At 29.6% G+C, this 57,671-nt stretch carries 55 protein-coding genes, 1 other RNA gene and 2 pseudogenes (2 of these 58 running past the window's edge); 28 read left to right on the top strand and 30 right to left on the bottom strand.

Annotation, left to right across the window (positions count from 1 at the left end):
* The 3 genes and pseudogenes from CD56_RS08570 to flhB all read left to right on the top strand — a co-directional run.
* Positions 1-544 (top strand): annotated as a pseudogene (locus CD56_RS08570) (cache domain-containing protein); its annotated part reaches 170 nt to the left of the window's first position; the annotation flags it as partial.
* A 45-nt stretch (positions 545-589) separates the two neighbouring features.
* Entirely contained in the window at positions 590-1,804 is a 1,215-nt protein-coding gene (locus CD56_RS08565) for a methyl-accepting chemotaxis protein (protein WP_407712416.1), read from the top strand.
* 87 nt (positions 1,805-1,891) lie between these two features.
* The gene (flhB, locus tag CD56_RS06810) at positions 1,892-2,968 is read left to right on the top strand and encodes a flagellar biosynthesis protein FlhB (RefSeq protein ID WP_047208604.1); all 1,077 of its coding nucleotides are present in this window, start codon (positions 1,892-1,894) and stop codon (positions 2,966-2,968) included.
* On the opposite strand, the gene CD56_RS06805 is transcribed toward flhB, so the two are convergent.
* Positions 2,960-3,739, bottom strand: coding sequence for a sulfite exporter TauE/SafE family protein (locus tag CD56_RS06805; protein ID WP_047208603.1), 780 nt, complete (start codon positions 3,737-3,739; stop codon positions 2,960-2,962). The genes flhB and CD56_RS06805 overlap by 9 nt on opposite strands.
* Before the next feature lie 111 nt (positions 3,740-3,850).
* On the opposite strand from CD56_RS06805, the pseudogene pseA reads away from it, so the two are divergent.
* The 3 genes and pseudogenes from pseA to CD56_RS06790 all read left to right on the top strand — a co-directional run bounded on the left by pseA (position 3,851) and on the right by CD56_RS06790 (position 6,333).
* Positions 3,851-4,986 (top strand): annotated as a pseudogene (gene pseA / locus CD56_RS06800) (pseudaminic acid biosynthesis protein PseA).
* Positions 4,983-5,594, top strand: coding sequence for an imidazole glycerol phosphate synthase subunit HisH (gene hisH, locus CD56_RS06795; protein WP_047208602.1), 612 nt, complete (start codon positions 4,983-4,985; stop codon positions 5,592-5,594). The pseudogene pseA and the gene hisH overlap by 4 nt, the downstream one beginning before the upstream one ends.
* A gap of 1 nt (position 5,595) precedes the next feature.
* Entirely contained in the window at positions 5,596-6,333 is a 738-nt protein-coding gene (locus CD56_RS06790; protein WP_047208601.1) for a HisA/HisF-related TIM barrel protein, read from the top strand.
* Here the strand turns inward: CD56_RS06790 and pseH are convergent.
* Genes pseH through pseF form a run of 3 tightly spaced genes read right to left on the bottom strand, consistent with a single transcriptional unit; the run spans position 6,301 to position 8,278 of the window.
* Positions 6,301-6,765 carry a UDP-4-amino-4,6-dideoxy-N-acetyl-beta-L-altrosamine N-acetyltransferase gene (pseH, locus tag CD56_RS06785; protein WP_047208600.1) on the bottom strand — a complete coding sequence of 155 codons (465 nt, stop codon included), beginning with the start codon at positions 6,763-6,765 and terminating at the stop codon, positions 6,301-6,303. The genes CD56_RS06790 and pseH overlap by 33 nt on opposite strands.
* Entirely contained in the window at positions 6,762-7,586 is an 825-nt protein-coding gene (gene pseG / locus CD56_RS06780) for a UDP-2,4-diacetamido-2,4,6-trideoxy-beta-L-altropyranose hydrolase (protein ID WP_047208599.1), read from the bottom strand. Before pseG ends, pseH begins: the two co-directional genes overlap by 4 nt.
* Positions 7,583-8,278, bottom strand: a complete 696-nt coding sequence (pseF, locus tag CD56_RS06775; RefSeq protein ID WP_047208598.1) for a pseudaminic acid cytidylyltransferase — start codon at positions 8,276-8,278, stop codon at positions 7,583-7,585. The genes pseG and pseF overlap by 4 nt, the downstream gene beginning before the upstream one ends.
* Positions 8,279-8,340: 62 nt before the next feature.
* Between pseF and CD56_RS06770 the strand changes: the two genes are divergently transcribed.
* A complete protein-coding gene (locus CD56_RS06770; RefSeq protein ID WP_047208597.1) occupies positions 8,341-9,558 on the top strand; it encodes a DUF2920 family protein in 1,218 nt (405 codons plus the stop codon).
* Between the two features lie 86 nt (positions 9,559-9,644).
* Here the strand turns inward: CD56_RS06770 and CD56_RS06765 are convergent, their stop codons facing one another.
* On the bottom strand, positions 9,645-10,547 hold the full coding sequence (locus tag CD56_RS06765; RefSeq protein ID WP_047208596.1) for a 3-oxoacyl-ACP synthase: 903 nt from the start codon (positions 10,545-10,547) through the stop codon (positions 9,645-9,647).
* A 75-nt stretch (positions 10,548-10,622) separates the two neighbouring features.
* Between CD56_RS06765 and CD56_RS06760 the strand changes: the two genes are divergently transcribed.
* Positions 10,623-11,663 (top strand): hypothetical protein, encoded by a 1,041-nt coding sequence (locus tag CD56_RS06760; protein WP_047208595.1) that lies wholly within the window; start codon positions 10,623-10,625, stop codon positions 11,661-11,663.
* A 21-nt stretch (positions 11,664-11,684) separates the two neighbouring features.
* Here the strand turns inward: CD56_RS06760 and CD56_RS06755 are convergent, their stop codons facing one another.
* Positions 11,685-11,909, bottom strand: a complete 225-nt coding sequence (locus CD56_RS06755) for an acyl carrier protein (RefSeq protein WP_047208594.1) — start codon at positions 11,907-11,909, stop codon at positions 11,685-11,687.
* A 110-nt stretch (positions 11,910-12,019) separates the two neighbouring features.
* Between CD56_RS06755 and CD56_RS06750 the strand changes: the two genes are divergently transcribed.
* The 6 genes from CD56_RS06750 to CD56_RS06725 are packed head-to-tail and all read left to right on the top strand — an operon-like array spanning position 12,020 to position 17,809.
* A complete protein-coding gene (locus CD56_RS06750; protein WP_047208593.1) occupies positions 12,020-12,544 on the top strand; it encodes an adenylyl-sulfate kinase in 525 nt (174 codons plus the stop codon).
* Positions 12,531-13,298 (top strand): class I SAM-dependent methyltransferase, encoded by a 768-nt coding sequence (locus CD56_RS06745; RefSeq protein ID WP_047208592.1) that lies wholly within the window; start codon positions 12,531-12,533, stop codon positions 13,296-13,298. The genes CD56_RS06750 and CD56_RS06745 overlap by 14 nt, the downstream gene beginning before the upstream one ends.
* Positions 13,299-13,347: 49 nt before the next feature.
* Entirely contained in the window at positions 13,348-14,121 is a 774-nt protein-coding gene (locus tag CD56_RS06740; RefSeq protein ID WP_047208591.1) for a class I SAM-dependent methyltransferase, read from the top strand.
* Between the two features lie 12 nt (positions 14,122-14,133).
* The gene (locus CD56_RS06735) at positions 14,134-16,458 is read left to right on the top strand and encodes a PEP-utilizing enzyme (RefSeq protein ID WP_047208590.1); all 2,325 of its coding nucleotides are present in this window, start codon (positions 14,134-14,136) and stop codon (positions 16,456-16,458) included.
* The gene (locus CD56_RS06730) at positions 16,455-17,054 is read left to right on the top strand and encodes a gamma-glutamyl-CDP-amidate hydrolase (protein WP_039626786.1); all 600 of its coding nucleotides are present in this window, start codon (positions 16,455-16,457) and stop codon (positions 17,052-17,054) included. The genes CD56_RS06735 and CD56_RS06730 overlap by 4 nt, the downstream gene beginning before the upstream one ends.
* Positions 17,051-17,809 carry a phosphocholine cytidylyltransferase family protein gene (locus CD56_RS06725; RefSeq protein ID WP_047208589.1) on the top strand — a complete coding sequence of 253 codons (759 nt, stop codon included), beginning with the start codon at positions 17,051-17,053 and terminating at the stop codon, positions 17,807-17,809. Before CD56_RS06730 ends, CD56_RS06725 begins: the two co-directional genes overlap by 4 nt.
* Here the strand turns inward: CD56_RS06725 and CD56_RS06720 are convergent.
* Genes CD56_RS06720 through dcd form a run of 6 tightly spaced genes read right to left on the bottom strand, consistent with a single transcriptional unit; the run spans position 17,806 to position 24,094 of the window.
* On the bottom strand, positions 17,806-19,302 hold the full coding sequence (locus CD56_RS06720) for an amino acid adenylation domain-containing protein (RefSeq protein ID WP_047208588.1): 1,497 nt from the start codon (positions 19,300-19,302) through the stop codon (positions 17,806-17,808). The two genes, CD56_RS06725 and CD56_RS06720, sit on opposite strands and share 4 nt — an antisense overlap.
* Position 19,303: 1 nt before the next feature.
* Positions 19,304-20,086, bottom strand: coding sequence for an AAC(3) family N-acetyltransferase (locus CD56_RS06715; protein WP_047208587.1), 783 nt, complete (start codon positions 20,084-20,086; stop codon positions 19,304-19,306).
* Positions 20,083-21,357, bottom strand: a complete 1,275-nt coding sequence (locus tag CD56_RS06710) for a DUF4910 domain-containing protein (RefSeq protein ID WP_047208586.1) — start codon at positions 21,355-21,357, stop codon at positions 20,083-20,085. The genes CD56_RS06715 and CD56_RS06710 overlap by 4 nt, the downstream gene beginning before the upstream one ends.
* The gene (pseC, locus tag CD56_RS06705; protein WP_047208585.1) at positions 21,350-22,480 is read right to left on the bottom strand and encodes a UDP-4-amino-4,6-dideoxy-N-acetyl-beta-L-altrosamine transaminase; all 1,131 of its coding nucleotides are present in this window, start codon (positions 22,478-22,480) and stop codon (positions 21,350-21,352) included. Before pseC ends, CD56_RS06710 begins: the two co-directional genes overlap by 8 nt.
* Positions 22,477-23,484, bottom strand: a complete 1,008-nt coding sequence (gene pseB / locus CD56_RS06700; protein ID WP_047208584.1) for a UDP-N-acetylglucosamine 4,6-dehydratase (inverting) — start codon at positions 23,482-23,484, stop codon at positions 22,477-22,479. The genes pseC and pseB overlap by 4 nt, the downstream gene beginning before the upstream one ends.
* A 49-nt stretch (positions 23,485-23,533) precedes the next feature.
* Positions 23,534-24,094 (bottom strand): dCTP deaminase, encoded by a 561-nt coding sequence (gene dcd, locus CD56_RS06695; RefSeq protein WP_012661997.1) that lies wholly within the window; start codon positions 24,092-24,094, stop codon positions 23,534-23,536.
* Positions 24,095-24,224: 130 nt separating this feature from the next.
* On the opposite strand from dcd, the gene accB reads away from it, so the two are divergent.
* Together accB and CD56_RS06685 are read left to right on the top strand one after the other, a co-directional pair.
* Positions 24,225-24,674 carry an acetyl-CoA carboxylase biotin carboxyl carrier protein gene (gene accB / locus CD56_RS06690; protein ID WP_039626958.1) on the top strand — a complete coding sequence of 150 codons (450 nt, stop codon included), beginning with the start codon at positions 24,225-24,227 and terminating at the stop codon, positions 24,672-24,674.
* A 1-nt stretch (position 24,675) separates the two neighbouring features.
* Positions 24,676-26,007: an acetyl-CoA carboxylase biotin carboxylase subunit gene (locus CD56_RS06685; protein ID WP_039619123.1), complete on the top strand. Its 1,332-nt coding sequence runs from the start codon at positions 24,676-24,678 to the stop codon at positions 26,005-26,007.
* Positions 26,008-26,027: 20 nt separating this feature from the next.
* Here the strand turns inward: CD56_RS06685 and CD56_RS06680 are convergent, their stop codons facing one another.
* Entirely contained in the window at positions 26,028-26,855 is an 828-nt protein-coding gene (locus CD56_RS06680; RefSeq protein ID WP_047208583.1) for a peptidylprolyl isomerase, read from the bottom strand.
* Between the two features lie 64 nt (positions 26,856-26,919).
* Between CD56_RS06680 and gltX the strand changes: the two genes are divergently transcribed.
* The 4 genes from gltX (at position 26,920) to gdhA (ending at position 31,839) form a co-directional block, all read left to right on the top strand.
* Positions 26,920-28,311, top strand: coding sequence for a glutamate--tRNA ligase (gltX, locus tag CD56_RS06675; RefSeq protein WP_047208582.1), 1,392 nt, complete (start codon positions 26,920-26,922; stop codon positions 28,309-28,311).
* A complete protein-coding gene (locus tag CD56_RS06670) occupies positions 28,311-29,546 on the top strand; it encodes a malic enzyme-like NAD(P)-binding protein (RefSeq protein WP_047208581.1) in 1,236 nt (411 codons plus the stop codon). Before gltX ends, CD56_RS06670 begins: the two co-directional genes overlap by 1 nt.
* A 247-nt stretch (positions 29,547-29,793) precedes the next feature.
* Complete coding sequence (locus CD56_RS06665) at positions 29,794-30,459, top strand: MqnA/MqnD/SBP family protein (protein ID WP_012661991.1); 666 nt, start codon at positions 29,794-29,796, stop codon at positions 30,457-30,459.
* Between the two features lie 12 nt (positions 30,460-30,471).
* The gene (gene gdhA, locus CD56_RS06660; protein WP_047208580.1) at positions 30,472-31,839 is read left to right on the top strand and encodes an NADP-specific glutamate dehydrogenase; all 1,368 of its coding nucleotides are present in this window, start codon (positions 30,472-30,474) and stop codon (positions 31,837-31,839) included.
* A 22-nt stretch (positions 31,840-31,861) separates the two neighbouring features.
* On the opposite strand, the gene CD56_RS06655 is transcribed toward gdhA, so the two are convergent.
* Genes CD56_RS06655 through selA form a run of 4 tightly spaced genes read right to left on the bottom strand, consistent with a single transcriptional unit; the run spans position 31,862 to position 36,271 of the window.
* Positions 31,862-32,389, bottom strand: a complete 528-nt coding sequence (locus tag CD56_RS06655) for a hypothetical protein (RefSeq protein WP_047208579.1) — start codon at positions 32,387-32,389, stop codon at positions 31,862-31,864.
* A complete protein-coding gene (locus tag CD56_RS06650) occupies positions 32,376-33,089 on the bottom strand; it encodes a bifunctional thiol oxidoreductase (RefSeq protein WP_039642184.1) in 714 nt (237 codons plus the stop codon). The genes CD56_RS06655 and CD56_RS06650 overlap by 14 nt, the downstream gene beginning before the upstream one ends.
* Positions 33,090-33,141: 52 nt before the next feature.
* Complete coding sequence (selB, locus tag CD56_RS06645) at positions 33,142-34,947, bottom strand: selenocysteine-specific translation elongation factor (protein ID WP_047208578.1); 1,806 nt, start codon at positions 34,945-34,947, stop codon at positions 33,142-33,144.
* Positions 34,940-36,271, bottom strand: a complete 1,332-nt coding sequence (gene selA, locus CD56_RS06640) for an L-seryl-tRNA(Sec) selenium transferase (RefSeq protein WP_047208577.1) — start codon at positions 36,269-36,271, stop codon at positions 34,940-34,942. The genes selB and selA overlap by 8 nt, the downstream gene beginning before the upstream one ends.
* An 89-nt stretch (positions 36,272-36,360) precedes the next feature.
* Here selA and CD56_RS06635 point away from each other — a divergent pair, with 89 nt between their 5' ends.
* Positions 36,361-38,013 carry a 4Fe-4S dicluster domain-containing protein gene (locus CD56_RS06635; protein WP_047208576.1) on the top strand — a complete coding sequence of 551 codons (1,653 nt, stop codon included), beginning with the start codon at positions 36,361-36,363 and terminating at the stop codon, positions 38,011-38,013.
* A 42-nt stretch (positions 38,014-38,055) separates the two neighbouring features.
* Here CD56_RS06635 and CD56_RS06630 read toward each other — a convergent pair whose 3' ends face one another.
* The 3 genes from CD56_RS06630 to modA are packed head-to-tail and all read right to left on the bottom strand — an operon-like array spanning position 38,056 to position 40,036.
* The gene (locus tag CD56_RS06630; protein ID WP_047208575.1) at positions 38,056-38,910 is read right to left on the bottom strand and encodes a sulfate/molybdate ABC transporter ATP-binding protein; all 855 of its coding nucleotides are present in this window, start codon (positions 38,908-38,910) and stop codon (positions 38,056-38,058) included.
* Positions 38,904-39,293 carry a hypothetical protein gene (locus CD56_RS06625; RefSeq protein ID WP_039619100.1) on the bottom strand — a complete coding sequence of 130 codons (390 nt, stop codon included), beginning with the start codon at positions 39,291-39,293 and terminating at the stop codon, positions 38,904-38,906. The genes CD56_RS06630 and CD56_RS06625 overlap by 7 nt, the downstream gene beginning before the upstream one ends.
* On the bottom strand, positions 39,290-40,036 hold the full coding sequence (gene modA / locus CD56_RS06620; RefSeq protein ID WP_047208574.1) for a molybdate ABC transporter substrate-binding protein: 747 nt from the start codon (positions 40,034-40,036) through the stop codon (positions 39,290-39,292). Before modA ends, CD56_RS06625 begins: the two co-directional genes overlap by 4 nt.
* A 219-nt stretch (positions 40,037-40,255) precedes the next feature.
* Between modA and CD56_RS06615 the strand changes: the two genes are divergently transcribed.
* Genes CD56_RS06615 through CD56_RS06605 form a run of 3 tightly spaced genes read left to right on the top strand, consistent with a single transcriptional unit; the run spans position 40,256 to position 43,986 of the window.
* Positions 40,256-40,942, top strand: coding sequence for an MlaA family lipoprotein (locus CD56_RS06615; protein WP_052768388.1), 687 nt, complete (start codon positions 40,256-40,258; stop codon positions 40,940-40,942).
* Positions 40,943-40,951: 9 nt separating this feature from the next.
* Positions 40,952-41,521: a Tgt2/MlaC family protein gene (locus CD56_RS06610; RefSeq protein ID WP_047208573.1), complete on the top strand. Its 570-nt coding sequence runs from the start codon at positions 40,952-40,954 to the stop codon at positions 41,519-41,521.
* Positions 41,521-43,986 (top strand): efflux RND transporter permease subunit, encoded by a 2,466-nt coding sequence (locus CD56_RS06605; protein ID WP_047208572.1) that lies wholly within the window; start codon positions 41,521-41,523, stop codon positions 43,984-43,986. The genes CD56_RS06610 and CD56_RS06605 overlap by 1 nt, the downstream gene beginning before the upstream one ends.
* Positions 43,987-44,010: 24 nt before the next feature.
* On the opposite strand, the gene rdgB is transcribed toward CD56_RS06605, so the two are convergent.
* A complete protein-coding gene (gene rdgB / locus CD56_RS06600; RefSeq protein WP_039619092.1) occupies positions 44,011-44,628 on the bottom strand; it encodes an RdgB/HAM1 family non-canonical purine NTP pyrophosphatase in 618 nt (205 codons plus the stop codon).
* Positions 44,629-44,704: 76 nt separating this feature from the next.
* On the opposite strand from rdgB, the gene CD56_RS06595 reads away from it, so the two are divergent.
* On the top strand, positions 44,705-46,006 hold the full coding sequence (locus CD56_RS06595) for an MFS transporter (protein ID WP_047208571.1): 1,302 nt from the start codon (positions 44,705-44,707) through the stop codon (positions 46,004-46,006).
* A 6-nt stretch (positions 46,007-46,012) separates the two neighbouring features.
* On the opposite strand, the gene CD56_RS06590 is transcribed toward CD56_RS06595, so the two are convergent.
* Together CD56_RS06590 and ruvB are read right to left on the bottom strand one after the other, a co-directional pair.
* Complete coding sequence (locus tag CD56_RS06590; RefSeq protein ID WP_039628877.1) at positions 46,013-47,056, bottom strand: AI-2E family transporter; 1,044 nt, start codon at positions 47,054-47,056, stop codon at positions 46,013-46,015.
* Positions 47,046-48,056 (bottom strand): Holliday junction branch migration DNA helicase RuvB, encoded by a 1,011-nt coding sequence (gene ruvB, locus CD56_RS06585; protein WP_039619088.1) that lies wholly within the window; start codon positions 48,054-48,056, stop codon positions 47,046-47,048. Before ruvB ends, CD56_RS06590 begins: the two co-directional genes overlap by 11 nt.
* Before the next feature lie 87 nt (positions 48,057-48,143).
* Here ruvB and CD56_RS06580 point away from each other — a divergent pair, with 87 nt between their 5' ends.
* On the top strand, positions 48,144-48,554 hold the full coding sequence (locus tag CD56_RS06580; RefSeq protein ID WP_039628874.1) for a hypothetical protein: 411 nt from the start codon (positions 48,144-48,146) through the stop codon (positions 48,552-48,554).
* A gap of 1 nt (position 48,555) precedes the next feature.
* Positions 48,556-48,914: a transfer-messenger RNA gene (gene ssrA / locus CD56_RS08225) on the top strand.
* 547 nt (positions 48,915-49,461) lie between these two features.
* Here ssrA and CD56_RS06575 read toward each other — a convergent pair.
* From CD56_RS06575 to CD56_RS06555, 5 genes are all read right to left on the bottom strand, one after another.
* On the bottom strand, positions 49,462-50,541 hold the full coding sequence (locus CD56_RS06575) for an HNH endonuclease signature motif containing protein (RefSeq protein ID WP_158339236.1): 1,080 nt from the start codon (positions 50,539-50,541) through the stop codon (positions 49,462-49,464).
* Positions 50,542-50,549: 8 nt separating this feature from the next.
* Complete coding sequence (locus tag CD56_RS06570) at positions 50,550-51,557, bottom strand: DNA adenine methylase (protein ID WP_047208569.1); 1,008 nt, start codon at positions 51,555-51,557, stop codon at positions 50,550-50,552.
* On the bottom strand, positions 51,550-52,542 hold the full coding sequence (locus CD56_RS06565; protein ID WP_080956341.1) for a DNA cytosine methyltransferase: 993 nt from the start codon (positions 52,540-52,542) through the stop codon (positions 51,550-51,552). Before CD56_RS06565 ends, CD56_RS06570 begins: the two co-directional genes overlap by 8 nt.
* Before the next feature lie 225 nt (positions 52,543-52,767).
* Positions 52,768-53,697, bottom strand: a complete 930-nt coding sequence (locus CD56_RS06560) for a ribose-phosphate pyrophosphokinase (protein ID WP_039619082.1) — start codon at positions 53,695-53,697, stop codon at positions 52,768-52,770.
* Positions 53,698-53,761: 64 nt separating this feature from the next.
* Positions 53,762-54,166 carry an acyl-CoA thioesterase gene (locus CD56_RS06555; protein WP_039619080.1) on the bottom strand — a complete coding sequence of 135 codons (405 nt, stop codon included), beginning with the start codon at positions 54,164-54,166 and terminating at the stop codon, positions 53,762-53,764.
* A 64-nt stretch (positions 54,167-54,230) separates the two neighbouring features.
* On the opposite strand from CD56_RS06555, the gene ciaB reads away from it, so the two are divergent.
* Positions 54,231-56,066, top strand: coding sequence for an invasion protein CiaB (gene ciaB, locus CD56_RS06550; protein WP_047208567.1), 1,836 nt, complete (start codon positions 54,231-54,233; stop codon positions 56,064-56,066).
* 18 nt (positions 56,067-56,084) lie between these two features.
* Here ciaB and CD56_RS06545 read toward each other — a convergent pair whose 3' ends face one another.
* Both CD56_RS06545 and CD56_RS06540 read right to left on the bottom strand, forming a co-directional pair.
* Positions 56,085-56,279 (bottom strand): hypothetical protein, encoded by a 195-nt coding sequence (locus CD56_RS06545; RefSeq protein WP_047208566.1) that lies wholly within the window; start codon positions 56,277-56,279, stop codon positions 56,085-56,087.
* Positions 56,272-57,671: the 3' portion of a Y-family DNA polymerase gene (locus CD56_RS06540; protein ID WP_047208565.1), read on the bottom strand. The gene runs 70 nt beyond the window's last position; 1,400 of the gene's 1,470 nt are visible here — the last part of the coding sequence; its start codon lies beyond the right edge, outside the window — the gene reads right to left on this strand; the stop codon is at positions 56,272-56,274. The genes CD56_RS06545 and CD56_RS06540 overlap by 8 nt, the downstream gene beginning before the upstream one ends.

Raw genomic sequence — 57,671 nt, 5'->3', positions numbered from 1 at the left:
TTATTCAAATGCAAAAAGAAAAGCTATATCAACTTTAGCAGAGGAGATAGTAAAACAAGATTTCTCTGATGATGGAAATATATATAAAATTTTAGAAGCATTTAAAAAAGCAAATAATTTTGACATTATATATTTTGCTTTAGAAGAAAATGGAAAGCATTATAAGTCTGATCATACTTATTTAGATAAATCCAAAGGATTTGATGTAAAAACAAGAGCGTGGTATATTAACGCAAAAAAAGAAGGAAAATTAATTGTATCTGATCCGTATTCTAGTTTTGCAGATGGTAAAATGAAAATTGCATATGCAGTGCCTGTGTTTAAAAATAATCAATTTATAGGTGTAGTTGGCGGAGATTATGATTTAGAAAGATTTTCAAAAGATGTACTTTCTGTTGGAAAAAGTTCTCAAGCATATACAGCTATATATGATATAGAAGGAAATGCATTTTTTCATCCAGAAATTGAAAAAATAGGTAAAAAAGATAAGTTTAGCGAAAACATTTCAGCATATATGAAAGCAAACCCTCAGTTTTTGGATCCAAAAAACGAAAGCGCAATTGCTTATATACCTAATGAACAAGGAGTTATGGAAGCGATTATGTGTACAAATTCTTTCAGTTCTAAATATAAAGTTTGTACAGTTACTAAAGAAAAAGTGTATTCAGAAAAAGCAAATAGTGCTTTAATTAAACAAGTGCTTGCTGCATTTGTAGCTATATTAATTGCATTAGTATTGATAAAAATTGTTATAAGCAAGCTTTTATCCCCTCTACAAAAAATCCAAACCGGTCTCAACTCTTTCTTTGATTTCATCAATCATAAAACTAAAGATTCAGCTATGATAGATGTTAAAACAAATGATGAGCTTGGTGCTATGGCAAAAGCTATCAATGAAAACATCACCAAAACTAAAAATGCATTAGAACAAGATGCTAAAGCAGTAGAACAATCAGTAGATACAGCTAAAGAAATAGAAGGTGGTAATCTAACAGCTAGAATTACTGCAATTCCTGCTAATCCTCAATTAGTAGAATTAAAAAATGTATTAAATGAAATGCTAAATGTATTAGAACAAAAGGTTGGTTCTAATATGAATGAAATTAATAGAGTATTTGATAGCTATAAGGCATTAGACTTTACTACTGAAGTTAAAAATGCTAAAGGTGGAGTTGAAGTAACTACTAATGTATTAGGTCAAGAAATCGTAGCTATGCTAAGACAATCATCTGAATTTGCTTCTTTATTAGCAGATGAAAGTGGTAAATTACAAAGTGCTGTTAAGAACTTAACAGATTCTTCATCTTCTCAAGCTTCTTCTTTAGAAGAAACAGCAGCAGCACTAGAAGAGATTACTTCTTCTATGCAAAATGTATCGCATAAAACTAGTGAAGTTATTGCTCAAAGTGAAGAGATTAAAAATGTTACTTCTATAATAGGTGATATTGCAGATCAAATTAACTTGCTTGCATTAAATGCTGCTATTGAAGCAGCTCGTGCAGGAGAACACGGTCGTGGCTTTGCTGTTGTTGCAGATGAAGTTAGAAACCTAGCTGAAAGAACTCAAAAGTCTTTAGGTGAGATTGAAGCTAATACTAATATCTTAGTTCAATCTATTAATGAAATGGGTGAGAGTATTAAAGAACAAACTACAGGTATTACTCAAATAAATGATGCTGTAGCACAAATTGATCATGTAACCCAAGAGAACTTAAAGATAGCAAAAGATAGTGCAGCTATATCTGATAATGTAAATAAAATAGCTAATGATATCTTAGAGGATGCTAGGAAGAAGAAGTTTTAAAATAGAGTGAAATAAATCCAAGTATTCAAATTTGTTTATACTTGGATTTAAATGCTATAATTTTACTTTAATTTTTAAAGGTTTTTTATGGCTGCTGATGATCAAGAAAAAACAGAAGAACCCACGTCCAAGAAAATAGAAGATGCGCGTAAAGAGGGTAATGTCCCAAAAAGTCAAGATGCATCCGCTGTGGCTGTGCTTGTTATAGCTGTGGTTGTGGTGTTGTTTATGATGCCTTTTATAGGCGAGAGAATTAGTGGTTTATATAGGTTTTATCAAAGTTTTATAGGTATAGAACTTGATTTAAAAATCCTGCAAAAAATTATTATAAAAACCATGATAGAAATGTTTATTATGGTTTTACCTATTACTTTAACAATTATGGTAGCAGGTGTGCTTGGAAATTTAATGCAATTTGGTTTTATTTTTACCACTAAGCCCATCACTCCAAATTTTAACAAAATTAATCCTATTAATGGGCTTAAAAATCTTTTTTCTTTAAAAAAAATCATTGAAGCTTTGAAAATTACTCTTAAAGTCGGAGTTGTTTTTGGTATAGCTTTTATTTTTTTATTGCAATTTATGAAAGAGCTTCCTAGAGTAGAGCTCTATACGATTTATCCACAACTTTTATGGCTTAGAGATAAGGCTATTATACTTGCAGCTATTGTGATTATAGCTTTTTTGATTATTGGACTTTTAGATGTGCTTTTAGTAAGGTATCAATACTTTAAAAATTTACGCATGAGTAAACAAGAAATCAAAGATGAATACAAACAAAGCGAAGGAGATCCTTTAGTAAAAGGAAGAATTCGTCGTCTGCAAATGGAAGCAGCAAGACGCAGAATGGTGCAAGATGTTGCTAGTGCTGATGTGGTGATCACTAACCCTACTCACTATGCGGTTGCTTTGCGTTATGATAGTTCTAAAGAAGCTGCGCCAAAAGTTTTAGCTAAAGGAGTGGATTTTTTAGCTTTGCGTATAAAAGATATGGCATATGAATACAATGTGATGATTTATGAAAACCCTCCTTTGGCTAGAGAGCTTTACAAATCTTGTGAGGTAAATGATCTTATCCCACCAGAGCTTTTTAAAGCAGTGGCAGAAGTTTTAAGCTTTGTCTATACTTCCAATAGACAAAAATTTGCTGATAGATTAAAATAAATTTAGCTTTTTAATCAAGCTTATAATAGTCATAGTTATAGAAAGAGTGTAAATGCCTAAAAGTGCTATGCGGTGAGATTTAAGGTTGATTTTTTCCATGATTTTAATACCAAGATAAACTCCTAGCATGGAACTAAGTCCTACCAAGCTTCCATTTTGTAAGACTTCTTTATCAATGATATCATTATATACAAAAGAACTAATTCCTGAAATGGAAGCAAAAATCACAAAAAACAGACTAAGTGGTACTACTTTTTTAGTATCATAGCCTAAAAAATAAGCTAGAATAGGGGTGATTAAGAGTCCACCACCAATCCCTAAAGATATGGCAAAAATTCCTGTAAATATACCACAAATTAGCAAAATAGAATTTTTTAAGATATTAGAATGACTAATGTTTCCAATGGTGCTTTTTTGATTAAAAGCAAATTTTAAAAAGAATACAATACTCACGCATAGAAAAATACTTGTTAGGGTTATATCTGAAAAATATGAGAGTAAAAGCCCACTAAACATCGCACCTAAAAAGCCTCCAAAGCTTATGATAAGACCATCTTTTAAGATTAAATTTTTCTTTTTATAGTTTAAATAGGAGCCAAAAATAGAAGCAAAAATCATTTGTACAACAGAAATTGCAACAGCATGATGAGAGCTAAGTCCTAAAGTAAGCATAAAAGGAACGATAATCATACCACCGCCTATACCAAAAACTCCTGAAGCCATACCTGAAAAAATCCCTATAATCATATAAGGAAGTAAAGTTAAATCCATAATTTATAAACCTTTAAATAAAAAAATTGTAACAAAATAAAATTTATTTAGCTTTAGAAAATATAATCATAGTCGATTTATGATGATTACAAATATTTTTTTGGAGTTAATATGAAATTTTGTAAAAAATGCGTTATGCCAGATACTAAGCCTGATTTGCATTTTAATGATGAGGGGATTTGTGATGCGTGTTACTCGCAAGAAACGAAAAATCATAAGATAAACTGGCAAGAGCGTGAAAAAGAATTTCTAGAACTTGTGAAAAAATATAAAAAACATCCCGTGTATGATTGTGTGATAGGGGTAAGTGGTGGTAAGGATTCTACTTTTCAAGTTTTAAAATGTCTTGAGCTTGGGCTTAATCCTTTGTGTGTTTGTTTTGAACCAAGTATCCCTACTAAAATAGGTAAAAAGAATTTAAAAAATTTAAATAATCTTGGTGTTGATTTGATCCATATCAAAAGAAATCCTTTAGTGTATAAAAAATTATCCCGTGAAGCTTTTATAAGAACGGGCGATAATGAATGGCAAAACCATTTGGGAATTTTTACTTGCGTTCCAAAAATAGCTGTTGCTTTTGAAATTCCTTTGATTATTTGGGGGAAAGTCCGCAGATTGAATATGGTGGACCAGCTAGTTCTAAAGAAAAAAACACTTTAGGTAGAGAGTGGCTTGAAGAATTTGGTGGGCTTTTGGGTAATAGAATTTCTGATATGATTGGTGTTGATGGGATTAGAGAAAAGGATTTGTATTTTTACACTTATCCAAGTGATGAAGAGCTTCAAAGAGTAGGAGTTACAGGGTTATTTTTGGGATATTATTTTAAATGGGATTATAAGTATAATTTAAAATTAGCCCAAGATAATGGCTTTAAAACTAGCACAAAACCAGTTGAAACTACTTATGAGAATTTTGAAAATTTAGATTGTTATTCAAATCATGTGCATGATTATTTAAAATACTGCAAATATGGTTTTGGAAGAGCTACGGATAATGCGTGCTTGGATATAAGACTTGGTTATATTAGCCGTGAAGAGGGTGTGAGGCTTGTAAATAAATATGATGGAAAGCCACCTAAAAAGGCCATTAAGAAGTATTTGGAATTTAGTGGTTTTAGTGAAAAAGAATTTGAAAAAATTGTAGATTCTTATACTAATAAAAAGATATTTAAACGCGATGAAAATGGTAAATTTTTAAGAGATAGTGATGGATCGTTGATAAAAAAAGATGAGTTTGTTTTGAAATGATTTGTATTGTTGATTATCATCTTGGAAATTTTAAATCTGTTTTGAAAGCTTTTGAAAAACTTAATCAAGAAGTGATTATAAGTTCTAAAAAAGAAGATATAAAAAATGCCTCTAAATTAATTTTACCAGGTGTTGGATCTTTTAAACAAGGTATGGAAAATTTAAAAAAACTTGCACTAGATGAGCTTTTAAAAGAATGTGTTTTAAAAGATAAAAAACCTATTTTAGGAATTTGTCTTGGTATGCAACTTTTTGCTAGCAAGGGATATGAGGGAGGAGAGTGCGAAGGGCTTGATTTTATAAAAGCAAGGGTTTTGAAATTTGATTTAAGTAAAGAAAAATTATTACACAGTGGTTGGGATGATTTACAATTTAGTGACAAAAAAAGCAAGCTATTTGATGGAATTTTAGAAAAAAGTGATTTTTATTTTGTGCATTCTTATTATGTAGAGTGTTTAGAGAGAGCGGAGACTTCTTTTTGTGAGTATGAAAAACCTTTTTGTGCAAGTTTTGAAAAAGATAATATTTTTGCTGTGCAATTTCATCCTGAAAAAAGTCAAAATGTAGGTTTGAAACTTTTGGAAAATTTTGCAAATTTAAAGGTCTAATATGCTTAAAACAAGAATCATACCTTGCGTGTTATTAAAAGATCATCAGCTTGTAAAAAGTATCAATTTTTCTTCTTTTAGAACTATTGGGCATGTAATAAGCACAGCTAGGATATATAATGCTAGAAATGTTGATGAGCTTATAGTTTTGGATATTAATAAAAATGGCGTTATAGATTTTGAAAGCTTAGAAGATATAGCTAATGAATGTTTTATGCCTTTAACTATTGGAGGTGGGATTAGAACTTTAGAAGATATTAGAAAATTGCTAGATATAGGTGCTGATAAAATTAGTATTAATTCTATAGCTTTACAAAACCCAGATTTTATTAAAAAAGTGGCAAATACTTTTGGAAGTTCTTGTGTAGTATGCTCGATTGATGTAAAAAAAGACAAAAATAAATTTAAAGTTTTTAATAATGAAATTTTAGATATTGATCCACTAGAGCTTGCATTAAAATACGAATCTTTGGGAGCAGGGGAGATACTTTTAACAAGCGTTGATAAAGAAGGAAGTTCTTTAGGGTATGATTGGGAATTACTAGAGTATTTCAAAGGTAAATTAAAAATTCCACTTATTATCAATGGGGGACTTTCTAAACCTCAAGATGGGGTAAAAGCCATACAACTTGGTGCAAATGCATTAGCCGGTGCTTTTATATTTCATTTTAGCCAATATACTCCAAATGATGTTAAAAATGAGCTTTTAAAAAATGATATCCCTGTAAGGATTGTTTAAATTTAAAAAATAAAAATTATTATCTTCTTTAATAACCTCAAAACCATGCTTTAAATATAAATTTAAAGCTTTTGTGTTTTCTTTAAAAACACAAGCGTTTAAAGTTTGAACTTTTAAAACATTAAAAGCATAGTTTTTAACTTCTTGCATTAAAAGCTCACCTATACCTTTTTTTATACCATAAAGTCCAAATTCACATGAATGGTTGGTTATATTAATAAAATCAATTACACCTATGGTTTGTTTGCCATCATAAACTAAAAAATATTTTTTAGTTGCATCCGTTTTTAGACTAGATAAAAAACTTAAGTGCTCTTTTAAAGTGATATTTTGTGTTTTCATAAATTTGGCAATGCTTTCATCGTTACGCCATTTTAAAACAAGCTCTATTTCTTCTTGGTTTAAGTGGATAAAATCTTTTAAAACTATCATATAAAACTTTCCACCTCATAACCTTTTTTAGCAAGCCATGTTGCAAGTTTTTCTTGATTTTTAGCATAGGCTATGGCTTTAAAATTTGCTTTTAAAATCAAAGCTTCATTGACTAATGAGCTTGCGCTAATGATGAGTTTTTTGCTTTCATTCATTAATCTTGCAAGATTATGATGGCCAATGAGAATTTGTATATTAGGGTTTTTTTGGCTTAATTTTTGAAGCGAGTTTAGATGAGAATTTGCTTTTGTGGTAGCTATGATGATGGTTTTGTTTTTGTTAAGTTTGTTTGCTATATCAAAGGAAATGTTTTTTGGATCACTTCCCCCTATACAGATAAAATAATCATAAATTTTCTCTCTTTTTATCTTACTTTCTTCATAAAACTCATCGCGTATTAGAGCATAAGAAAAGCCACATCTTAACTCACAATATTTTGGCACTAAATTTTCATAATCACTTTCTTTAGCATAAGCATTGATATTAAGTAAAATATCGCAAAAATGTTCTTTTATCTCATCATCAAAACTGAGAATTTTAATTCCTGTTTCTAATTTTATGAGTTTTTCATCATCAGCGGTAATTTCATAATGATCGATGATTAAAAGATCAAATTTTTCCTTTTTGATGAGATTGATGAGCTCATATATGCTAGCACTTGTTAGTTCATATACAGGATAAGGAATTTCATCTATTAAAGAACCTTTTAGTGGCAAACATGCAAAGGATACATTTTGATATTGTTTAGCTAGTAAAAGATCTCTTTTAATGTGTCCATGCCCTATAGCGCTAGAACTATCACTTCTAAAAAGAACTTTCAAATTTTGCCTTTGTTGAATTGATATAGTATTTTAGCAAATTCTAAGTCTTCAAAAGTATCAATATCGCAAATTTTATTTCTAGGAAGCAAAAAGGCTTTAGAGTGAGGTTTAAACATAAAATCTTCTTCTAACCACGCTTCTTTTTTGCCAAAGTAAAATGCACCACCATCATGATAAGCTTTAGTAAGATCTTGTGAGCGTTTGTTATAGTTTGACTCATCAAACATATAAACTTTATTTTGTTCATCAAGGTAAAAACCTCTTTGTATAGGGTATTCAAACTCACAAGCTGAAAATAAAAATTTACATTCTTCTTGACTAAATTGCTCAAAAGCTTTTTGCAAGATAAACTCATCTATAAGTGGCGCAGTAGCGTATAAACAGCACACATTTTTATAGTTCTTACCTTGCTCTTCTAGGGTGGTAATGGCATTTTGGACTACAGCGGTTGAGCTTGCATAATCATCACTTAGTTCTTTTTTACGCACAAAAGGAACTTTTGCGCCATATTTTAAAGCTACTTCGATGATTTCATCATCATCGCTTGAAATGATCACATCATCAAAAATACCTGAATTTAAAGCACTTTCTATGCTATAAGCAATCAAAGGTTTTCCTAAAAAATCAATGATATTTTTTCTAGGAATACGTTTAGAACCACCACGCGCAGGGATAATACAAAGATTTTTCATAAACTCTCTTTAATTTTATTAAAAAATAAGTATAATTTAATTTTAATTTTAAAAGGCTTAATATGATTAAAAATGAAACCTATTTCATAGACTCTTGTGATGATGTAGAACTAAATATAAAAAGAGAAAGTAAATTAGAATATAGAGTTACCTATGATGACAGCAAGCAAATGAAAGCTATTGTTTTTATCATAGGTGGCTTTGGTGCAAATGCCAATATGTCGTTTTTAGATTTTGATAGAGAATATATTGCTAAAAAATTTGATGTTGTTGTCATAAATGTTTTTTATCATTGTTTTAGTGCTAGACCTTCTATAGATGAAAATTATAAACCAATAATGATTCCAAATAAAAAAGATTGGGAAAGTTTTTGTGAAATAGCAAAACTTTGCAATCTTTTAATTGAAGATTATGAAAAAAATGATTTCAAAGATTGCTTGCTTAAACTTGATGAGAGAGTTGAGCAAATAAAAAATGAAGGTGCATTAGAAAAAGATTTTCTAGTTAATCTTTCTTGTGATTTTATTTTACCAAATGGTGACTATCAAAATTATGGTATTATGGCAGCGATTGATCACATAAATGCTTTAAAAGATATAATAGAAAAACATCCTCAATTTAAATTTTTACCTAAAATTTATGGAGGTGGATCGTATGGTGGTCATCTTGCTTTAATGTGTGCAAAGATTGCTCCTTGGTATGTTGATGGAGTTATAGATAATTCAGGGGTATCACTACCTCATTTACCGCATTTATTGGGTAGAGAGACAGGTTGTGCTGAGTATTTTATAAAAGGAAATAACTATATACTTTCTTGTTTTGTAAAAAAATACTGGACTAGAGATGAAAATTCTCCTTACTTTTTGAGTGATGATAGTTATATGATAAGGGTTCTTTTAAATTCAAAACATTTAAATTTACAAAGTACAAAAAATCAAAATATAATATTTGTTAGTTATCATAGTGCAAAAGATGATGGAGCTCCAATTGAACATAAGGCTAATTTGTATGAAATTTATAATCAACTCGGACTTGATGCTACTTTGCATATTGTTAAAGATGAAAATGATATAGACGGTAGATATATAAAAAGTTTAGATCATGGTTTAAGAATGACTGATAGAGCTTTATTTAAAAAAGAATTGCCTATATTACTTGAAAAAGTAAAAAATAAAATATTTGATATGAGAGAAGATAGTATATCTTATCCTTGTAAAGATAAGATATTTACTTTTAAAGATTTTAAAGATCGATTTGGACTTGAAATTACAAAACTTTGATAAAGCTTTGAAGTTTATCAAAGTTTATTTTTAGGCTGCATGCATTAAAGGTAATCCCTGTTCCAAAGCTTCCAAGGAAAATTTGTTTATCCCCCCCCCGCATATGAAGCTAATTCTAGGGGTAATTTATTTATAGTTGTGTTTCCATAGTTTTTAAGAATATTATCTTGGGTAAAATTTAAATTTAGTTTCTCATATAGTTTTTGCTTTGAAAAATTATCAGAAGAGTGGATAAAAAATTCATCAAAACTAGTTTTTTTTAGATTGAAATGTTCAAAAAAATCTTGAAAAAACGCTGGATAGTTTTGCATAGTAAAAGAAAAAGCTAGAGTGGTATTAGCTTGTATGTTTTTGTTGCTATTAGTTTGAAGTCCGTTATAAGGTAAAGTTTCTTCTATGCATTGGGCAGAAAAAATTTTTTGTGCAAAGTAGCTTTTATCTTCAATGTTAGTATTTTTTTCTATTAAAATCGCACTTGCGCTATCGCTATTATTTAAAAAGGTAATTTTGTCTTTTTGAGCATCAATTGCTTTGCTTTTTACACTAGCACATATTAAAACAGCTTTTTTTATACTTGGTAGATTTAAAGCCAAAAACACTTGAAGCAAACTCTGTAAAAATCCAGGGCAAAAGCCTAATACATCTAAGCATAAAGTATGGCTACTTAAATTTAAATTTTTATGGATTAAACTAGTGCAAGCTGGTGCTAAGTAATCTGGTGTAAAGCTTGTAAAAACTAGTAGATCAATTTCATCTTTTTTGAGTATATCTTTTGAGAAAAGTTCTTCTAATGCTTGTGTTGCCAAATCGCTCGCGTATGTTGAATTATCACTTACGAAATGATTAAAAATTCCTGAATTTTCTTGTAAAAGTTGATATTTTCTTTCATTTATATTGCAAAGCTTTAATTCATCTTCTTTGTGGAGTGGATTTTTAGGTAAAACAATACTGACAGCTTTAATAAAATGGTTGATGGTTTCTATATTCATTGTCATTCTCTTTTATTTTTTGGATATTTTATCATTTTTTATTTGTTATAATAAATTAAAAAATAAGGATAAAAAATGACAGCGTATATTAGCATAGGAACAACCAATAGTGGTAATCAAGAAAGACAAGGTTTTTTAATGCAAAATGAAAATAAACTTTTGCAACAAGGTTATATCTATCCAAAATCTCTTAGAATGGCAAATAGACATTGGGTTTTAGTGGATATAGTTTTAGAGCTTATAAAAAAAGATAAATTAAGTCAAAATCCATTAGACGATTTAGAAGATATACGCTTGATTAAAGCCGTTGAGAATTTTAAAACAGAAGCTACAATACATAAAGATAAGAAATTTATTTTTTCTGCAGAAGGGATAGTTTGGGATTTTTCTACTAAAAGACATATAGAAATTCTTAAAAGCGTTTTAAACGCTTTAGGATTTGATGAAATTTATGAGATTATTTATTTTAGAGATACGCTTGGATATTTAAATTCTCATTGTTCTCAAGATATTAAAAACAATATGGGCTTTTATAGTGCTGATTTTAAGCCTGATGAGCATCCTAGAAAATATATATTTGATTACAAGTGGATTTGTGAGAGTCATACAGAAGTATTTGGTGAAAAAAGCTTGATAGTGAGACTTTTGAAGGAAGAATATGTTGGTGGAACATTACTTAAAGATTTTGTGTATCATTTGGGTTTAGAATGGGATGATGAATTTTCATTAAAGCAAAATAAAAATGAAAGTTTTAATCTTTTAGGTATGGAGCTTCAAGGAAGACTTATAAAAAAAGATTTGCATGGGCAAAACATAAATTCTTTACTTTATACGGCTAGAAAAATTTTTGAAGGTGCTAATGAGGATAGGTTGAAATTTAGAGTACAAAAAGAAATAGCAAAAGCTTATGTTGATTATTATGCTCCTTCACTTGAGTGGGTTAGAGCTAAGTATTTTCCACACAGAAAAAGCTTGTTTGAGCCGATTAATTGGGATGAATATAAAGAAAATCCAACTTTAACTCAAACTAAAGAAAGCGATTGGGATAAAATAGCTGATTTTATAGCAGAAATTATTGTATCTAAAAATAAAATTATTCAGTCTTTAAAAGAGTAATTAACGCAATGTTTAATTGCGTTAATTATATGCTTTTTCTAGCATATTTTTGATGCTTTGAAAATCTTCAAAATTTTCAGGACTTATAAATTCAGCATTGAGACTTTTTCCAAAGTGCTTTTCAATTTCAGCTACTAAAGCCATAATATCAATGCTATCTATAATGTCTTCGCTTACTAAATTTTGCATTGTTTCATCAATATCGGTTCTCTCTATATTCATAAAAAATTTTTTAATATTTTGCATATTTATCCTTTTTTTGTTTAAAATAATTAATGATTATTATATCTTATTAATATTGAAATTTATAAGAATTTGATAATATATTATCTTTGATTAATTTGTGAAAGTTTTAAATGATTGCAAGTGTTATTTGGCTTACAGGTTTAGCAGGTAGTGGAAAAAGCATTATAGGTAAAGCATTATATGAGAAATTAAAAAATGAGCATAAAAATATTGTTTATCTTGATGGAGATGAATTAAGAGATTTACTAGGACATTATGGCTATGATAAGCAAGGTCGTATAGATGTAGCATTAAAAAGATCCCAATTTTCCAAATTTTTAAATAATCAAGGTATGATAGTAGTTGTGACAACCATATCCATGTTTAATGAAATTTATAAATATAATAGAGAAAATTTAAAAAATTATTTTGAGATTTATATTAAATGTCCAATGGAAGAATTAATTAAAAGAGATCAAAAAGGACTTTATACAAAATCCTTAAATGGTGAGATTAAAAATGTTGTAGGTGTTGATATAAAATATGATGAACCAAATGCACATTTTATACTAGATAATTCATTGCAGGATAATTTAGATAAAAAGGTTGATATAATATTTGATTTAATAACAAAGGAGTTTCATGAAACAAGGTGATTTTAGCGAAGTTGCAAAACACTATCACAATAGACCAGCATATTCAAGTATGCTTATAGAAAAGCTCATAAAATGCGTAAATGATCAAAATAAAAGCGCATTAAAAGTTGTGGAAGTAGGAGCTGGTACTGGAAAGCTTACTAAAATGCTTGCTGATGAATTTAACCTTTGTATAGATGCAGTCGAGCCAAATGATAATATGCGTGAAGAAGGTATTAAATTTACTCAAAATTCACAAAATATTACTTGGCATAAAGGTAGTGGAGAAGAAACTACTATGCCTAGTAATTATGCTGATTGGGTAATTATGGCTAGTTCTTTTCACTGGACAGATCCTAAAAAGTCTTTGCCTGAGTTTGCAAGAGTACTTACAGGGGGGGGGTATTTCACTGCCATATGGAATCCACGTCATATAGTTAAAGGCTCTGTATTTTATGAAATTGAAGAGGAAATTAAACATATTATACCAGAGCTTACTCGTGTAAGTAGTGGAACTCAAAATGTTAAAAATTGGGAAGAAATCTTAGTAAGTACTGGAGATTTCAAGGATTGCTTTTTTATGGAGTGCAATTATAAAGAGCTTTGGAGTAAAGAGCGTTATCTTGGAGCTTGGCATTCTGTAAATGATATTCAAGCACAAGCTGGAAAAGCTAGATGGGAAGAAATTTTAAAAATGATAGAAAATAAAATTTCTTCTATGGATATGATTGAAATTCCTTATAAAATCCGTGCATGGACGGTGCATAAGGCATAGTAAAATCCTTTAGTTTTTTTAGCTTTGCTATTAAAGTTAAAGGAAAAAAATGAAAAAAATAGTAGAACAAGTTTGGGATTATACTAAGCATGCAAAATTTTACTCATACAGACCAAATTATGCACCACTTAGTATAGATATGCTAGTAGAGCTTGCTAAAAGAACTAGCCAAAGTTCTAAAATAAAAGTTGCAGATATTGGAGCAGGTACAGGGAATTTGAGTATTATGCTTTTAGAGAGAGCTTGTAAAGTGGTAGCAGTTGAGCCAAATGACGCAATGCGTGAAATTGGTATAGAAAGAACTCAAGGTCAAGATGTAGAATGGATAAGAGCTACCGGCATTAACTCTACTTTAAAAGATGGGGAGTTTGATTGGGTGAGCTTTGGAAGTAGCTTTAATGTGATGGATAGGTCAATGGCATTAAAAGAAAGTCATAGATTACTCAAAAAGGGATGTTATTTTACTTGTATGTGGAATCATAGAGATTTAAAAGATCCTATTCAAAAAATAGCAGAAGATATTATCGTTAGTTTTGTTCCAAATTATACAAGAGGTACAAGAAGAGAAGATCAACGTCCTATTATAGAAGCGCATAAAGAGCTATTTGATAATATTATTTATTTGGAAGAAGATTTTTACTTTCATCAAAGTGTAGATAATTATATCAATGCTTGGAAAAGTGTAAAAAATTCTTATTGGGATCTTGAAACTAAAGAAGGTAATGAGTTGTTCGAAAAAATTACTGATAAATTAAAACAAGAATTACCAGGTGAATTTGATATCAAATACACTACAAGAGCTTGGAGTGCAAAAAAAATATAAAAGAGTGATATTATGGATAGATTAGTTTTTCAAACAAAAGCAAGAAATTTACAGAATTTAAAAAATATACTTAAAAATGCAAAAGTTTTAGATGTAGTTATCACTTCTTTAAAAGAAATCATTCAAGACAAAGAAGAAGTACTTAAAAAAATTACCAACCTAAATGCGAAAAAACTAATCATCCGTAGTTCTTCTAATAGTGAAGATAGTTTAAAAAGCTCCAATGCTGGAGCTTTTCTAAGTTTGGCTAATGTAGATATTAGTAATAAAGGCCAACTTTTTAATGCTTTGGAAAAAGTAGGTCATTCTATGCCTAGCGAGAATGATGAAATTTTAATCCAACCTATGCTTTCAGATATTAAAAAGTGTGGTGTTGCTTTTAGTGTAGATAAGGATAATTTTGCTCCATATTTTTGCATAGAATACGATGAAAATGGCTCTAATAGTTCTATCACAAATGGAAGTGCTAAAAATGCTAAAACATATTTTCACTACCGTGAAAATGAAGATATAAAAGATCCATGTATGCAAAAAGTTATTTTATTATTAAAAGAACTTGAAAGTTTATATGGTTGTAATTTTTTAGATGTAGAATTTGCTTTTAATGAGCAAAATGAACTTTTTTGCTTGCAAGTTAGACCTTTAATAATGCAAGAAAAAACTAATCTTTTTAATAGCCTACCTAAAGAAGCTTTACATAGACTTTATAAAAGATTTTTATCTTTACAAAAACCAAGATCTAGAGTGCTTGGAGACAAAGCTATTTTTGGTGTAATGCCTGATTGGAATCCAGCAGAAATTATAGGACTTAGACCAAAAAGATTAGCTTTTAGCCTTTATAAAGAAATCATTACAGATAATATTTGGGCTTACCAAAGAGATAATTATGGTTATAGAGATTTAAGATCACACCCTTTAATCCATTCTTTTTTAGGTATTCCTTATGTAGATGTGAGACTTTCTTTTAATTCTTTTATACCAAAAACTCTTGATGAGAATATTGCTAAAAGGTTAGTTAATTATTATTTAGATAAATTATATGAAAATCACGAGTTGCATGATAAAGTAGAATTTGATATAGTATTTTCTTGCTATGATTTTCATATGGCTGATAAATTAGAACGCTTATTAGATCATAGTTTTAATAAAAATGAAATCAAACGTATCGAGTTTTCTTTACTAAATCTTACTAATTCTATTGTTAATATTAAAAATGGCTTATGTTTAAAAGATATAGAAAAATCAAAACAAATGATTGTATATTATGAAAATATTATGCATTCAGATTTTTCACCATTAGATAAAATTTATTGGCTTTTAGAAGAGTGTAAAAGATATGGAACATTACCATTTGCTGGTGTTGCAAGGGCTGCATTTGTAGCCATGACTATGCTTAACTCTTTGGTGGAAATTGGATTTTTTAGCAAAGAAGAAAAAGATGAATTTTTAAATTCTCTCCACACCGTTAGTAAAACCTTGAGCAATGAATTAGCAACTTTAAATGAAAATAACAAACAAGATTTTATAAAACAATTTGGCCATTTAAGAGCAGGAACTTATAATATTTTATCTCCAAGATATGATGAGGATTTTGATGGGTATTTTGATTTAAAACAAAAAAGTGAAATTAAAAAAGAAAAGGAATTTAAGATTGATGATGATAAGTTGCTAAAACTTGATCAAATTTTAAAAGAACATGGAATTGAAGTTAATGCAAAAGAATTTTTTAGCTTTTTAAAAATAGCTATAGAAGGACGCGAATTTGTTAAATTTGAATTTAGCAAGCTCTTGTCCAAAGCCATATCACTGATAGAAGATCTTGGAAATTATTATGAAATATCTAAAGAAGATATGGCTCATTTAGATATTAAGAGCATTTTAAATTTATACTCTAGCGTATATTCAAAAAGTCCAAAAGATAAATTTTTGAGTGAAATTAATGAAAACAAACAAGAATATGAATTAAGTTTAGCTATAAAACTTCCAGCTTTACTAACTGATGCGCATCAAATATTTGGGTTTTTTGCTAACTATATTCATCCAAATTTTATCACTCAAAAAAGCATTAGTGCTAATATTGCTTTAGAAAACGAACAAGATTTAAAAGGCAAGATAGTGTTAATCTATGCAGCTGATCCTGGATATGATTATTTGTTTACTAAAGATATTGCAGGTTTTATCACTTGCTATGGTGGTGCAAATTCACATATGGCTATTAGAGCTTCTGAGCTTGCTATGCCCGCTGTTATTGGTGTAGGTGAAGAGAATTTTAAAAAATATCTTCAAGCAAAGAAGATTAAAATTGATTGTCAAAGTGAGCAGATATTTTGTCTATGAAATTTATAGCCATCAGTCAAAGAATTTTAGAAAATCAAGATTATCATGAGTTAAGAGAGTGTTTGGCACTTGATTGGGGAAGTTTTTTTAAAAACGAATTAAGTGGTTTTTTACCTCTTCCATTGAGTTATGAGATTGATTTTAAAAACTACATTCCTTATGTTAGTGCAGTGATTTTAAGCGGGGGTAATGATTTAAACTCTTGTAAATCTTCTTTTGTTAATCAAAAAAGAGATGAATATGAGAAAAACATTATAAAATATTGTATACAAAATAACATTCCCTTGCTTGGGGTTTGCAAAGGAGCACAGATGATTGCTTCTTATTTTAACTCTACTATTTGTCATTGTAAAGGACATGTTGGAAATCATGAAGTATATTTAAATAATCAAATAATCAATGTTAATTCATATCATAATTTTGCTATTAAAACATTAGGTAATGAGCTTGAAGCGTTAGCAAATGCAAAAGATGAAACAATAGAAGCTTTTAAGCATAAAAAATTTAGTATCTATGGTCTAATGTGGCATATTGAAAGAGAAAATGGCATGAGTGAAAAAAGTATTTTTAATGCATGGTTAAAGGATATAAAATGAGAGCTATCATTTTAGCAGCAGGATTTGGTTCAAGGTTAATGCCTTTGACAAAAGATAATCCAAAGTGTATGGTTGAATATAAAGATAAAAAAATCATAGACTATGAAATTCAAGCTTTAAAAGAAAATAATATTCATGAGATATGTGTAGTTGGTGGATATTTATTTGATGTTTTAAAGGATTATGTGGGTAAAAATCATAATTTAGAATTGTTTTATAAAAATGAAAACTATGATAAAACTAATATGGTTCAGACTTTATTTTGTGCTAGAGAATTTTTACAAAGTTGTATTGAAGATAAGCAAGATTTGATTATTTCTTACGCTGATATAGTTTATTTTAAAGATAGTATAGAAAAACTCAAACATTCAAAAGATGATTTTGCTGTTATTGTGGATAAATCATGGAAAGAACTATGGACAAAAAGGTTTGAAAATCCACTTGATGATGCTGAAACTTTAAAACTAAAAGATGGTTTTATAGTAGAGCTTGGCAAAAAAGCAAAAAGTTATGATGAAATTCAAGGTCAATACATAGGCTTATTTAAATTTTCTCATCATTTTTTAAAAGAAGTTTTAAAAACTTATGATGAGCTTGATAGAACTTTACTTTATGATGAAAAAGATTTTAAAAATATGTATATGACAAGTTTTTTACAAATTTTAATCAATAAATACAAAAATGCAAAAGCTATAAAAATCAATGGAAATTGGTGTGAGATAGATTTTATGAGTGATTTGAGAGTGGAGATTTAAGAGTTTTTACTCAAAACCTTCCTATCAATCTTCCCATTTGCATTTAAAGCAAATTGTTCTATTTTAACAAATTTCTTAGGTATCATGTAAGCAGGGAGTTTGTCTTTTAAAAAGTTTTTAAAATCTAACTCTTCCTTGCTTTCATAAAAACAAATAATTTCTTCTTTAAAAATACAAGCACAATTTTTTACATTCTCATGAGAAATTATAATACTTTCTATCTCTCCAAGTTCTATGCGATGACCCATATATTTGATTTGATGATCTATCCTTCCATAGCATAAAAGCTCGCCAAATTCATTATAAACTACTACATCGCCTGTTTTATAAAGTAAGTCTAGATAATTATCATGCAAAGGATTTTGCACAAAAGCTTGCTTTGTTTTTTCTTTATCGTTGTAATATCCTAAAGAAAGACAAGTTCCTCTTACATAAAGCTCGCCTTTAATTCCCACTTGACTTGGAGTAATTAAATTTAAATTCTCATCAAAGACTAAAAGCTGAGTATTTTTACAAGCTTTTCCTATAGGTAAAAGCTCATCATCGTTAAATTGCCTATCAACTATGTAAAAAGAGCATACATCGGTAATTTCGGTAGGTCCATAAAGATTAGCAAATAAAGCACTAGGAAGGTGTTTACGCCAAATGTTGAGTTGTTTATTTGGCATGATTTCACCACAAAAAAGAATTTTGTTTAAATGCCTTAGTGTAAAGGCTTCAAGAGCATTAGTATTAGCAAAATAAATCAACACAGAAGGCACCCAAAAAATTGTTGTTATTTTTTCTTGTTCTAGATACTCTAAAATTTTATTTGGAAAAGCAAAAAGATGATTGGGCAGTATATGAAGTGTAGCTCCCATTTTAATAGAGCTAAATATATCTAATACGCTATTATCAAAGTAAAATGGCGCTTGATTAGCAAGTATATCCTCATGATCTAGTTTAAAAGTTTCACATACCCAAAAAGTATAATCAATCACACTTTTATGGCTTATACTTACTCCTTTTGGAGTTCCTGTGCTTCCGCTTGTAAAAAAGACATAAAGTAAGTTTGTATCTATGTGATTATCTAAAGCTTTTTCTAAAGCATTTTCATTTATAACAAAGCTTTCAAAATCTTCTGTGAAAATGGTATCAAGATTAAAATCTAAATTTAATTTTTTAGAAGTAATTAAAAGTTTTGGTTTTAAAACTTCTATAACTTTTTCTACACGTTCTTTAGGGCTTTTTTCATCTAAAAGCGTATAAAAATTTCCACTTTTTGCTACACCAATAAAAGAAAGCAAACAATCAATCCCTTTAGGAAGTATGATTAATACAGGTTCTTGTGTGCTTTTAGTAGGAAGTTTAGAGAGAATTTTACTTGCTATTTTTTTACTTAAATCATCAAATTCTTTATAGCTTATGCTTTTACCATTAAACTCAACAAAAGCATTTTTACTTCCAAATTTAGCAACGCTTTCTTGTAAAAAATCATTGATATGAGTTGTCATTTTATTCCTTTAGCAAACAATAAGGGTTATCCTTTAAAGCTTTTAATGTTTTTTCTAAATAGTTTTTCATGTTGATATTTATTATATGAGCATTGGAAAAATTTAAAATATTAAAATTGTCATCATTTTTTAAAATAGCTACTTGTTTATCAACATCTAAATCTGAATTTTCATCCAATTTTCTAACATAGTATTTAATATTTTTTTGGAGTATTTTACCATCTTCATCAATAATTTTTCCACTAAAATTTTTAAAATATCTATATGGAACACGAGCTTTTTCTTCTATAAAATGACTAAAAGTATACCCAGCTATTTTAGAGCCAAATAAAACTAGTTTTCCATTTTCTTTGGCTAAAACATCATACACACAATTTTCTCCAAAACAACTTGTAGTGTCTTTTAAAAACAATTCTTCTTTGGCTCCTTTAACGGCAAATGAAAATATAGGATCATTGGTGCGTTTTACTCCTGATTGTTTACGAAAATATTCTGCTAAAACACCAACAGTACCTCTTGAGTTTAATTTATTATAAACTTCATTTTTGCAAAAACTATAAGTAAAAGTAGGCATGATTAAAGTACCTTCTTTACTTATAACTTCAAAAAAACAATCCAATATAGTTTGTAAAAATTCATTTCTAGGAAGTAAAGGTGTGCCAAATTTCATTAGTTCACTATGTACACACAAAATATCGCCTTTTGTAATGCCAAGCTTTTTAAAAGCTTCTATCAAGTCAACATTAGAGTATTTTTTATCGTTGTGTTCTAAGAAATATTTCATTTTATTAATCCGTGAAATTTTAATTTTTCTACTAAATCTTTTAATTCATAAGCTTGTATATTAAGCTTTGAAGCTATATCTAAAACATCATTTTTACCATCACAATATGCTAAAAAATTACATGATATTGGTATATCATTAGTTGAAGAAGTATTGATAGTATGGTATAAGTCTCTTTTGCCTAAATTGGGTTCGCAAAATACGGTATTTTGATAAATTGCATTTACTTCTAAATTCATGATAATTTCTTGCATAGCTTTTAAGCCACCTTGCAATCCTTCTTCGCTGATGAAACTTAAATCATCTTTGCTGGTATGGTATTCTTTATAATCGCCAAATCTGGTCCTGCACACACAAACTACGGGTAAATTTACTAAAGGAGAGCAAAACTGTCTTTCGTTACCACCTCTATATAAAAAACTAAATTCTTTAAAATTATTTTTTTCTTTTAAAGTATGCAAAGCTACTTTATCTGCTAGGGTATTTTCACTTGGAGTGTGAATGAGTGAGTAAGCATTATCATCACCTATGCAAGAGAGTACAAAACCTGCTTTGGTATGTTTTTGCAAATGCTTTAAATGCTTGCTAAGATAAACTATACTCCCTATAGTCTCAGGAGCAAAAACAAAACGATAATTATATTTTCTCTCTTTAAGTTCTAAAAGCCATTTAGCTAAAAACACAGCTACCACAGGGCCACTTAGCTCGTTATTTGCCATAGATGGATGACAAAGGTAAGTAGAGATTAAAATTTCATCCTTTGTTTCTTGCGTGCTAGGTATGAGTAAATCAGCATAGTTTAAAACTCCGTTTTCATGGTGCTTTGCGTCTATGAAAACTTTATATTTTCCTTCTTTTAGTTTAATTCTATCTTTGTGTTTTATGCAAAAACCCCAACGTCTTTTATAATAGCTTGTCACATAAGGTATGGCATCGGGCATTTCTTCTATAGAATAAAGATGTTCTTGCAAGCTTGCTAGATCAAACTCTGTATCTATACCTTCGCTATAGTTTAATACATGAAGATTATTTTGCTTAAAATCACAAATTTTTTCTCCATTTGGAGTGATGATATAAGCATCATTTATCTCCCATTCAGCAGGCACTTCCCAATCAAACACTTTACTTCCACTTGCTATAGAGTGAATTTTTAATATACCCCTCCCCATAGCTTCATCGAGTATTTTTAAGCTTTGTCTAAAGCCTTTCCCAGTGATACTTCTACATATAGGAAAAAGCTCACAAACTAGCTCATACATACTTTTACTCATGGCAATTCTTTTTAGTTTCTTCTAAAATTTTAAATAAACTATCTTTAATAAATTGTGCATCTTTTAAGCTCATTTCTTGATGGGCAGGTATACTAAGTTCAGCTTTATAAAAATTATCCGCATTCTCTAAGAATAAATTTCCATATAAATTTTTATAATAACCAAACTCATAAGTAGGCTTATAATGTACTTGTACACCTATGCCTAAATTCAATAATTTTTCAAAAATAATCTCTTTTTGGCAATAAAACTCAGGGAAAAGCAAAATAGGGTATAAATGTCTTGAGCTTTTTTTATAATCTTTGATTTTTATAGTGCTAAAATAAGGATTTTTTTCAAATTCTTTATCATAAAAACTTGTGATAACTTCTCTTTTTTCTAGCATATTATCAAGTTTTTTAAGTTGATTTATACCCAAAGCACAAGCTACATCGCTTAAACGATAATTATAACCTAGCTCAATCATATCACTATCCCAAAGTCTTTTTTTGACTATGCCATGACTTCTTAAAAGCTTGATTTTTGAGATTAATTCCTCATCATTGCTAACAACTGCGCCACCTTCAAAGGTTGTGATAGGTTTAACCGGATGAAAAGAAAATATACTCAAATCTCCCATAGAACCTACTTTTTGATTTTTATAAGTAGCACCTAGGGCATGACTTGCATCATCTATTAGTGGGATATTATATTGTTTAGCTAAGGCTAAGATTTCATCCATTTCTACACTATTTCCCGCAAAATCAACCACACAAATTGCCCCTATATTAGAGCTATCTTGGCTTAATCTTAAAGCAAGTTTTTTCTCATCAATATTTCCATCACTTTTTACATCTATAAACTCAACCCTAGCACCTGCCATTAAAGCAGCATTTGCAGTTGCAGCAAAGCTAATGGGGGTTGTTAAGACAATTTTTTCTTTTACATTTAAAGATAAATATGCAAGGTGCAAGGCAGAAGTGGCTGAATTTAACACACAAGCATATTTTACACCCACATATTCACAAAGGGCTTGTTCAAATTCTTCAACCTTTTTTCCGCCGGTTAAAAAATCATCTTTTAAAGCCTCACAAACTACTTGTATATCTTGTTCGTCGATATTTTGATGAGAATAAGTTATCATTTTTCAAGCTCTGTATGATTTATTATATTCAAAAGCTCTTCTTGACTAATCCATTCTTTATTATTATCAGAGCTATAAGAAAAACCATTAGAAACTTTTTTGCCCTTTTGCCCTTTTGCATTTATACTAAAATCAATTTCCATATTAGTAAATTTAATACTTGGACTAATGGCATAATAATTTTCAAATTCATAAGTTAGATGACTATCATCACTTGAAATCATAATTTCATGTAGTTTTTCACCTGCTCTTATACCTATGATTTTATGAGCTAAATTAGGAGCCATAGTTTTAGCTAAATCAACAATTTTCATAGAAGGAATTTTTGGCACGAAAATTTCCCCTCCATGCATATAAGCAAAATTATTCAGCACGAAATTAACCCCATCTTCTAAAGATATCCAAAATCTTGTCATTCTCTCATCTGTGATAGGAAGTTCTTTAGCGCCTTCATTGATTAGCTTTTTAAAAAATGGTATAACAGAGCCTCTTGAGCCCACTACATTGCCATATCTTGTAACGCTAAATTTAGTATGCGAATTTCCTGCTATGTTATTTGCTGCTACAAAAAGCTTATCGCTTGCAAGCTTTGTAGCTCCATATAAATTAATAGGATTACATGCTTTATCGGTTGAAAGGGCGATACATTTTTCTACATTATTTTCCAAACACGCATCGATTACATTTTGTGCTCCATGGATATTAGTTTTTATACATTCCATTGGATTATATTCTGCAATTGGCACATGTTTCATAGCAGCTGCATGAATGACAAAATCAACATCTTTCATTGCTATACTTAATCTTTCTTTATCTCTTACATCACCTATGAAATAACGCATGCAAGTATCATTAAATTCTCTCGCCATTTCAAATTGTTTGAGTTCATCGCGTGAATAAATGATGATTTTTTTAGGTTTGTATTTTTGAAGTAAAGTTTTAGTATAAGTTTTTCCAAAACTTCCTGTGCCACCAGTAATTAAAATGCTTTTTCCATTAAACATATATATTTTCCTATTATTTGACTAATTTTTATATCGGCTGAAAATAAAATTATTTTAAAATTCTTGGTAAGGTTATACCTGTTTGGGCTTGGTATTTGCCTTTTTTATCAGCATATGTTACATCACAAGGCTCATCTCCTTGTAAAAATAAAACTTGAGCTATGCCTTCATTGGCATAAATTTTAGCAGGTAGTGGAGTGGTGTTTGAAATTTCTATAGTGATATGTCCTTCAAAACCTGGCTCAAAAGGGGTTACATTTACTATAATACCACATCTTGCATAAGTACTTTTGCCAAGACAAATTGCTAAAACATCATTTGGCATTTTAAAATACTCAACCGTTCTTGCAAGTGCGAAAGAATTTGCAGGTACTATACATACATCACCTACAAAATCTACTACATTTTCTTCTACAAAATTTTTAGGATCTACAACAGTAGAATTTACATTGGTAAAAATTTTAAATTCTCTTCCAACTCTTATATCATATCCATAGCTTGAAAGCCCATAACTAACTATACCTTTACCTATATTTGCTTCACAAAATGGCTCTATCATATTGTGCTCTAATGCCATTTTTTTGATCCAATTATCTGCTTTTAAGCCCATTTTTGTCCTTTATAATTAAAGTGAATTTTTAAATTATATCTTAAAATAAAAGTAAAAAATAAATAATTGAAGTTATTTTTAGTATTTTTATATATAATTATAAATTAAGTCTTATAAATAAGGAGAATATATGACAAAAGAAGAAATCAAAGAATTAATGCAACTTTTTGCAGAAGCAAATATAAGCAAAATTAAAATAAAAGAACAAGATGGATTTGAAATAGAACTAGAAAGAGATATGTGTTGTGAATTACCAGCTCCAGCTCCTGTTGCTCCAGCTCCACAGCCAATTAATGTAAATGTAGTTAATGAAACCAAAGCAAGCTCAAACTCTTCTAATAAGCCAACTATCAACAGCCCTATGGTAGGTACTTTTTATCAAGCTCCAAGCCCAGGTGCAGCGCCTTTTGCTAAAGCAGGACAAACTATTAAAAAAGGAAGCACTATAGCAATTATTGAGGCAATGAAAATCATGAATGAAATCGAAGCTGAATATGATTGTAGGATAGTAGAAGTATTAGTTGCAGATGGTCAGCCTGTAGAATTTGGTATGCCTTTATTTGTGGTGGAGAAATTATAAAATGGAAATTAAAAAAGTTTTAATAGCAAATCGTGGAGAAATTGCATTAAGAGCTTTAAGAACTGTAAAAGAAATGGGAAAAAAAGCAATTTGTGTGTATTCTACTGCAGATAAAGATGCTTTGTATTTAAAATATGCTGATGCGAGTATTTGTATAGGAAATGCTAGAAGTTCAGAAAGTTATTTAAATATCCCAGCTATTATTAGTGCGGCTGAAATTAGCGAAGCGGATGCGATTTTTCCAGGATATGGATTTTTAAGTGAAAATCAAAATTTTGTTGAAATTTGCGCAAAACACAACATTAAATTCATAGGCCCTTCAGTTGCTGCTATGGCGCTAATGAGTGATAAAAGTAAAGCAAAACAAGTAATGCAAAGAGCAGGTGTGCCTGTAATCCCAGGAAGCGATGGAGCTTTAGGTGGGGTTGAGGCAGCTAAAAAACTTGCTAAAGAAATAGGCTATCCTGTGATTTTAAAAGCAGCAGCAGGCGGTGGTGGCCGTGGTATGCGTGTAGTTGAAGATGAAAAAGATTTGGAAAAAGCTTATTGGTCAGCAGAAAGTGAAGCTATGAGTGCTTTTGGAGATGGTACTATGTATATGGAAAAATACATCCAAAATCCACGTCATATAGAAGTGCAGATTATAGGAGATAGCTTTGGTAATGTGATACATTTGGGTGAGAGAGATTGCTCTATGCAAAGACGCCATCAAAAGCTTATAGAAGAATCTCCCGCAATTTTACTAGATGAAAAAACAAGAGCAAGACTTCATGAAACAGCAGTTAAAGCTGCTAAGGCTATTGATTATGAAGGTGCGGGAACTTTTGAATTTTTAGTAGATAAAAATTTAGATTTTTATTTTATTGAAATGAATACGCGCTTGCAAGTTGAGCATTGTGTGAGTGAGATGGTAAGTGGGGTGGATATTATCGAACTTATGATTAAAGTAGCAGAAGGGTATCCTTTACCAAAACAAGAAGAAATTAAACTTAAAGGCCATTCTATAGAGTGTAGAATCACTGCAGAAGATTCTAAAACTTTCTTGCCTTGCCCAGGTAAAATCACAAAATACGTAGCTCCAGCAGGACGCAATGTAAGAATGGAAAGTCATTGCTATCAAGATTATAGCGTACCTCCATATTATGATTCTATGATTGGAAAATTAGTTGTATGGGGAGAAGATAGAAACACAGCTATAGCTAAAATGAAAATAGCCTTGCAAGAGCTTATTGTAGGTGGGATTAAAACAACAAAAGATTTTCATTTAGCGATGATGGATAATGCAGATTTTATCAATAATAATTATGATACAAATTATCTTTCAAGACATTAATTTAAGATAGGTTTAAAAACCTATCTTAATTCTTCTATATGAGCGTTTGCTCTTATTTTATCAAGATGATTTTTTAAGGCTTGTTCTCTTTGGGTTAGAGTATAGACATTGCTAACTTGATCTTTGATTAAGTCAAATTCGATAGGGTTTTTACCATATTTTTCTTTTACAAAATATACTATATAGGCATTTTCACCATTTAATACTGGAGTAAATTCTCCTATTTTGGTATTATTTAACAAAGCAAGTAATCTTGGATCTATACTAGCCGCATTTAAACTAATGGCTTTTGATTTAATTTGAGAGTTTTTATACATAGGATTTTGTGCAAGTTGCTGTAAAAGCTCAGGATTAGTAGAATTATAAACAACTAAGTCTATATTTGAAAAAGTGCTAAATTTATCAAGATTGCTTTCATAAAAATGCTTTAACGCTTGATCATCAATGTTGATTTTCGCATTTTGCATTATACTCCTATAAAGTTTTTCTCTTTCAAGATCTTTTCTAACCTTATTTTTAAAAACTTCAAAACTTAAACCATCCTTTTCTATTTTTGTTTGCAAACCATTAATATCGGTTTTATTGCCTTTTGCTATTTGGGCTAATTTTTCATTGAGTTCAAAAGTACTTATATAAATCCCTAGTTTTTTAGCTTCGCTTTGTTGAACCTTATCATCTACTAAAAATGCTATAGCCTTTTGCTTGTCATTAGTTTTTAGTTCTTTCATGGTTTGTTCTATATCATAAAGAGTGATAGGTTGATTTTCTACTACCATTGCCACACCACCAAGAGTTTGAGCATATAAAATATTTGCAGTAAAACAACAAGATATTAAAAATTTTCTCATATAAAACCTTTATTTAAGTGTAAATATAGCATTATAACAATAAAAATTTAAAAAAGGTAAAAATATGCAAGAAATCACAACGCGTTTTGCTCCTTCCCCAACAGGATATTTGCACATAGGGGGTCTTAGAACGGCTTTATATAATTATCTTTATGCGAGAAAAAATAAGGGTAAATTTTTATTGCGTATTGAAGATACGGATTTAAAAAGAAATTCACAAGAAGCTACACAAGCTATTATAGAAGCATTTAAATGGTGTGGGCTTGATTATGATGGTACGATTGAGTATCAATCTCAAAGATTTGATATTTATAAAAAATATATTCAAAAATTACTAGATGAGGGTAAGGCTTATTATTGTTATATGAGCAAAGAAGAGCTTGATGAGTTAAGAGCTAAGCAAGAAGCAGCTAAAGAGCGCCCAAAATATGATGGTAGATATAGAGATTTTAAAGGAACTCCTCCAAGTGGTATTGAGCCTGTGGTACGTATTAAAGCGCCGCAAAGTGGAGAGATTAAATTTATAGATGGTATTAAAGGCGAGGTTAGTTTTAAGGCTGAAGATATTTTAGATGATTTTGTAATTGCAAGAAGCGATGGTAGCCCAATTTACAATTTAACCGTTGTAATTGATGATGCGCTAATGGGTGTGAGTGATGTTATAAGAGGAGATGATCATTTATCAAATACTCCAAAACAAATCGTTCTTTATGAGGCACTAGGCTTTAAAATTCCTAAATTTTATCATGTGGCTATGATACATGGTGAAGATGGTAAAAAACTTTCTAAACGTCATGGAGCAACCGATGTGATGGAGTATAAAAATATGGGGATTTTACCTCAAGCCCTGCTAAATTTCTTAGTGCGTCTTGGTTGGAGTCATGGTGATGATGAAATTTTTTCTTTAGAAAGTATGCAAGAGCTTTTTGATCCAAATCATATTAATAAAAGTGCTTCTTGCTATAATTTTAAAAAGCTAGAATGGCTTAATGCTCATTATATTAAAACTTTATCTTTTGAAGAAATCAATAGACAATTAAAAGATTTAGGTTTTGATTTAAGTCAGTATGAAAAAGCGGACTTTTTGCTAGATATGTTAAGAGAGAGAGCTAAAACCTTGCATGATATCATTAGCGGGGCCAAAGTGTTACTAAATGACCCAAAAGAATACGATCAAAAGGCTGTAGATAAATTTCTTAATGTAACAAATTTAACTTATTTGGAAAAATACGCTATGGTTTTAAATGAGCAAAAAAATGCTTGTGAATTTGAAGAATTAACCAATCAATTCTTAGAAGAAAATAATCTTAAGTTAAAAGATCTAGCTCAAGCTATACGCATTGCACTCACTGGAAGCTCGGTAAGTCCTAGTATATTTGAAGTATTAGAATTTTTAGGAGTGCAAAAAGCTAAGCTTAGAATAGAAAATTTACTAACTTACATGAAGGGGAAATAATGAATTTAAAAGAAGAGGCTCTAGAATACCACTTAGGCGGTAAAGTAGATATTATTGCGAGAAAGCCTATGGATAGTGCGCATGATTTATCTTTAGCTTATTCTCCAGGGGTTGCTGAACCTTGTGTTGAGATAGCAAAAGATGAAACCTTAGCTTATAAATACACTAATAAAGCAAATTTAGTTGCCATAGTAAGTGATGGTAGTGCGGTTTTGGGACTTGGTAATATAGGAGCAAGCGCAAGTAAGCCCGTGATGGAAGGAAAGGCTTGTTTGTTTAAAAAATTTGCTAATGTTAATGCTTATGATTTAGAAATTAATGCTCATAGTGTAGATGGGATTGTTACCTTTTGTAAAGCTATAGCGCCTACTTTTGGAGGAATTAATTTAGAAGATATTTCGGCACCAAAATGCTTTGAAATAGAAGCTGCTTTGCAAGATCTTGGAATTCCAGTAATGCATGATGATCAACACGGAACTGCAATCATTTCTACAGCAGGATTAATGAATGCTATGGAAATTAGTGGTAAAAAATTTGAAGATATTAAAGTAGTAGTAAGTGGTGCGGGTGCAGCGGGTATTGCAAGTGCTAGAATGTATAGAAATTTAGGGGTTAAGAATATCGTTTTAGTAGATAGCAAAGGTGTGATTAATACCCAAAGAGATGATTTAAATAAATACAAACTAGAATTTGTGAGCGATACCAAAGATAGTACTTTAAGAGAGGCTTTAAAAGGTGCTGATGTGTTTTTGGGTTTGAGTGCACCTAAGATTTTAGATGATGAGATGATTTTAAGTATGGCTAAAGATCCTGTGATTTTTGCACTAGCTAATCCTGTGCCTGAAGTAATGCCTGAAGATGTTAAAAGGGTTAGAAATGATGCTATAGTTGGAACAGGTAGAAGTGATTATCCAAATCAAATTAACAATGTTTTAGGTTTTCCTTTTATTTTTAGAGGAGCCTTAGATGTAAAAGCGACTAAAATCACTGAAAATATGAAAGTAGCTGCTGCTAAAGCTTTAGCTGATTTAGCTAAGCTTGAAGTAACTGATGAGGTAAAACAAGCTTATGGGGTAGAAGAGCTTAGCTTTGGTAGAGACTATGTTATACCAAAACCATTTGATAGTAGGGTAAAAGCTGTAGTTAGTGCTGCTGTGGCAAAAGCTGCAGTTGAAGATGGAGTGGCTTTGGTAAAAGAATTTGACTATCAAAAATATCTAGCAAGCTTACAATAGTTTTTATAGATTAAGTTTTATTTAAAATATTTTTTTGAATAAAACTTAATTTTTATTTTTAATCTTTCAATTTAACTTTTCTATTATTTTACTTTTTACTTAACAATCTTAGAATGTAAAATAATTTTTTACAATAAATGTTAAATTTTGATATAAATTTTAGCAATGATTATATTTTTAATTAAATTAATTTATATTTAAGATATTTTTTTATAGGATACTAATACTTAATCATAGAAAGGCTAAGATGGTTTTTGGAAAGATAGATTATCTTAATTTACTCCCTTTGCATATCTATCTTAAAAAAACAGCTTTTCCTAGCTATGTTAAGCAAACTACAGAATACAAAAAAGGGGTTCCTAGTAAGCTAAATCGCCATTTGTATTTTAGACGCATTGATGCAGCGATTATTTCAAGTATTGAAAGTCGTAGAAAAAAATACAAAACCTTAAATGTGGGAATTTGCGCAAGCAAAAAGGTAAAAAGCGTTTTAGTGAAAAAACATTCTCAAAGCAAAGAAGATGCAAGCTCTGCAACTTCTAATGCTCTTGCAAAAGTTTTAAAGCAAAAAGGGGAGGTTATCATCGGTGATAAGGCTTTAAAACTTTATTTGCAAAATCCAAAAGATTATATTGATTTGTGTGAATTATGGTATGAAAAGACAAAACTACCTTTTGTTTTTGCACGTTTTTCTTGTGTTAAAAATTTTTCTATTTATAAAAGAATGATGAAAAATTTCACAAAAAGTAAAATTTTCATTCCACAATATATTTTGCTAGATTATTCTAAATCAAGAAATCTTTCTCAAAAGGAAATTAGTGCATACTTAAAGCTAATTTACTACAAAATAGGAACAAAGGAGCAAATGGCGCTAAAAAAATTTTTAGCTAAAACAAACAGCAAGATACTATAAAAAGGACAATTTATGAGTACGGCTAAACAATATATCAATGAAACTTTAGAAAAAATTCAAACAATTTCCCCAAGACAACCCATATTTTTTCAAGCAGCAACTGAGGTATTAAATTCCTTAGAGCCTTTACTTGAATCTAATAAAACCTACCAAGATCATGCGATATTAGAGCGTATTGTAATGCCTGAAAAAACAACTATATTTAGAGTTGTATATATCAATGATGCAGGTAAAGCTCAAACACATTTTGGCTATAGAGTGCAGTTTAACTCTAGTTTAGGTCCTTATAAAGGTGGGATTAGATTTCATCCTAGTGTGAATTTAGATGTTTTGAAATTTTTAGGTTTTGAGCAAATTTTTAAAAATTCTTTAACAGGGTTGATGATAGGCGGTGCTAAAGGTGGAGTAAATTTTGATCCTAAGGGTAAAAGCGAAGCAGAAATTATGCGTTTTTGTCAAGCTTTTATGGCTGAACTTTCAAAAATCATAGGTGCAAGCACTGATGTGCCAGCGGGCGATATAGGGGTTGGTGCTAGGGAAATTGGATATATGTTTGGAGCTTATAAGAAAATTAGCTCTAATTTTGATGGAACTTTAACGGGAAAGAAAATTCCATGGGGTGGAAGCTTAGTAAGAACAGAAGCAACAGGATATGGTTGCGTGTATTTTACCCAAGAAATGCTAGCAAAATATAACAATGCATTAGAAGGAAAAGAGTGTGCAGTTTCAGGTAGTGGAAATGTGGCAATTTATACCATAGAAAAATTACATCAACTTGGCGCAAAAGCAATCACAATAAGCGATAGTGATGGATTTGTTTATGATAAAGATGGAATAGATTTAGATTTATTAAAAGAAATTAAAGAAGTAAAAAGAGCTAGAGTGAGTGATTATGCAGCGCTTAAAAAAGGTGCTATTTTTACTCCAAAAAGCGCGTATAAACAAGGTTGTAATGGAGTATGGAGCATACCTTGTGATATAGCTTTTCCAAGCGCTACGCAAAATGAGTTAAATTTAGAAGATATTAAAACCTTATATCACAATGGTTGTCGTATGGTAGCAGAGGGAGCTAATATGCCAAGCACACTTGAAGCGATTGATTTTATGTTAAATCAAAAAGACTTTTTATTTGCTCCAGCTAAGGCTGCAAATGCAGGCGGTGTAGCGACTTCTCAACTTGAAATGCAGCAAAACGCAAGTATGTGTCAATGGAGTTTTGAGGAAGTTGATGCAAAATTGCATAAGATTATGAAAAATATTTTTGAAAATTCATACGAGTGTGCAAAAGCTTATAATCATGAAGGAAATTTAGTAGTAGGTTCAAACATAGCAGGCTTTAAAAAAGTGGCTGATGCGATGATTGATCATGGTTATATTTAAAAAGATGGCTTAAACGCCATCTTTAATGCATATAAAAAAAGCTTGTTATTTGATTAGCAATTTTTTCTTCTAAAGATTCTTTGGCTCTGTCTATATTGCTAAGATAAGCAGTTCTTGTTAAAAGTGAGGTGCTTTGAGTAGAGTTTTTGGAGCTAATTTGTAAATTAACTTGCAAAAGATAGTAATTTTCTACTTCCATTTCAAAAACATCATCTATTTTATCAAAGTCATTATAAAAAAATCTCGCATTAGAAGCAATTAGTCTTTGTGCGTAAGAAAATTTTTTAAAATCTACTATATTGATATAAATTTTATAATCACTTTGAGTATTATTTAAAACTAATCCTAAATTTTGTAATTTTTGAGTGAGCTTAGCTTCTAAATTTGTGTTTAATTTTGAAGGATTATTGATGTGTAAAGAAAAACTTTGATTTTTATTAGCATGTAGGAAAATACCCTCATTATTTGTTTGGATAAAAGTTTGCATAGGGCCTGTGCAAGCACTTAAAAACAGTGCAAGCACAAGTAAGAAAAGATTATTTTTGAGCATCGATTATGGTTGGTACGGCACGAAGACCAAGTTTAGAGTATTTTGCAAAAGTTTCTCTTACCGCTTTAACCTCAGCTTCACTAGGTTTTTTATAATCTTTTAAATTTTTATCATAGTATTTTTTCATGATAGCAATTTTTTGTGCATCATCTTTAGCATTTTTACTTTCTTTATAAATTAATGCAGATTTTTCAAATGCGCTTGTATCATGGATAGGGGTTAAGATAAATTTAACTTGATGAGTTTTTAGTGTTTCTTCTATCTTATCTAAATGCATTCTACAATATGGACATTCAGGATCGCTAAATACATAAAGTAAAGGTTTGTTTTTATCGCCTAAAGAAACAAACATTTTTTCTTTTTTAAGTTCCACTAGAGCTTTTTTTGAAAATTCAGCTTGTTGTTTTTCCATGAGTTTTGCTTGATAAACTTGAGAATAAAACTCACCTTTTTTTACATCAATTACTTCGGTTGTGATGATATTATCTTGAGTAAAAACGATTTCTTGGAAATTTTTACCACTAATTTCAAAATTAACTATCACAGCTTCAAAGTTAGTATCAGGAATTTTTTCTCTACTAGAAACACTAATATTTGCATTTGATAAATTTGGATTTTTCTTAAAAAAATTAATAATTTCTTCATTACTTGCAGCAAATAAAGAGCTAGCAAGAGTTAAAAGAGCTAGAGATTTTTTCATTTTATTCCTTTAATTTAAATTTTTATCAATTATAAAATGTAAATTTTAACACTTAGACTTTTAGCATTCTTTTTTCCTCGATTTTTATCACTTGAGGATAGTTTTTATCAAGGTATTCTAAATAAGCTATGGCATATTTTCTCGAAATTTGAAAATGATTTTTTACAAAAGCGACATCTAAATGATGATTTTGTAAAAGCTTTAAAAACTCTTGCATGAGATTTTCAAGGGCATTTTTTTCTATAAAAAGATTATGTGCTAATCTTTTGACTTTGTTTTCTTTAGTGAGTTTTTTTAAGATAAGATCTCCATTTTTCCTATCAAGTTCTAAATATTCATAAAGATTATAAGGTGCGGTAGGTTTTATACCTTCTTTTTTTAAAATTTCATAAAGCTCACAATGAGCCTTTTCTTGTAGCTTTTCAAAATTTTGTCCTTTTAAAAACCATATGCCATCTTTAAAATCTAATTTTTCTTGCATTTGCTTGAGTACATTAGCGCAAAAACTCTCACTTGCCCAGCTAAGCCTTAAGGCGATAGAATGAGGCGAGATTAAAGCATAAGGATTTTTAGAGAAAATAAAATCAATAAATTCTTTCAAAGTTTGCATAGCACTTAAATCATATACATTTAAAGCTTGCTCATCGACAAAAACACGATCTAAACTTTTTGCTAAGTTTAAAGCTTGCTCATGAGTGAGTTTAAAGCGTTGATAGCTTGAAAGTAATCCAAAGCCAAGTTTGTGAGTTTGTTTTAAAAACTCAAATACTTTTTTAAAATTTTTTTGTTCTAAAAGTGCTAAATACTTAGCTTTTATATCTTTTTTTAAAGGCTCACTCACTGCATTTAATACCACACCACCACTTTTAATGCGCCCATTTTCAAGCAAGATGAATTTATCATCAAAACACAAAGGTAGGCTTTTATCAAACTCTAAACTAATATAAGTCTTATCTTCAAATTCTTTGATTACACTAATTTTTGCATTAAGCTTTTTTGAACCACTACAAAATTCTAAAATACTCCCGTGTTTAATCTCTGTATTAAAAACAACCCCATCGATACTTTTAAAGCTTTTAAAAACACCTTTTTTACTTAATATATAGCCTTTTTTTAGCTCATAATAATCACAATTTAAACTCAAAGCAACTCTATTATAAGCTTTTGCTTCTAAAACATTTTCTTCATGAATTTGTATGTTTTTTACAATGATATCTTTTTGATTTTCAAGGCAAAAGATTTTTTCATTTTTACTGATTTTTCCTTCATTTAAGCTTCCTGTTACTACCGTTCCTATACCTTTTAGAGAAAAAACCCTGTCAATGTAGTATCTAAAAATCAAATTTTCATCATTTTCTTTAGGCTTTAAACTAAGTAGATAGTTTTTTAAATTTAATATGCTTTGCTCATCATAAATGCTTGTTGGAAAAACTTTTAAGATATTGATTTTAAAGGCTTTTAATTCTTTTAAAAGCTTTGTTTGTTTTTGCGCTAAATCCTTGCATAAATCAACCTTACTTAAAATAAGCACTACATCTTTTACGCCTAAAAATTCCAAAACCCTTAAATGCTCTATACTTTGAGCCTTTAAACCCTCATTTATATCTATGACAAACATACATACTCTAAAGCCAAAAGCACCACTTATCATAGTTTTAATTAAACTTTCATGCCCAGGCACATCGATAAAAGCAATATTTAAATTTTCACTTTTTAAATTTGAAAAGCTAAGATTAATCGTAATACCTTTTTCTTGCTCTTCTTTTAAATCATCACCTTCAAAACCATTTAAAGCTTTAATAAGCGAAGTTTTACCATGGTCAATATGCCCAGCAGTGCCTATGATGATACTATGCATGAAATACCTCTTTGATAGCGTGGATTAAACGGTTTAAATCTTTTTCTAAAATACTTCTAAAATCTAGCACAAAATGCCCATTTTCAACACGTCCAATCACACCTTTTTTTCTAAATTTTTCTTGTAAAAGCAAAGCTTTCTCATCAAAACTTAGCACAAAAGTATCCAAGCTTTTATCAGGCATAGAGCCACCGCCTACTAAACTTTTAGAAGCTTTTAACTCACATTTTGTAGGAATTTTTTCTTTGACAAAGAGTGCTTTTTTTTCTATGGTTTTTAAATCATCATTTAAAAGTTTTAGTGTAGGAATTTTTTCATATTCTTTTTCTAAGTATGCTTTGGTAGTTTCATTTAAAAAAGCTAGAGTGATTTTATCAACCCTTAGCATTCTTAGAAGTTGATTTTTCTTTAATTGTTGAATGTATTTTTTCTTTCCAAGTATAATGCCTGCTTGAGTAGAACCAAAAAGTTTATCACCGCTAAAACTTAAAATATCACAATGTTTTAAAAGCTCTTTCACGCTTGGCTCGTTTTTGCTAAGTTGTTTATTAATTTTTTCACACCAGCCAGCACCCAAATCGTAATAAGATATGAGTTTTTTCTTTTTTGTTAAAGCATGAATTTCGCTTAAGCTTACTTCTTCAAAAAATCCCTTAAAAGCAAAATTAGAACGATGGGTTTTTAAAATCATTTTAGTATTTTCATTGATGGCTTTTTCATAATCATACAGATGAGTTTTATTAGTCGTGCCTATTTCTTTTAGCTTAACACCAGCTGCTAGCATAACTTCAGGAATTCTAAAATTTCCCCCAATCTCAACTAGCTCACTTCTTGAAGTAATAACTTCTTCATTTTTTGCTAAGGTGTTTAAGATTAAAAATACAGCTGAAGCGTTATTATTAACAACTAAACAATCTTCGCAATCAAATAATATTTTTAAATTCGCACTAAGTGCGTCATACCTTGAGCCTCTTTTGCCACTTTGCATGTTAAACTCTAAATTTGAATAAGAGCAGATGATTTCTTTAGTTCTTTCAAAAATACTCTCATCAATAATACTACGACCAAGATTAGTATGAATGATAACTCCACTAGCATTGATCAAACTTTGACTTTGCATATTTAAAAACTCATCAATGCTTTGAGCAATTTTACTTAGCAAATCTTGCAAGCTAAAATTTAAATTTTCATTTTTACTTAGTTCTTTTTTACAATTTGAAACAACTATTTTTGCAAAATGAGATCTTAAATACAAAGGGTAGCTAGCCAAGTTTTCATTGTTTATAAGTGTGTTTATGGGTGGAAAATTTCTAAATTTGTTCATCTTAAACCTTAAGAATAAATTAGTAAAATTATAACTTTTTTATAATGAAATTTATATAATTAAGATTAAAAAATTTAAAAGAGAGCATTATGAAAGATTTTGTATTTTTAGAAAATGAAGATTTAATTCCTTTAAGTGATGATATTAGCATAGTTCAAAAAGCCTGTGATGAAGAAGTTTTTATAGGAAATTCAAAGCTTTTAAACCCTGAAGTTTATGCACCTGAGATTAATTTTTACCTTAAAAACTCACAAGATGATGTGCTTAAAAAAGCTAAAACTATTGAGTCTTTATATAAGATTAGATCTAAAGTTTATGATTTAGGACTTGATTTAGAATACACCAAAGAAGTGGGTAAAAATGTAATTATCGTAAGCAATGAGGATCAAAATGAGCTTATAGAAAGTTTAAAAAAACAAGAATACAAGGTTTTAAAACTAAGCAATGAGCAATGCTTGGGTGTTTTAGGTTGCGTGGGCGAGCTTTGTGTGGTAGCTTTAAAAGATAATGAGCAAGTAGAGATTGATTGTGATTTTTTCTTATATGATGTAAAAAAAGAAAGCTTTGATCAACAAAGTGGTTGTTATGATTTAACTACTTTAAGTCAAGAAGAAATTATAAAACTTTTAAATTCTAATTCTCCAAAATATAAATTTAGAAATTATATTAGTTATGATGATAGCATTTGTCAATACCATGAAAGAAGAAGTGTTCATTGTGGAAAATGTGCTGAAATTTGTCCTAGTGTGGCTATTTTAAAAGATGATGAGCAAAGAAAATTAGAATTTTCTCATGTGGATTGTTTAAGCTGTGGTGATTGTGTGGGGATTTGTCCTAGTGGGGCGCTTGATTATGCACCTATGCCACGTAATAGCTTTTATGAAATTTTAAAATTTTATGAAGATAAAATCATTTTGATAATCCCTGAGAAAATGTCTATAGAAAATTTAAATATCACTTTAAAAGAAGATATAATGCCTTTTATGATTAAAGGCGAAAACTATCTTGATCAAGCACATTTTTTAGCTATGCTTCAAACAAGTGGTGCGAGTGTGATTTTTTATAGTGATGGCTTATCGCAAGGTGCTTTAGAAGTGATAGCTTTGATGAATGAAATTTTTCAAAGAAAATTTAAACAAAATGCAATTTTTCTAGCTAAAGATGAAAAAGAACTTTTAGAGGCCATAAATCAAGCACATTTTATAGAAAATCTTAAATTTATATCTTATAATCCTGCACTTTTAAAAAGAGAAGATTTTGCTATAAGATTAAGAGAGCTTATAAAAGAAGAAAATTTAGGCAATATCCCAAGCAAAGAATGGATACGCTATGGAAAAATCACTATCAATACAGACACCTGTACCTTATGTCTTTCTTGTGTGGGAGCTTGTAATGTAGGAGCTTTAGTAGCTGATGCTAAGGATAATTCTTTGAAATTTAATGCAAGCTTATGTACTACCTGTGGATATTGTGAGGCAAGTTGTGCTGAAAAAGATACTTTAATGCTTCAAAGAAGTGGGATAGATTTAGAAAAAGAGTATTTTTCTTTTATGGTTTTAGCTCAAGATGAACTTTTTGCTTGTGTAGAGTGTGGGAAAGAATTTGCTACTAAAAAGGCTATTGAGAAAATCGCTAGTATTATGAAACCAAGATTTATGGGTGATGAAGCTAAGATAAAAACACTATATTGCTGTGCTGAATGTAAAGCAAAAGTAATGATACAAAGTATGAATGTGCTTTAAGCTAAAAGGCTTAAAGTGTTGAGTTAATGCAAGTTATAGTTTTTATACTTTACTTAAATTTAGCGCAAAAGCTTTTTGGCTTAAAAGCACTTCATCATTTTCTTTAAAATCTTTAGCTTCTAAAGGGCTTAGTACTACTTGGCTGATTTGATTACCTATGGCAAGTATGGCTATAAATATGCTATCTTGCTTTTGTAGTTTTAAAATGCGTGCTTTTATAGCAAATTTTTGCGAGCCTTGCGTCTTTAAAAAAACTTCATTAGGCGAGCCTTCTTTGATAATGGCTCCATTTTCTAAAACAATGACTTTATTAGCTAGTTTATAAACTTCACTTACATCATGGCTGATTAAAATAGTAGTGATTTTATAAGTTTTATGTATATTTAAAAGATAATCATGCAAGTGTAGTTTTATCTCATTATCTAAGGCACTAAATGGCTCATCTAAAAGTAAAAGTTTGGGTTTTTGCATAATAGCTCTTGCTAAAGCTACGCGTTGTTTTTGTCCCCCGCTTAGCTCTAAAATATGACTTTTTTTGTGTTTGCTTAAATCTAAAAGTTCTAAAAGTTCATTAGCAAATTTTAGATCTTTTTTGGCAAAAAGTAAGTTTTGCTCTACATTCATATTTTCAAATAAAGCATAATCTTGAAAAACAAAGCCAAGTTTTCTTTTTTGTGGACTTAGAAAGTTTTTATCATCAAAAAATACAGTATTATTAAAAGTGCAAATTCCTTGTGCTTTTTCAAAACCTGCTAAAATTCTCAAAAGCGTAGTTTTACCACTACCACTTTTTCCAAAAATAGCACAAAATTCTCCTTCTTTAACTTCAAATTTAACCTTAAGTTTAAATTCTTTTTCTTTATTTTTAAAGATTTTTTCAAAGTCAAGTTTTAGCATAGATACTCTTTGATAAATAAAGCACTAGGATGTACATAAGCAAATACAAAATCATTTTTTTGATAATTTTGCTCTAAAAACTCATGGGTGCTAATTTGAGCTTCGAAAGTGCAAATTTCATTTTCTAATCTTATGATAGTGATGATTTGTCCTTGGAAAATATCAATGATTTTTGCATAAAAGGTATTTAAAAATGAGTTTTCTAAATTTTTTTTACTAAGCAAGCACTCGCTACTTTTAAAAGCAAGTAACACTTCTTGATCAATGCTTGCTTTTTCATCAAGTTCTAAAGCAAGCATATATAATTTATGTTTTTTTATAAGAAATTCTACCCAGTTTATATTTTCATGATTTTTTATAGTATTTATTTTAGCTTTAATCATGGGATATTATAGCCATAAGCTTTGAAAATTTCCTTAGCTTTTTTGCTTAAAATAAAATCATAAAATTTCTTAGCTTTGGCATTATCTTTACCATAAGAAGTGATAACAATGCCTTGATTGATTGGCTCATAAAGTTTTGGATTGATTAAAATATAATTTTTTCCTTCTTGGAGTTTATAAGATTTTAGCGTATCTTCATATAAAGCACTTGCTGCTATAAAACCCACATCGGCTGCTTTTAGTGTTTGAGTAAGTGCTTCTCCTATAGATTTTGCTTCGATGATTTTAGCTTTTGTTTGCTCATAAATTTTAGCATTTTGTAAAGTTTCTATACTAGCTTGACCATAAGGAGCAGCTTTGGGATTAGCTATGGTGATGATTTTTACTTTTTCTTCTTTAAGTGTGTCTAATCCTTTGCTTAAATCCATTCTAACACTGAGTAAAGCTAAAGCTCCTTGAGCATAAATAACAGGTTTTGTGCTAGCAAAATTATCATCATACAAGCTTTGTGCAAATTTCATATTTGCAGCCATAAATATATCAAATGGTGCTCCATTTTTGATTTGTGAAACTAAATTTCCACTAGCGCCTAAGCTTACATTGATACTAATATCAGGGTTTTCTTTTTGAAATTCTTTTTGCAAGGCTTTAAAAGCATAAGCTACATTTGCAGCTGCAGCGATATTTACATCAGCGCCATAGCTAAAAATACACAAAAAAAGTAGGGTGAAAATTTTTTTCATTTTTTATCCTTTTAGTAGTAAATTTTGAAAAAATTATAGCTTATTTTTAAAAGCAAAAATAAATTTGTATTTTTTGCATATTTTCTAAGACTTATTTTATAAGCAAATAAAAAATTTTAATTTTTTTAAAGAATATTTTAAAAGCATTTTAATGTAAAAATTTATTTTAATTTTTGTATAATTTACGATTTCAATTTATGAAATTTTAAAAGGAAAAACTTGTTAAAATACATACTAAGTTTGTGTTTATTTTTTAATACTTTGATTTTAGCCAATGACTTTGAAGATTTTGAACAAGAATATCAAAAAAAAGAAGTCAAGGATAGCTTTTATACCTATAATAAAGCTATGAGTAAATTTAATTATGATCTTTATACTTATTTTTTAAGACCGGTTGCACTTTCTTATAAAAGTGTTACTCCAAGTTTTATAAGAGCAGGAGTAAAAAATGCTTTTGATACCACAAGATCACCTTTTAGATTTATCAATCACCTTTTAAGTTTAGAATTTAGAAAAGCTGGCGAGGAATTTGGAAGATTTTGTGTGAATGTGATTTTTGGATTTGGTTTGTTAGATAGTGCGAGCAAAACTCCTTTAAAAAGTTATGAGGCTGATTTTGGAACGACTTTGGGCAAATGGGGAGTAGGTAGTGGACCACACTTAGTGCTTCCACTTTTAGGTCCTTATAATGTAAGAGATGCTTTAGCTTTGCCTGTAAATTGGTTTATGGTGCCTGAGGGATATATTGAGAATTTTTGGGTTGGAGCAGGCGTAAATGCTGCATTAAAACTTAATGAATTAAGTTTTGAGTATGAAAAAATAGATGATATTTACCAAAATAGTGTAGATTATTATACTTTTATACGCGATGCGTATGAACAAAGACGCCAAGAACTCATCAAATAAGGAGATAAAATGAAAAAAATCATAGTTTTGCTTTTTAGTGTAGTATTTGCTTTTGCTTTAAATTTGCAAGATATTTCTAAAACTATGCAAGAAAAGATTGATGAGAGTTTAAAAATTCTAGATCAAAATAAAAATGATAAAGCTAAAGCAGCGGAAAAAATCTTTGCTTTATTTGATGGTGTTTTTGATTATGAGCTTATGGCTAAACTTAGTCTTTCTACAAGATATGAAAAATTAAGTGAAAATGAAAAAAATGAATTTAACAAAGCTTTTGAAAAAAATCTTAAAAAAAGTTTCACAGATAAACTTGCTTTGTATGATTCTCAAAAATTAAAAGTGATTAATTTAGAAGAAAAAAACAAAAGAGCTTTTTTAAAAACTTCTATGATAGTAGATGGCAAAGAAAATTTTGTAATCTTTAAATTTTATGATAAAAATAATGACTGGCAAATTTATGATGTGGATATTTTTGGTATAAGTATCATACAAACTTATCGCTCACAGTTTAAAGATGTCTTACAAAATGGTGATTTTAAAACCTTGCTTGAAAAGCTTTCTAGTGTTGATTTTTCTAAATAATGCTAAGTAAAATTTTAAAAATCTTTCTTAATTTCCCAAAGCTAACTTTGGGGATTACTTTAATCTTTTGCATATTTTTTAGTTTTTTTGCTAAAAATTTAAGTGTTGATGCAAGTGCTGAAAGCTTGCTTTTAGAGCATGATGAGGGTTTGAAACTATATAGAGAAGTTTCGGCGCGTTATGGTAATGATAATTTTTTGATGCTTGCTTTTGCTCCTAAAGATAAAGATATTTTTACTAAAGAAAATTTAGAAACTATAAAAAATTTAACTCTTGATTTAGAAAAAATCAATGGTGTGCAAAAGGTATTTTCTATCACTAATGCGCCTTTACTTGCAAGTTCTAAAGGTAAAGAGTTAAAAGAGCTTATCCAAAATATACCTAATATTTTTAGTCAAGATGTGGATGTTAATCTAGCTAAAAAAGAAATTTTAAACCAACCCTTTTATAAAAATAATATCATCTCAAAAGATGGAAAAACAACGGGAATTTTGATTTATCTAGCGCCTGATCTTGTTTATAATGACTTGATTAATTCAAGAGATAATGCAAAAAGTGAAAATGAAAAAGAGCATTTTAGAGCTTTGATTAAAAAACACCAAGAAAGCTCAAGGGAATTTAGTGCAAAAAGATTAGAAGAAATTACTAAAATAGTATCTAAATATAGTCAAAATGGAGACTTTTTACATCTTGGTGGTGTAGAAATGATCGCTAATGATATGATTAATTATGTAAAAAGTGATTTAAAAATTTATGGTCTTAGTTTAATAGGGCTTTTATTTATAGCACTTTGGTGGTTTTTTGGCTCTTTGCGCTTAGTGTTCTTGGCTTTGGGAATTTGTGTGGTTTCGCTTTTTACTTCAAGTGGGATTTTCGCACTTTTAGGCTTTGATATTACCGTAGTGTCTTCAAACTATGTAGCTTTAGTGCTTATTATCACTGTTTCTGTTGTGATACACTTAATCGTGCATTTTATAGAAAATTTACACAAACACCCAAAAGCTAGCGTTTATAAGCTTTTACTCTCAACCTTACTTGATAAAGCAAGTCCTAGTTTTTATGCTATTTTAACCACAGTTGTTGGGTTTTTAAGTTTTGTTTTTTCAGATATTGAGCCTATTATCAAACTTGGTATTATGATGAGTCTTGGTATTAGTGTGAGTTTGATTTTAGCTTATATTTATTTTGCAAGTATTTTGGTATTAATGCCACGTTTAAATTTTAAAGAGCTTAATCAAAATTCATTGAAATTTTTAAGTTTTTGTGCAAATGCAAGCTTAAAACATAGAAAAATTATCTATGGTATAAGTTTGTTTTGTGTAGCTTTTGCTTTGTATGGAATTTTACAAATTAAAGTAGAAAATAGCTTTGTGAGTTATTTTAAAGATAGTTCTAGGATTAAACAAGGCTTGTTGGTTATAGATAAAGAGCTAGGTGGAACTATGCCTTTAGATGTGATTATCAAGTTTAAGCAAGGTCCAAAACAAAATGAAAGTTTAGATGAGTTTGAACAAGAATTTGATGATTTAGCCAAAGATGATAGGTATTTTTTTAGTAGTGAAAAAACAAGAATAGCTGCTAAGGTTCATGAGTTTTTAAGTAAGCAAAAATACGTAGGCTCTGTGCTTAGCTTACAAAGTTTACTAGAGCTTGGAAAAAGTATTAATAATGGCAAGGCTTTAGATGATTTTGCTTTAGCATTTTTATATGAAAATTTAGATGAGAATTTTAAAAAGCAAGTTTTAACCCCTTTTGTAAGTGTTGAAAATAATGAGTTGCGATTTAGCGTGCGTATGCTAGATAGTGATCCAAATTTAAGACGCGATGCTTTTTTAAAACAGCTTGAAAAAGACTTAAAAGAACTTTTGCAAAATGATAATGTAGAGGTTAAAATCAGTGGTATTATGCCTTTATATAATAATATGCTTCAAAGTCTTTTTTCATCACAATTTGACACTTTAGCCTTTGTAGTGCTTGTGATTTTTGCTTTGTTTGTGGTGATTTTTAGAAGTTTTGTTTATGCTTTTGTGGCGATTTTGGCTAATCTCATACCTTTGGCTTTAGTATTTGGCTTAATGGGTGTTTTCAATATACCACTTGATATTATGAGTATTACTATAGCTGCTATTTGTATTGGAATAGGGGTTGATGATATGATTCATTATATACATCGTTTTAAAGAAGAATTAAAACATAAAAGCTTAGAAGAGGCTATAAAAGCTTCACATATGGGTATAGGAAGTGCGATTTATTATACTAGTGTTACGATTATTCTAGGCTTTTTGGTAATGATTAGTAGTAATTTTATCCCAACGATTTATTTTGGCTTACTTACGGTTTTGGCTATGGGTTTGCTTTTGTTTGGTTCGCTTTTTTTATTGCCAAGTTTTATTTTAAGCTATCATTATCTTAAGCAAAATTATAATAAAGTAAAATCCAAATCACATAAACACCAAAAGCAATAAGCATATATTTTATAAATTGTTTCATCAATGCTCCATTTTTTCTAATGCTCTTAAGATATAAGTAGCAAACATTAGTGCTTGCGAGCGGTGTGAAATTTTTAATTTTACTTGCTCATCTAATTCGCCCAAGGTTTTATCAAAACCTTTTGGGATAAATAAAGGATCGTATCCAAAGCCATTATTACCCCTTGGAGTATCAATAGCAAGGCCATGCATGTATCCATGCGTGCTAAAATGTCCATATTTTGAGCTTATGGCTATGGCTGCAGTGTAAAAAGCTTTGCTTTGATGTAGATTTTTTTCATGTAGGGCTTGGATGAGTTTGTTTCTATTGGCCTCATCAGTGCCTTCTTGAGAGTATCTTGCAGAAAAAATCCCTGGCGCATTGTTTAAAGCCTCTACGCTTATACCGCTATCATCGCTTAAGGTGATAAATTCATCTTGTTTTTTACCTAAAGCATTAAAAATAGCTTTAGATTTTATCAAAGCATTTTCTTTAAAACTCACACCATCTTCGATGATTTCAAAAGGGGTGATGATTTCATTTAAGGCATAAATTTCATAAGTAGTTAAAAATTTTTTGATTTCTTCTACTTTGTGTGCGTTAGAAGTTGCTAGAATGATTTTTAATTTTTTCTTCATAAATTACTCTTTTTATTTTGACTTTAAAAAAAGTTTATCAAAATCATAGTAAAATTATCCTTTATAAGGAGAAAAGATGTTAAAAACCGTTTTACCTTTGTCTTTTATTGTAGGAACTAGATTTTTTGGATTGTTTATAGTTTTGCCGGTTTTAAGTTTATATGCTTTAAATTTAAAAGGAGCCAATGAGTTTTTAGTAGGGCTTTTAGTAGGTGTGTATGCTCTAACTCAAATGGTATTGCAAGTTCCTTTTGGAATCATTTCAGATAAAATAGGGCGTAAAAAAACTATGCTAATAGGACTTGTGGTGTTTATCATAGGTTCTTTGGTATGTTCATATGCTGATGATATTTATACGATGATGTTTGGAAGGCTTTTACAAGGTGCAGGAGCCATAGGAGCAGTAGCTACTGCTATGATAAGCGATTTTATTAATGAAGAAAATCGTGGTAAGGCTATGGCTATCATGGGTTCATTTATAGGACTTTCTTTTGCAGCTTCTTTGGTGCTTTCTCCTTTAATGAGTGCTAAATTCGGACTTTCAAGTTTGTTTGATTTAAGTGCGATTTTGAGTTTAATTTGTATCGTACTTTTATTTAGCGTTGTGCCAAAAGAGCATACAATAGTACATGAAAATACTAAAACTCCATTGAAAAAACTTTTAAAAGAAAAAAACTTAGCTTTGATGAATCTTACTAATTGTATGCAAAAAATGCTTATGAGTATTGCGTTTTTAAGTATTCCTTTGGTTTTAGTACATGAGTTTAATTACCCAAGTGAGAATTTATGGCATGTTTATGTGAGCTCTATGGTGCTTGGGTTTTTAGCTATGGGTTTATCAGGATCTTTGGGAGAAAAAAGAGGCTTAAGTAAAGAGATATTGCTTTTGGGTGTGGCATTTTTTATCATTGCTTATATTATATTTGCTTTTTCGCATAATGCTTTAGTGTTTATGGTGGGTGTTGTAGTGTTTTTTATAGGATTTAATTTACATGAGCCTATTATGCAAAGCTGTGCGAGTAAATTTGCTAAGGTAAATGAAAAAGGCGCAGCTTTGGGTGTATTTAATGCTTTTGGCTATTTTGGAAGCTTTTTAGGCGGTGTTGTTGGAGGATATTTTTTACACCATTTTAGTTTAGTCACTCTTGCTTTTATTTTGATAGCTTTGTCTGTAATTTGGTTTGTATTGCTTTTGTTTTTACAAAGTCCAGCAGATTTTAAAAATGTCTATTTATCTTTAGAAACAAAACATGATTTAAATGTGATTAAAGGCATAAATGGTGTTTTAGATGTGTATAAAAACTCTAAATTTTTAGTGATTAAATACAATAAAAAACTTACAAGCGAAGAAGAAATTTTAGCGATTATTGAAAAATAATCGCCTTTATACAAAATGCTTTTCTTTTAAAATCACGTATAATTTTAAAGTAGAGATAAAGAAAGTTAAAATAGCAGGTCCAAGGATAATGCCCCAAAAGCCAAAACTTGAAATTCCTGCTATCATCGCAAAGAAAATTAAAAGTTCGTTAATTTGTGTTGGAATTTGAACAAGTTTTTCATTGATCCATTTAATGATGTAAGGCTTTACTAAAGTATCTGCGATAAAAGATATCATAACCACACTATAAATGAAAATCACTAAAGCGCCGCTTAGATTGTTATTTGCAAATTCATATAAAGAGACAGGCACATAAACTAAAGCCCCGCCTACTACAGGGATTAAAGAGCTAAAGCAAAATAATATCCCCATTAAAATCGCATCATAACCATAAAATTTAGTAATGATAGCAAAAAGCACTCCTTGTAAAATGGCATTTAGCACCATAGAATAAAACACAACAGACATTACATTACTCACTTCGCTTAAAATGCCTTGAGTTTCTTCTTTTTTCATAGGCACTATGCTTTTTATATAGCCAATGAGTTGGGCTCCATAAAGATTAGCAAAGAAATAAAACACACAAATTAACACCATATCAGTTAGAAATTTAGTGCCAAATTTAGTTGCGCTTGAAAGATAGGTTAAAACATTTTTAGAGATAGAGTTTAAATCAATACTTGCTAATGCTTCTTTGATTTTGGGTTCTATAAAACTTAAAGACTCAGGCAAGTGTAAAGAATAGTTTTTAAAATATTCTATGGTATTGTGGATATAACTTATATTAAAACCGCTAGCTGCCTTTGCAAGCTCTATAATAGCATATACAAAAGGGATAAAAAATAAAGCCAACATAAAAACAGTAGTGGCTGCTGCCGCAACGACTTTTTTACCTTTGAAAATACTTAAGAATTTAACATTAACATTAGAAGTAGAAACGGCCATTAAACTTGCTATGGCTATATTCATCAAAAAAGGTTTAAATAAAAAAAGTACCCAAAATAAAATGATCAAAATAAAACTAATCAAGAAAAAATTACTACTTTTCATCAAATAAACCCTTGTTGTATTTTAATTTTAAAACATCAAAGCTTTTTAAGCTCGCAATACGACCTTTGGCTGTTCTTTCTATATAACCATTTGCTAGTAAATATGGCTCTATCACATCCTCTATGGTATTTTCATCCTCGCTCAATGCTGCAGCTATACTAGAAAGTCCTATAGGTTTTCTTTTAGCTTCAGTTAAAAGCTCTAAATACCGCAAATCCATCGCGTCAAAACCAAGCTCATTTACCCCTAAAGAATCAAGTGCTTCTTTAGCTCTTTTTTCGCTAATGATTTCTTCATCATTTACATCAGCAAAGTCTCTTACACGCTTAAGCAATCTTAAAGCAATTCTTGGGGTTGAGCGACTGCGTTTGGCTATTTCTAAAGAAGCCTTTTTTTCGCAAGTTTTATTAAGCTTTAGAGCTGCTTTTTCTAAAATGATAGCAAGTTCTTCATTTTTATAAAATTCCAAGCGAAATTGCATACCAAAGCGATCGCGTAAAGGATTGCTTAGCATACCTGCTCTTGTAGTAGCACCAATGAGTGTAAATTTAGGTAAATCGATTTTGATTGTTTGTGCAGCAGGGCCGCTACCTATGATAATATCAAGACGAAAATCTTCCATAGCAGGGTAAAGCACTTCTTCTATGGCAGGGCTTAAGCGATGAATTTCATCGATAAATAAAATATCTCCTTCGCTAAGGTTAGTTAAAATCGCAGCTAAATCCCCGCTTTTTTCTATCATGGGTGCAGCGGTAGTTTTGATATTTGCATTCATTTCATATGAGATAATGTTTGCTAAAGTTGTCTTACCAAGTCCTGCAGGCCCACTAAAAAGGATATGATCTAGACATTCATTTCTTTTTTTAGCAGCTTTGATGAAAATTTCTAAATTTTTTTTAATATTTTCTTGTCCTATGTAGCCGTCAAAATTTGAAGGTCTAAGGCTTGTTTCGTAAGTTTCATCAGGGGAGAATTTTTCAATCTCTACGATTCTATCCATATTTTTTCCATTTTATTTTGTAAGAAATTTTAATTTTATCTAAAATTTGCTAAAATAAACATTTAAACTTAGATTATAGAAGTTTTTATGGGAATTTTAGAGCAATTAGAGTTAGATTACGAGCTTGAAGAAATCGAGCGTTTTTTGTATTTTTTTAGAAGTCTTTGTGATGTTTTAGAGCCTTTGATAGTAAAGCTAAGTAGTGATAGCTCAAAATACAAAGAAGCTTTAAAAGACTTAGAGCAAAATATTCACAATGTGGTTTGGGCTGCTAAAAGATTAAATTTAGATGAAATTGCAAATTTTTGCACATTTTGTGAGGAAATTATGCAAGAAGCAGCTAAATTTGATGGGCCTGCTAGCGATGAATTTGTGGATTGGATGTTTTTAGTGGGTGAGCAGCTTGATAGATATTGCAGTGATTATGAAAAAAATGCTTCTTTTTTAAGCGTATTTAACCCTCAAATTGCAAATGTTCCAGATAAAATTTCTCAATAATGGGGACGACTTGGCTTCGACAGGAGTAGAGTGGCCTTGGTGGCATGTCGCTTTGAGCAAAGCGTATAAAGCTCAAATTAAAATTAAACGCAAACAACGTTAAATTTGCTCCTGCTTACGCTAAAGCTGCGTAAGTTCAGTTGAGCCTGAATTTTAAGTGATACTATCTAGCTTAGAATTTGGTCATTTTTGATAGTGTAGATTGAAATTTGACAAGTTTTGATTGAAATTAAAGTCTTAGTCTAGCTTGAAATTTTGGAAGGTGAGTTTGGCTAGATGAAATTTTCACCTTTGCTAAGCATGTAGATGCCGTGGTTGTTTTATTTTTGGACAGGGGTTCAATTCCCCTCGTCTCCACCAAATTTAATTTTTCATGTATGTTGATTTATTAGAATTTAATATTTTAATAATATAATTCCATCAAAGGTTCCTTGCTACTGATAAGACTTCAAGGAAGGCTTCTTTTAAATAGGCAGTGAGGTCTTTTAATAATACTTTATTATTCTTTCTTTTGTTACAATTTCTTTATCTAAAATATATTTTTTCATATTTTCTTTTATGGCTCAATATAAGTATTTACTCTACTTTTATTGTTTAAATTTAAGTTTGTTTATTTTTTTAATGAGTAGATTGTCTATTATTACTATAGAATCTAAAAATGACTTTTTGTTAATTTTAATATATAATCAATTCGTTGATATTATTGTTAATAAAATATTGATTTGTTAACTAAAATATATTTAAATATTATAGTATAAGGATAACAACCAAACTTAATGTTATAAACAGGCTTTATTAATAACTCAACAATAAAAAGAAGTTTTAAAGAGTAATAAAAATACTGTAAAAACATAAAGTTATTAACACTTATAATATTAATTATTATCCTTGCCAAAAGTTTAGTAATTTAAAATTTATATTGTTTTGAGTTATTAAATATATTTTTTCTATGATAAGCCAAATATCTAAGTCTTACCGGATTTAGTATTTGTTGGTTAATTTTTTTTGTAGCCAATATTTTTTTAAGATTTTCATCTAAATTTTCATTTAATATTATGCTTCCATTATCTTCAAAAGAAATCCAACCTTGATCAAATAGCTGATCTAGTGACTTTGATAATAATAATCCATTATTCTTATCAAACTGTTCACTATCGTTACAATAACGATATGGTTTTATATGTGATGCTATTAAAACAGGATATTTTAACTTTTCTACATAGCAATAAACATCTGAAAAAATTTCTCTACTTTCTTCATAGAGAGAATATTTATATAATGTTTGTTTGTATGTATCTCTACCTATTGCTCTTTCTGTATAATCATATTCAGGCTTATCTAGTGTTAAGCAATTATTTTCATCTACATAAATACCTGTTAATACGTTTTTACAGATATTCCATAAATATGTTACTTGATTATATTTTCTTTCTAATAATTTTATGCTAATAATATGATCTGTTAGTTCTTGTAATTCATCCGAGTTTAAATAATCTTTACTTGCGGTATCTGTAACACGCATTATTGCTAAAAGATTTTCTTTTGATATACTTCCACAGTGTTCTATGGTTTTAACTAAAAATTTGAGTTCATTCTGATCATTACTATTTTTATATGATCTTGAAAAACTAGCATTATCATAAAGAATTTCGGAATATAAAATCTTCTTTTTTGCTTTATTTTGTTCTGCTAAAAACTGTTTTGTTTTTTTATGATAACCATGAAAATTATTATTTACAAAACCAAGTTTAAAAAATTGATTTATTGATTTTCTCACAGATGCGTAATCAGATTTTGGATTAAAATTATAAATTTCATCTTGTAATTCACGATATTTTTCCGTATCAATATTTGTATTTTTATCCATAAAGTCGATTATAATTTTTAAGCATTTATTAAAATTTTCTTCGTAAAAATCACTATATTCAAGTGTTAGTTTCCAATAATTTTCATATTGTTGATCTCTTATAGGTCTCTTATTTTTCATAGTATCTCTCATATCAATTCAAAAATTAATAATATTTCATAAGTTTGTCTTTTATTTTCTTTGCCTGTTACTTTATACATATGTTGCTTTTCTTGCAAATAATAGTTTTTAGTTAATGTAGAAACCGTATCTATTATTTCTTTATAACCAGGATTGCTGTTACTATTTAAACTTATGGCTATAAATTTAGTTTTACTTTTTAATTTTTCAAAAATAATTTTTAAATTTTTTAAAAACATATTTTTATTGGTAAAATCTGTATAATACATTGTTTCTTTGTTTAACATTTTATCAAATGAACCGTAAAAACTAAAATAATTATTCATTGTAGAAGGATATGGCGGATCTATATATACTAAATCTATATTTTCTACTATTTCAATTATTTTAAAACAATCAAGATTATATGAAGTATTGTTAAATCCATTATCAAAAACAGCGTTATTGTATTGATTTAAATTTATGTAAATATGTTCTAAGAAGCTTATGTTGTGATATGCTCTACGTCTACCATACTTTTGATAACTAAATTCTTCATCTCTAAGCTTTACAATTTCTTCCCATTTGATGCACATTCTAGAATAAGGAATTTTTCGTATCATTGCTCGTCTTAAGAGTGCAAAAAACATAAATTTATCAAAGTTTTGCAATGTATTAGCATAATTTATTATACAAGTTAATTCTTTTACTTCGTTTTCAAAATATAGTTTGTTTTTGAGCCACTCTATGTTTTTGTATATCGTATCATTATAATATGAATATAAAATTTTAGATGTTATGTTTAAATGTAAAATATTACTGTTATTTTCAATTATAGCTTTTGATATACAATAATTTGAATATAATATATCATTTGAGATAACACTAAATCCTGCTTCTTTAAAAGCGTAAGACATGGAACATCCACCGCTAAAAAGATCTAAAACTTTTCCGTTTTTTATAGGTAAATTTTGTATAATCCAACCGGCAATCTTTTCTTTGTTTCCGATATAGTTTACTTTCGGATATTTATTCATTTAAAAAAATCTTAACTTGGTTTGCTAATTTCAATGCAAGTAATGGAGGAACAGCATTGCCTATTTGTTGTTGTATATCAATGGAATTGCCATAAAAAATATAATCATCAGGAAAACTTTGAATTCTTGCTAGCTCTCTAGCAGTTAAAGCTCTATTTTGCGAATAATGAAATACTTTTCTCATATCACCTGTAATTGTTATGGATGGCTTTGAGCTATCGTATCTTATATATTTCCTAACATCGCCAGTTTTTGGTCTTATTAAAGGTGGAATTTGCTCTCTATTTCCCCCGTCTTTTACATAAGACATCTTTTCAAGCATTTGTTTTGAGTGTGTCATTGCATTATGGTTTGGAATGATTGAGCTTTCAGAGCTATTTAGTATTGGTAAATCATCTATTGCACTTTTAATATTATATTCTTTTTTTGATTTTTGCGGAAATTTAAAAGTATTTCTTTTTTGTGTACCGACAATAAAGATTCTATTTCTATTTTGTGCTATACCATAATCTTTCGCGTTTAAAATTTCATATTTAACCTCATAACCAATTTCGATAAAACTTTGAATTATGCCTTTTAATGTTTTGCCTTTATTGTGTCTAGCCAATGTAGCAACATTTTCCATTATAAAAATTTTAGGCTTAATAATTTTTATAAATTGCAGATATGCTAAAAATAATTTATTTCGCTCATCATGTAATTCTTTCCTGCCGATATTTCCAGCCAGGGAAAATCCTTGACAAGGTGGTCCTCCTATAATAACTTCAAATTTATATTTATTTTGCAATTCAGCTATTTCTTTATCGCTAAAACTTAAAATATCACGATTTAAGTGTTTTACAAAACTAAAATTTTTCTCATAAGTTATTGATAAATTTGGATTGTTATCTATTGATAGCAATATATCAAAATTGCCACTTTTAAAAAAACCAAGCGAAAAACCGCCTGCTCCGCTAAATAGATCTAAACAAGTATATTTTTTCAATTTCTCATTCCTAATATTTATTGCAAAAGTACGCTTATTTGACATATTTTTAGCTAAACTTATGATTTTGTCTTACTTTTTTTATAAAATTTATGAAGCTGTAATAAATAAGATAATTATTTTGATATCCGGTTGTTCTAATTTCCATTAAACATCCTTATACTATAAGATTCAATAGAAAGTCTTACAGTATAAATTCTTTGCAAGGCTATCCTTGTAAAGAATTTATACAAATAAAGAATTCACGCTTTCATTATGATAAACTCTGCGTATTACCTCACCAAAAATAGGTGCTACGCTTAGGACTTTGATTTTATCCATTTGTTGTTTTAAAGGTATGGTGTCAGTTACTACTAGCTCATCTAATGCATCTTTAGCTATTCTTTCATAAGCCACACCACTAAGCACAGGGTGAGTGCAGCAAGCTATAACTGACTTTGCACCTTTGCTTTTAAATACTTCAGCAGCTTTTACTATGGTTCCTGCTGTATCGATAATATCATCTACCAAAATTACTTCTTTATCTTTTACATCACCGATGACATTCATTACTTCGCTTTCATTAGCTTTTTCGCGTCTTTTATCTACTATAACTATATCAAGCCCTAAAGCTTTTGCTACGCTCCTAGCTCTTGCTATACCACCTATGTCAGGACTTGCGATGATAGGATTTTTATAGTTTTTATTTTTAATATAATCATTAAAAATAATACTTCCATAAAGATTATCCACCGGTATATCAAAAAAGCCTTGAATTTGTCCAGCGTGTAAGTCTATAGTAGCTACTCTATCTACTCCTGCTGATTCTATAAGATTTGCTACTAATTTTGCAGTAATAGGCACCCTAGGACTTGCTTTTCTATCTTGTCTAGCATAGCCAAAATAAGGGATGATAGCTGTGATAGAGCTTGCACTTGAGCGACGCAATGCATCTGTCATGATTAAAAGTTCCATTAGATTATCATTTGTTGGAGCACAAGTGCTTTGTATGATAAATACATCTTTACCACGCACGCTTTCATCTATTTGAATGCTAATTTCACCATCGCTAAAACGCTTCACACCTGCATTGCTTAGAGGTAGTGAAAGGTATTTTGAGATTTTTTTAGCAAATTCCTCATTTGCTGAACCAGAAAATATTTTATATCCACGCATATATAAGCCTTAGAAAGTTTTTTGTGATGATATAAAAAGTTTTTTAAAAATACAATAAAACATATTAAAAGCCGTGCAATCTTTTTAAATCCGCGTCAATAGGAAATTTATTTCCATCTTTATCTACGCTTACATAAGTTACCACAGCTGAGGTTACATGCATACAGTATACACGGCCATATTCATTAGCTCTTTGAGTAACTACTTCTACTTCTACGGTGATGGATGTATTGCCTGCTTTGATGATTTTTGCATAGCAAGATACTAAATCACCTACGAAAATTGGCTCTTTAAAAATGATTTTATCTACCGCAACTGTGACAACTCTTTGTGGGGAAAGTTCTCTTGCGGCAATGGCTCCAGCTAGATCAATTTGTGACATGATCCAACCACCAAAGATATTACCAGCAGGGTTTGTATTGCTTGGCATAGCTATAACTCTTAGCTTAGGTTCTCCCATATCTTTCATACATTCTCCTTGTGTTTTAAAAAAAACATTATAATTAAGTTTTAAAAATAAAGAAAGGTAAAAAATGAATGATTTTAAGCAAATAGCAAAAATTGTGAAAAATAGGAAACAAAATATCAATAGTCTTTATAATATACTTCAAACTAATCAAAACCATCCTTTGATAGATAGAGCTTTAGAACTAGCTAATCTTGAAAATGAAAAAAGCAATGTTTTGGCAATGTTGCGTCGTTTGGTAGATTTAAAAGAGGAAAATTTAGTCCAAGAGCTTGAGAAAAAAGGTTTAAATGAAGAAGAAATTTCTCAAATAAAATATAAAGTTTTTTCTTTAGTAAGAGCCTTTTATGAAGTAGAACACCAAGATTTAATCGATGAGATTAAGAGTAAAAATTTACTTGATGAGTTTTATTTGGCTTTAGTTCAAGGTGTGCATAATATAGGTGTAGTTATGAATTCTTTTGAGCTTGTTTGGAGTAAGCAAATTTTAGATACAAATAATAAAATTTTAAAAGAACAATTTCCAAATTTAAGCGATGCTTTGGAGTTTTTAAAACAAAATGAGCTTTATCAGCTTAATCAAGATGGCGAAATTTGTGAAAGAAGTTATGGGGCTTTAGTTAAAATAGGAACACTTTGGAGATTTTTACCTTATGCAAAAGCTTTTGAAAATGAAGTTTTAAAGCTTGAATATGAGTTTGATAAACTTTTAGAAAAACTAAGAAATTGTGCGTTAGATGATGAAAAAAATGCTTATATTGAATATATAGAAAAATTAAAATTTGCTTTTTGTGAAAAAGATAATAATGAAGTGGTTAAAAAATGGCAAGAAGCAGAGCTTGCGTGGATGGAAGTAAAATGCCCATTACAAATTGGCCATCCTTTAGAGTACTATGAAGACTCTTATACGCATGCAGTAGCACTTGAGTGGGATATACGCTTAGAAGATGTGAGTGATTTTAATGCGAGTGAGTTTAAAGATAAAATCAAAGAAAGCTTTGCAATGGTGTATGCGAATTTAGATGAAGAAGATGAAGCTTTGTTTGATGAAGTGAATTTTAATCTTGAAAAAACTCAGCTTTATATTTGTATGCCTATGATTTTTTATGGAGCAGAGCTTAAGGGACTTTTTTCTGCTCAAGTAGTACCAAATGATGAGTATGTAAGTAATATAGCAGGCAAAAAGATCTTTGCTTTTTTAAATTATGTTTATGAAAATGCTAAAACCAAGCCTTTTATGAAGCTTTCTTCTATGGTATTTGAAAAAGAATTTTTAGATTATGGGAGAGAAATTTTATTTTATAATGAAAAATTATGGAAAAGAATTTATGAAGTTTCCACTATAGGTCATGAGTTTGGGCATATTTTCTTTGTGGCAAATGATAGCGAAAAGAAAATGAATGAAAGTGGTGTGTTTAAAAATATAGAAGAGTTTAAAGCTACTGCGGGTGGGCTTGTGAATTTCTTTTTACATGAAGAAGATGACTTAAAGCTTCCTGTGTTTTATGAGCTTATTAAAAGGGCTATAGGATTGATTGCTTGGCAAAGAGTAGAGGAGGTTAAGCCTTATTATACAGAAGGTTTGATTCATTTATCATTGTTGTTTAAATCAGGGGTGTTATCTTTTGCAAATGAGAAATTAAACATTAAATTTGATGAGGAAGCTTATGAAGCCTTTAAAGCTGTGTTTATGCAAAATTACTATAAGTTAGCAAGACATTATATGTTAAAAGAAGATGCTAAAAATTATTTAGATGAGTTTTGTGTTTTAGAAGATGAGGTGTTTTTACCACTTGATGAAGAGTGTAAGGAATTTGTAAAATACTACTATGAATTACATAAACTTTATGGTAATGAAATTGATGAAAGTGGAGAGTTTGAAAAATACTCTAATGTAAAATAAAATTTTATCAAGAAGAACTTAGCTTTCTTCTTGATATTTGCTATTTTCTAATGCTTTTTCCATATCTTTTTGCGTTTTTAAAATAGCTTTACTAAAGCCATTTAGCACTGAAAATGGAGCAAATTGTGCCGCTCTTTTTTCTCTTGGCATTGGCGGGAATTGTTTTGATTTTTGATATTTTTTATCTATTATATCTTTATAATCATCATGCATTATGACCTCCTATTAAAGAAGTAATTTCTTTGGTTTCATTATCTAAGCTTGAAGCTTTTAAAATAGCCTTTTTACCAAATTTTTGTATGATTTGAAGTCTTGCTTTTTGGAGCTTTTCTTCTTTTTCAAGTTGATTTTTTTCTTGCAAAATTGCATTAAAATCACTAAATAAATTTAATTCTTGGAAATTTTCTTGAGCTTTATCTGTGATATTATTTAAACTTAGGCTGATTTTTCTAATGCTTAAGTTTTTATCGCTGATTTTACAAAAAAGTTCTAAGGTTTTTTTATTGATGATTTTTAAAGAATGGGTGAAATTTTCTAAATTTATACTTCCATGAGCATTTTTAGGTATAGTTCTTCCGTAATTATCCTTAGTAATAGCTCCTTTGTAAGAACTCAAAAAATTTGAATTTTCTAAATTGCTTTTATCGTATTGTATATCTAGTGTGATATGGTTTGTTTTAAGGTTATTTTGTATAAGTTCAAGCACTAAATGATCGACAAGTTCTTTTAAAACTTTCATTGCTTGAGTGTTATCATATGCAAAAGGTAAAACCTTAGCCATGACTTTAGAGTGATTTTGCGATTTGTAGTTTTTAATATCTTTCATCGTGCAAGTTTCAATACCCCATGCATGATCGATTAATAATTCAGCATTAACACCAAAGTGTTTATAAAGCAAAGCTTCGTGTTTTAAAGAAAATCTTGCAAGATCTCCCATAGTATGAATGTTTAAATTCGCAAGTTTTAAGGCAATGCCTTTACCTATACGCCAAAAATCTTTTAAAGGTTTGTGCTGCCATAATTTATATCTATATAATTTTTCATCTAAAAAGGCTATAAGTAAGCCATTTTCATCTACTTGTTGTCTTTTAGCAAGTATATCCATGGCAATTTTAGCTAAGTATAAATTTGTACCTATGCCTGCTGTTGCAGTGATTTTACTTGTATGTAAAATATCAAGTAAAACCTTAGTAAGTAGCTCATAAGCTGAAAGTTTGTATTTTTCAAGATAAGAACTAAGATCGATAAAAACTTCATCAATAGAGTATATATGGATATCTTTTGCATCAAAATACTTCAAATAAATGCTGTATATTTTTGTGCTAAATTCTATATAAGTAGCCATTCTAGGTTTAGCGATGATGTAATCTAGTTCTAAATTTAAATCATTTTCAAGTTCTAATGTATCAAAACTTTTAGCTTTAAAGCGGTATTTTTGAGCTTGTTTTAATCTTTCTTGATTGATTGAATAGATTTTTTGTTTAAACTCAAAAAGCCTTAGTCTGCTGGGTATATTGTAAGTTTTCAGCGCAGGTGAAACTGCTAGTATGATGGTTTTATCTGTTCTTGATTCATCTGCTACAATGAGATTAGTTGTTAAAGGAT

Source organism: Campylobacter lari, from assembly GCF_001017575.1.
GTDB lineage: Bacteria > Campylobacterota > Campylobacteria > Campylobacterales > Campylobacteraceae > Campylobacter_D > Campylobacter_D lari_C.
The sequence above is the reverse complement of the archived record's forward strand: the minus strand, read 5'-3'. Positions and strand labels throughout refer to the sequence as shown.

Coding starts and splice junctions, on each gene's coding strand:
- gltX (WP_047208582.1), top strand. CDS start 26,920: ATGCAAGAAATCACAACGCGTTTTGCTCCTTCCCCAACAGGATATTTG.
- CD56_RS06610 (WP_047208573.1), top strand. CDS start 40,952: ATGAAAAAAATCATAGTTTTGCTTTTTAGTGTAGTATTTGCTTTTGCT.
- CD56_RS06735 (WP_047208590.1), top strand. CDS start 14,134: ATGGATAGATTAGTTTTTCAAACAAAAGCAAGAAATTTACAGAATTTA.
- CD56_RS06630 (WP_047208575.1), bottom strand. CDS start 38,910: ATGCTAAAACTTGACTTTGAAAAAATCTTTAAAAATAAAGAAAAAGAA.
- selB (WP_047208578.1), bottom strand. CDS start 34,947: ATGCATAGTATCATCATAGGCACTGCTGGGCATATTGACCATGGTAAA.
- CD56_RS06605 (WP_047208572.1), top strand. CDS start 41,521: ATGCTAAGTAAAATTTTAAAAATCTTTCTTAATTTCCCAAAGCTAACT.
- CD56_RS06595 (WP_047208571.1), top strand. CDS start 44,705: ATGTTAAAAACCGTTTTACCTTTGTCTTTTATTGTAGGAACTAGATTT.
- CD56_RS06740 (WP_047208591.1), top strand. CDS start 13,348: ATGAAAAAAATAGTAGAACAAGTTTGGGATTATACTAAGCATGCAAAA.
- pseB (WP_047208584.1), bottom strand. CDS start 23,484: ATGTTTAATGGAAAAAGCATTTTAATTACTGGTGGCACAGGAAGTTTT.
- CD56_RS06745 (WP_047208592.1), top strand. CDS start 12,531: ATGAAACAAGGTGATTTTAGCGAAGTTGCAAAACACTATCACAATAGA.
- hisH (WP_047208602.1), top strand. CDS start 4,983: ATGATTTGTATTGTTGATTATCATCTTGGAAATTTTAAATCTGTTTTG.
- CD56_RS06730 (WP_039626786.1), top strand. CDS start 16,455: ATGAAATTTATAGCCATCAGTCAAAGAATTTTAGAAAATCAAGATTAT.
- pseH (WP_047208600.1), bottom strand. CDS start 6,765: ATGATAGTTTTAAAAGATTTTATCCACTTAAACCAAGAAGAAATAGAG.
- dcd (WP_012661997.1), bottom strand. CDS start 24,094: ATGGGCTTAAAAGCAGATAATTGGATCAAAAAAATGGCATTAGAGCAC.
- CD56_RS06555 (WP_039619080.1), bottom strand. CDS start 54,166: ATGAAAGATATGGGAGAACCTAAGCTAAGAGTTATAGCTATGCCAAGC.
- CD56_RS06770 (WP_047208597.1), top strand. CDS start 8,341: ATGATTAAAAATGAAACCTATTTCATAGACTCTTGTGATGATGTAGAA.
- CD56_RS06635 (WP_047208576.1), top strand. CDS start 36,361: ATGAAAGATTTTGTATTTTTAGAAAATGAAGATTTAATTCCTTTAAGT.
- CD56_RS06805 (WP_047208603.1), bottom strand. CDS start 3,739: ATGGATTTAACTTTACTTCCTTATATGATTATAGGGATTTTTTCAGGT.
- CD56_RS06715 (WP_047208587.1), bottom strand. CDS start 20,086: ATGAAATATTTCTTAGAACACAACGATAAAAAATACTCTAATGTTGAC.
- selA (WP_047208577.1), bottom strand. CDS start 36,271: ATGAACAAATTTAGAAATTTTCCACCCATAAACACACTTATAAACAAT.
- ruvB (WP_039619088.1), bottom strand. CDS start 48,056: ATGGATAGAATCGTAGAGATTGAAAAATTCTCCCCTGATGAAACTTAC.
- CD56_RS06665 (WP_012661991.1), top strand. CDS start 29,794: ATGGTTTTTGGAAAGATAGATTATCTTAATTTACTCCCTTTGCATATC.
- CD56_RS06725 (WP_047208589.1), top strand. CDS start 17,051: ATGAGAGCTATCATTTTAGCAGCAGGATTTGGTTCAAGGTTAATGCCT.
- CD56_RS06790 (WP_047208601.1), top strand. CDS start 5,596: ATGCTTAAAACAAGAATCATACCTTGCGTGTTATTAAAAGATCATCAG.
- modA (WP_047208574.1), bottom strand. CDS start 40,036: ATGAAAAAAATTTTCACCCTACTTTTTTTGTGTATTTTTAGCTATGGC.
- CD56_RS06580 (WP_039628874.1), top strand. CDS start 48,144: ATGGGAATTTTAGAGCAATTAGAGTTAGATTACGAGCTTGAAGAAATC.
- CD56_RS06685 (WP_039619123.1), top strand. CDS start 24,676: ATGGAAATTAAAAAAGTTTTAATAGCAAATCGTGGAGAAATTGCATTA.
- CD56_RS06560 (WP_039619082.1), bottom strand. CDS start 53,697: ATGCGTGGATATAAAATATTTTCTGGTTCAGCAAATGAGGAATTTGCT.
- CD56_RS06755 (WP_047208594.1), bottom strand. CDS start 11,909: ATGCAAAATATTAAAAAATTTTTTATGAATATAGAGAGAACCGATATT.
- CD56_RS06760 (WP_047208595.1), top strand. CDS start 10,623: ATGACAGCGTATATTAGCATAGGAACAACCAATAGTGGTAATCAAGAA.
- CD56_RS06545 (WP_047208566.1), bottom strand. CDS start 56,279: ATGCATGATGATTATAAAGATATAATAGATAAAAAATATCAAAAATCA.
- ciaB (WP_047208567.1), top strand. CDS start 54,231: ATGAATGATTTTAAGCAAATAGCAAAAATTGTGAAAAATAGGAAACAA.
- pseC (WP_047208585.1), bottom strand. CDS start 22,480: ATGATAACTTATTCTCATCAAAATATCGACGAACAAGATATACAAGTA.
- pseF (WP_047208598.1), bottom strand. CDS start 8,278: ATGAAAAATCTTTGTATTATCCCTGCGCGTGGTGGTTCTAAACGTATT.
- CD56_RS06570 (WP_047208569.1), bottom strand. CDS start 51,557: ATGAATAAATATCCGAAAGTAAACTATATCGGAAACAAAGAAAAGATT.
- CD56_RS06575 (WP_158339236.1), bottom strand. CDS start 50,541: ATGAAAAATAAGAGACCTATAAGAGATCAACAATATGAAAATTATTGG.
- CD56_RS06750 (WP_047208593.1), top strand. CDS start 12,020: ATGATTGCAAGTGTTATTTGGCTTACAGGTTTAGCAGGTAGTGGAAAA.
- CD56_RS06680 (WP_047208583.1), bottom strand. CDS start 26,855: ATGAGAAAATTTTTAATATCTTGTTGTTTTACTGCAAATATTTTATAT.
- gdhA (WP_047208580.1), top strand. CDS start 30,472: ATGAGTACGGCTAAACAATATATCAATGAAACTTTAGAAAAAATTCAA.
- CD56_RS08565 (WP_407712416.1), top strand. CDS start 590: ATGGAAGCGATTATGTGTACAAATTCTTTCAGTTCTAAATATAAAGTT.
- CD56_RS06765 (WP_047208596.1), bottom strand. CDS start 10,547: ATGAATATAGAAACCATCAACCATTTTATTAAAGCTGTCAGTATTGTT.
- rdgB (WP_039619092.1), bottom strand. CDS start 44,628: ATGAAGAAAAAATTAAAAATCATTCTAGCAACTTCTAACGCACACAAA.
- accB (WP_039626958.1), top strand. CDS start 24,225: ATGACAAAAGAAGAAATCAAAGAATTAATGCAACTTTTTGCAGAAGCA.
- CD56_RS06720 (WP_047208588.1), bottom strand. CDS start 19,302: ATGACAACTCATATCAATGATTTTTTACAAGAAAGCGTTGCTAAATTT.
- CD56_RS06650 (WP_039642184.1), bottom strand. CDS start 33,089: ATGAAAAAATCTCTAGCTCTTTTAACTCTTGCTAGCTCTTTATTTGCT.
- CD56_RS06655 (WP_047208579.1), bottom strand. CDS start 32,389: ATGCTCAAAAATAATCTTTTCTTACTTGTGCTTGCACTGTTTTTAAGT.
- CD56_RS06625 (WP_039619100.1), bottom strand. CDS start 39,293: ATGATTAAAGCTAAAATAAATACTATAAAAAATCATGAAAATATAAAC.
- CD56_RS06710 (WP_047208586.1), bottom strand. CDS start 21,357: ATGAGTAAAAGTATGTATGAGCTAGTTTGTGAGCTTTTTCCTATATGT.
- flhB (WP_047208604.1), top strand. CDS start 1,892: ATGGCTGCTGATGATCAAGAAAAAACAGAAGAACCCACGTCCAAGAAA.
- CD56_RS06670 (WP_047208581.1), top strand. CDS start 28,311: ATGAATTTAAAAGAAGAGGCTCTAGAATACCACTTAGGCGGTAAAGTA.
- CD56_RS06590 (WP_039628877.1), bottom strand. CDS start 47,056: ATGAAAAGTAGTAATTTTTTCTTGATTAGTTTTATTTTGATCATTTTA.